At 63.1% G+C, this 57,671-nt stretch carries 50 protein-coding genes, 1 tRNA gene and 1 pseudogene (2 of these 52 cut by a window edge); 33 read left to right on the top strand and 19 right to left on the bottom strand.

The window, feature by feature from the left end; translation table 11 throughout:
- Together QQL87_RS26360 and QQL87_RS26355 are read left to right on the top strand one after the other, a co-directional pair.
- Nucleotides 1-638 carry the 3' portion of a GGDEF domain-containing protein gene (locus QQL87_RS26360; protein WP_284421926.1) on the top strand. The gene continues 598 nt to the left of window position 1, outside the view, so only the last 638 of its 1,236 coding nucleotides appear in the window; its start codon lies off the left edge, out of view; it ends in the stop codon at nt 636-638.
- Nucleotides 639-658: 20 nt separating this feature from the next.
- Nucleotides 659-1,288 (top strand): peptidoglycan recognition protein family protein, encoded by a 630-nt coding sequence (locus QQL87_RS26355; protein ID WP_284421940.1) that lies wholly within the window; start codon nt 659-661, stop codon nt 1,286-1,288.
- 79 nt (nt 1,289-1,367) lie between these two features.
- Here QQL87_RS26355 and rpoH read toward each other — a convergent pair whose 3' ends face one another.
- The gene (gene rpoH, locus QQL87_RS26350; protein ID WP_284421925.1) at nt 1,368-2,267 is read right to left on the bottom strand and encodes an RNA polymerase sigma factor RpoH; all 900 of its coding nucleotides are present in this window, start codon (nt 2,265-2,267) and stop codon (nt 1,368-1,370) included.
- A 219-nt stretch (nt 2,268-2,486) separates the two neighbouring features.
- On the bottom strand, nt 2,487-3,467 hold the full coding sequence (locus QQL87_RS26345; RefSeq protein WP_284421938.1) for an RluA family pseudouridine synthase: 981 nt from the start codon (nt 3,465-3,467) through the stop codon (nt 2,487-2,489).
- A gap of 31 nt (nt 3,468-3,498) precedes the next feature.
- On the opposite strand from QQL87_RS26345, the gene QQL87_RS26340 reads away from it, so the two are divergent.
- Both QQL87_RS26340 and QQL87_RS26335 read left to right on the top strand, forming a co-directional pair.
- Complete coding sequence (locus QQL87_RS26340) at nt 3,499-3,837, top strand: hypothetical protein (protein WP_284421924.1); 339 nt, start codon at nt 3,499-3,501, stop codon at nt 3,835-3,837.
- 282 nt (nt 3,838-4,119) lie between these two features.
- A tRNA-Glu gene (locus QQL87_RS26335) sits at nt 4,120-4,194 on the top strand.
- Nucleotides 4,195-5,005: 811 nt separating this feature from the next.
- Here the strand turns inward: QQL87_RS26335 and QQL87_RS26330 are convergent.
- Nucleotides 5,006-6,427: a caspase family protein gene (locus QQL87_RS26330; protein ID WP_284421922.1), complete on the bottom strand. Its 1,422-nt coding sequence runs from the start codon at nt 6,425-6,427 to the stop codon at nt 5,006-5,008.
- An 845-nt stretch (nt 6,428-7,272) separates the two neighbouring features.
- Between QQL87_RS26330 and QQL87_RS26325 the strand changes: the two genes are divergently transcribed.
- The 7 genes from QQL87_RS26325 to QQL87_RS26295 all read left to right on the top strand — a co-directional run bounded on the left by QQL87_RS26325 (nt 7,273) and on the right by QQL87_RS26295 (nt 12,780).
- Entirely contained in the window at nt 7,273-7,914 is a 642-nt protein-coding gene (locus QQL87_RS26325) for a hypothetical protein (protein WP_284421921.1), read from the top strand.
- 153 nt (nt 7,915-8,067) lie between these two features.
- Complete coding sequence (locus QQL87_RS26320; RefSeq protein WP_284421920.1) at nt 8,068-8,682, top strand: DUF5343 domain-containing protein; 615 nt, start codon at nt 8,068-8,070, stop codon at nt 8,680-8,682.
- Entirely contained in the window at nt 8,675-9,262 is a 588-nt protein-coding gene (locus tag QQL87_RS26315; RefSeq protein ID WP_284421919.1) for a Swt1 family HEPN domain-containing protein, read from the top strand. The genes QQL87_RS26320 and QQL87_RS26315 overlap by 8 nt, the downstream gene beginning before the upstream one ends.
- A gap of 349 nt (nt 9,263-9,611) precedes the next feature.
- Nucleotides 9,612-10,361, top strand: a complete 750-nt coding sequence (locus tag QQL87_RS26310) for an SDR family oxidoreductase (protein WP_284421914.1) — start codon at nt 9,612-9,614, stop codon at nt 10,359-10,361.
- Nucleotides 10,362-10,494: 133 nt separating this feature from the next.
- Nucleotides 10,495-11,751, top strand: coding sequence for a sulfite dehydrogenase (gene soxC, locus QQL87_RS26305; RefSeq protein WP_284421913.1), 1,257 nt, complete (start codon nt 10,495-10,497; stop codon nt 11,749-11,751).
- A complete protein-coding gene (locus QQL87_RS26300) occupies nt 11,738-12,271 on the top strand; it encodes a c-type cytochrome (protein ID WP_284424130.1) in 534 nt (177 codons plus the stop codon). The genes soxC and QQL87_RS26300 overlap by 14 nt, the downstream gene beginning before the upstream one ends.
- Before the next feature lie 104 nt (nt 12,272-12,375).
- Complete coding sequence (locus QQL87_RS26295; RefSeq protein WP_284421910.1) at nt 12,376-12,780, top strand: DUF302 domain-containing protein; 405 nt, start codon at nt 12,376-12,378, stop codon at nt 12,778-12,780.
- Between the two features lie 63 nt (nt 12,781-12,843).
- Here the strand turns inward: QQL87_RS26295 and QQL87_RS26290 are convergent, their stop codons facing one another.
- The 3 genes from QQL87_RS26290 to QQL87_RS26280 are packed head-to-tail and all read right to left on the bottom strand — an operon-like array spanning nt 12,844 to nt 14,562.
- On the bottom strand, nt 12,844-13,215 hold the full coding sequence (locus QQL87_RS26290) for a YidH family protein (RefSeq protein ID WP_284421908.1): 372 nt from the start codon (nt 13,213-13,215) through the stop codon (nt 12,844-12,846).
- On the bottom strand, nt 13,212-13,553 hold the full coding sequence (locus QQL87_RS26285; RefSeq protein WP_284421906.1) for a hypothetical protein: 342 nt from the start codon (nt 13,551-13,553) through the stop codon (nt 13,212-13,214). The genes QQL87_RS26290 and QQL87_RS26285 overlap by 4 nt, the downstream gene beginning before the upstream one ends.
- A gap of 43 nt (nt 13,554-13,596) precedes the next feature.
- The gene (locus tag QQL87_RS26280) at nt 13,597-14,562 is read right to left on the bottom strand and encodes an MBL fold metallo-hydrolase (RefSeq protein WP_284421937.1); all 966 of its coding nucleotides are present in this window, start codon (nt 14,560-14,562) and stop codon (nt 13,597-13,599) included.
- A gap of 299 nt (nt 14,563-14,861) precedes the next feature.
- Between QQL87_RS26280 and QQL87_RS26275 the strand changes: the two genes are divergently transcribed.
- The 7 genes from QQL87_RS26275 (at nt 14,862) to QQL87_RS26245 (ending at nt 23,126) form a co-directional block, all read left to right on the top strand.
- Nucleotides 14,862-17,729: an ATP-binding protein gene (locus QQL87_RS26275; RefSeq protein ID WP_284421904.1), complete on the top strand. Its 2,868-nt coding sequence runs from the start codon at nt 14,862-14,864 to the stop codon at nt 17,727-17,729.
- A gap of 309 nt (nt 17,730-18,038) precedes the next feature.
- Nucleotides 18,039-19,028: a helix-turn-helix domain-containing protein gene (locus tag QQL87_RS26270; protein ID WP_284421901.1), complete on the top strand. Its 990-nt coding sequence runs from the start codon at nt 18,039-18,041 to the stop codon at nt 19,026-19,028.
- Between the two features lie 153 nt (nt 19,029-19,181).
- Nucleotides 19,182-20,003, top strand: a complete 822-nt coding sequence (locus tag QQL87_RS26265; RefSeq protein WP_284421899.1) for an alpha/beta fold hydrolase — start codon at nt 19,182-19,184, stop codon at nt 20,001-20,003.
- 143 nt (nt 20,004-20,146) lie between these two features.
- The gene (locus tag QQL87_RS26260; RefSeq protein WP_284421897.1) at nt 20,147-20,647 is read left to right on the top strand and encodes a cytochrome P460 family protein; all 501 of its coding nucleotides are present in this window, start codon (nt 20,147-20,149) and stop codon (nt 20,645-20,647) included.
- 385 nt (nt 20,648-21,032) lie between these two features.
- Entirely contained in the window at nt 21,033-21,941 is a 909-nt protein-coding gene (locus tag QQL87_RS26255; protein WP_502871222.1) for an alpha/beta fold hydrolase, read from the top strand.
- Between the two features lie 123 nt (nt 21,942-22,064).
- Nucleotides 22,065-22,496 carry a DUF6130 family protein gene (locus tag QQL87_RS26250; protein WP_284421895.1) on the top strand — a complete coding sequence of 144 codons (432 nt, stop codon included), beginning with the start codon at nt 22,065-22,067 and terminating at the stop codon, nt 22,494-22,496.
- A gap of 99 nt (nt 22,497-22,595) precedes the next feature.
- Complete coding sequence (locus tag QQL87_RS26245) at nt 22,596-23,126, top strand: Dps family protein (RefSeq protein WP_284421893.1); 531 nt, start codon at nt 22,596-22,598, stop codon at nt 23,124-23,126.
- A gap of 130 nt (nt 23,127-23,256) precedes the next feature.
- Here the strand turns inward: QQL87_RS26245 and QQL87_RS26240 are convergent, their stop codons facing one another.
- From QQL87_RS26240 to QQL87_RS26215, 6 genes are all read right to left on the bottom strand, one after another.
- Complete coding sequence (locus tag QQL87_RS26240; protein WP_250171828.1) at nt 23,257-23,406, bottom strand: hypothetical protein; 150 nt, start codon at nt 23,404-23,406, stop codon at nt 23,257-23,259.
- A 502-nt stretch (nt 23,407-23,908) separates the two neighbouring features.
- The gene (locus QQL87_RS26235) at nt 23,909-24,505 is read right to left on the bottom strand and encodes a redoxin domain-containing protein (RefSeq protein WP_284421889.1); all 597 of its coding nucleotides are present in this window, start codon (nt 24,503-24,505) and stop codon (nt 23,909-23,911) included.
- Between the two features lie 45 nt (nt 24,506-24,550).
- Nucleotides 24,551-26,311: an MOSC and FAD-binding oxidoreductase domain-containing protein gene (locus QQL87_RS26230; RefSeq protein WP_284421887.1), complete on the bottom strand. Its 1,761-nt coding sequence runs from the start codon at nt 26,309-26,311 to the stop codon at nt 24,551-24,553.
- 156 nt (nt 26,312-26,467) lie between these two features.
- A complete protein-coding gene (locus QQL87_RS26225; RefSeq protein ID WP_284421936.1) occupies nt 26,468-27,520 on the bottom strand; it encodes an alpha/beta fold hydrolase in 1,053 nt (350 codons plus the stop codon).
- Nucleotides 27,521-27,716: 196 nt separating this feature from the next.
- A complete protein-coding gene (locus QQL87_RS26220) occupies nt 27,717-28,421 on the bottom strand; it encodes a hypothetical protein (protein WP_284421885.1) in 705 nt (234 codons plus the stop codon).
- A 118-nt stretch (nt 28,422-28,539) separates the two neighbouring features.
- Nucleotides 28,540-31,383, bottom strand: coding sequence for an ATP-binding protein (locus QQL87_RS26215; RefSeq protein ID WP_284421882.1), 2,844 nt, complete (start codon nt 31,381-31,383; stop codon nt 28,540-28,542).
- Between the two features lie 203 nt (nt 31,384-31,586).
- Here QQL87_RS26215 and QQL87_RS26210 point away from each other — a divergent pair, with 203 nt between their 5' ends.
- Nucleotides 31,587-32,255 carry a sensor histidine kinase gene (locus QQL87_RS26210; RefSeq protein ID WP_284421880.1) on the top strand — a complete coding sequence of 223 codons (669 nt, stop codon included), beginning with the start codon at nt 31,587-31,589 and terminating at the stop codon, nt 32,253-32,255.
- Nucleotides 32,256-32,307: 52 nt separating this feature from the next.
- Here QQL87_RS26210 and QQL87_RS26205 read toward each other — a convergent pair whose 3' ends face one another.
- Nucleotides 32,308-35,172: an ATP-binding protein gene (locus QQL87_RS26205; protein WP_284421878.1), complete on the bottom strand. Its 2,865-nt coding sequence runs from the start codon at nt 35,170-35,172 to the stop codon at nt 32,308-32,310.
- Nucleotides 35,173-35,422: 250 nt separating this feature from the next.
- Between QQL87_RS26205 and QQL87_RS26200 the strand changes: the two genes are divergently transcribed.
- From QQL87_RS26200 to msrA, 6 genes are all read left to right on the top strand, one after another.
- On the top strand, nt 35,423-36,112 hold the full coding sequence (locus QQL87_RS26200) for a VOC family protein (RefSeq protein WP_284421876.1): 690 nt from the start codon (nt 35,423-35,425) through the stop codon (nt 36,110-36,112).
- Nucleotides 36,113-36,399: 287 nt separating this feature from the next.
- A complete protein-coding gene (locus tag QQL87_RS26195; RefSeq protein WP_284421874.1) occupies nt 36,400-37,713 on the top strand; it encodes an epoxide hydrolase family protein in 1,314 nt (437 codons plus the stop codon).
- 83 nt (nt 37,714-37,796) lie between these two features.
- The gene (locus QQL87_RS26190; protein ID WP_284421872.1) at nt 37,797-38,267 is read left to right on the top strand and encodes a (2Fe-2S)-binding protein; all 471 of its coding nucleotides are present in this window, start codon (nt 37,797-37,799) and stop codon (nt 38,265-38,267) included.
- A gap of 2 nt (nt 38,268-38,269) precedes the next feature.
- Nucleotides 38,270-40,441: a xanthine dehydrogenase family protein molybdopterin-binding subunit gene (locus tag QQL87_RS26185; protein ID WP_284421870.1), complete on the top strand. Its 2,172-nt coding sequence runs from the start codon at nt 38,270-38,272 to the stop codon at nt 40,439-40,441.
- 29 nt (nt 40,442-40,470) lie between these two features.
- Nucleotides 40,471-40,893, top strand: coding sequence for an OsmC family protein (locus QQL87_RS26180; RefSeq protein WP_284421868.1), 423 nt, complete (start codon nt 40,471-40,473; stop codon nt 40,891-40,893).
- Nucleotides 40,894-41,019: 126 nt separating this feature from the next.
- Nucleotides 41,020-41,532 (top strand): peptide-methionine (S)-S-oxide reductase MsrA, encoded by a 513-nt coding sequence (gene msrA / locus QQL87_RS26175; RefSeq protein ID WP_284421865.1) that lies wholly within the window; start codon nt 41,020-41,022, stop codon nt 41,530-41,532.
- On the opposite strand, the gene QQL87_RS26170 is transcribed toward msrA, so the two are convergent.
- Nucleotides 41,483-44,362 carry an ATP-binding protein gene (locus QQL87_RS26170; RefSeq protein WP_284421862.1) on the bottom strand — a complete coding sequence of 960 codons (2,880 nt, stop codon included), beginning with the start codon at nt 44,360-44,362 and terminating at the stop codon, nt 41,483-41,485. The two genes, msrA and QQL87_RS26170, sit on opposite strands and share 50 nt — an antisense overlap.
- Nucleotides 44,363-44,653: 291 nt before the next feature.
- Between QQL87_RS26170 and QQL87_RS26165 the strand changes: the two genes are divergently transcribed.
- The 3 genes from QQL87_RS26165 (at nt 44,654) to QQL87_RS26155 (ending at nt 47,965) form a co-directional block, all read left to right on the top strand.
- Entirely contained in the window at nt 44,654-45,640 is a 987-nt protein-coding gene (locus tag QQL87_RS26165) for a Bug family tripartite tricarboxylate transporter substrate binding protein (RefSeq protein WP_284421860.1), read from the top strand.
- Nucleotides 45,641-46,818: 1,178 nt separating this feature from the next.
- The gene (locus QQL87_RS26160; protein ID WP_284421859.1) at nt 46,819-47,295 is read left to right on the top strand and encodes a hypothetical protein; all 477 of its coding nucleotides are present in this window, start codon (nt 46,819-46,821) and stop codon (nt 47,293-47,295) included.
- Entirely contained in the window at nt 47,285-47,965 is a 681-nt protein-coding gene (locus QQL87_RS26155; RefSeq protein ID WP_284421858.1) for a hypothetical protein, read from the top strand. Before QQL87_RS26160 ends, QQL87_RS26155 begins: the two co-directional genes overlap by 11 nt.
- 79 nt (nt 47,966-48,044) lie before the next feature.
- Here QQL87_RS26155 and QQL87_RS26150 read toward each other — a convergent pair whose 3' ends face one another.
- Together QQL87_RS26150 and QQL87_RS26145 are read right to left on the bottom strand one after the other, a co-directional pair.
- Entirely contained in the window at nt 48,045-48,890 is an 846-nt protein-coding gene (locus QQL87_RS26150; protein ID WP_284421856.1) for a hypothetical protein, read from the bottom strand.
- Nucleotides 48,891-49,294: 404 nt separating this feature from the next.
- On the bottom strand, nt 49,295-50,503 hold the full coding sequence (locus QQL87_RS26145; protein WP_284421854.1) for a cytochrome P450: 1,209 nt from the start codon (nt 50,501-50,503) through the stop codon (nt 49,295-49,297).
- Nucleotides 50,504-51,148: 645 nt separating this feature from the next.
- Between QQL87_RS26145 and QQL87_RS26140 the strand changes: the two genes are divergently transcribed.
- On the top strand, nt 51,149-53,176 hold the full coding sequence (locus QQL87_RS26140; RefSeq protein WP_284421935.1) for a methyl-accepting chemotaxis protein: 2,028 nt from the start codon (nt 51,149-51,151) through the stop codon (nt 53,174-53,176).
- Between the two features lie 99 nt (nt 53,177-53,275).
- Here the strand turns inward: QQL87_RS26140 and QQL87_RS26135 are convergent, their stop codons facing one another.
- The 3 genes from QQL87_RS26135 to QQL87_RS26125 form a co-directional block, all read right to left on the bottom strand.
- Nucleotides 53,276-53,470 (bottom strand): hypothetical protein, encoded by a 195-nt coding sequence (locus QQL87_RS26135; RefSeq protein ID WP_284421852.1) that lies wholly within the window; start codon nt 53,468-53,470, stop codon nt 53,276-53,278.
- 122 nt (nt 53,471-53,592) lie between these two features.
- A complete protein-coding gene (locus QQL87_RS26130; protein WP_284421851.1) occupies nt 53,593-54,351 on the bottom strand; it encodes an SDR family NAD(P)-dependent oxidoreductase in 759 nt (252 codons plus the stop codon).
- Between the two features lie 219 nt (nt 54,352-54,570).
- On the bottom strand, nt 54,571-55,101 hold the full coding sequence (locus tag QQL87_RS26125; protein WP_284421850.1) for a ParB N-terminal domain-containing protein: 531 nt from the start codon (nt 55,099-55,101) through the stop codon (nt 54,571-54,573).
- Between the two features lie 287 nt (nt 55,102-55,388).
- Here QQL87_RS26125 and QQL87_RS26120 point away from each other — a divergent pair, with 287 nt between their 5' ends.
- The 4 genes and pseudogenes from QQL87_RS26120 to QQL87_RS26105 form a co-directional block, all read left to right on the top strand.
- Nucleotides 55,389-55,787 carry a VOC family protein gene (locus tag QQL87_RS26120; RefSeq protein ID WP_284421849.1) on the top strand — a complete coding sequence of 133 codons (399 nt, stop codon included), beginning with the start codon at nt 55,389-55,391 and terminating at the stop codon, nt 55,785-55,787.
- A pseudogene (locus QQL87_RS26115) lies at nt 55,757-56,041 on the top strand (alpha/beta hydrolase); the annotation flags it as partial. The gene QQL87_RS26120 and the pseudogene QQL87_RS26115, both read left to right, overlap by 31 nt.
- A gap of 113 nt (nt 56,042-56,154) precedes the next feature.
- Nucleotides 56,155-57,150, top strand: a complete 996-nt coding sequence (locus QQL87_RS26110) for a catalase family peroxidase (RefSeq protein ID WP_284421848.1) — start codon at nt 56,155-56,157, stop codon at nt 57,148-57,150.
- 118 nt (nt 57,151-57,268) lie between these two features.
- Nucleotides 57,269-57,671: the 5' portion of a DUF1444 domain-containing protein gene (locus tag QQL87_RS26105; protein ID WP_284421847.1), read on the top strand. It continues 473 nt past the right edge of the window; the window shows 403 of its 876 coding nt (coding positions 1-403); it begins with the start codon at nt 57,269-57,271; its stop codon lies off the right edge, out of view.

Here is a 57,671-nt window from a genome sequence, read left to right as displayed (position 1 = left end):
TCAACTTTGGCTTTCTCCTGATGGCGGTGGACCGGCTGCGCAATGAGGTCGCTGATCTGGCGCTGCTCGACGATCTGACCGGCGTCGCCAACCGCCGCCACCTGATGCAGCGGCTGACCGAGGAGTGCGCGCGCGCGGAGCGGTCTGGCCGGCCATTCGCGTTGCTCGTGATCGACCTCGACGGCTTCAAGCTCATCAACGACAATCATGGCCATGCCGCGGGTGATGCCTGTCTGCAGCATTTCACCCTGATGGCGCAGACCCGGCTCAGGCCCGGCGACATGCTGGCCCGCACCGGCGGCGACGAGTTCTGCATCGTGCTGCCGTCGTCGGGCATGAGCGAAGGCGCGATGATCGCGCGGCGCATCCTGCAGGTCTGCCGCGACGATGCCGAGGCCTGCGCCGGCAACGATGTCCCGATCGAGGTGTCGATCGGCGTCGCCGAATGGACGCACGATGTCGCCGCCTTCCCGGACCGTCTCATGGCGCGAGCGGATCAGGCGCTCTATGCGGCCAAGAGGGACGGCAAGAACGGCTTTGCCGTCTACCAAGGCGATCTCGACGCACCCGCGCTCGCGCCCGATTCGATCGAGGCGATGCTTGCGCCCCAACCTCGACAGGATGCCGCCGCCGAGTGAGCGGTGCTATCGTTGCCGCCATGAGGCCGTCGTCGATCTCCCGTCGCGCAGCGCTGGCGCTGCTCGTTCTCCTGCTCCCTCAGCCCGTCATGGCCGAGGACCTCGCCGCGCTCGCCCGCTCGTCCGGCACGCCGGATATTCCGGGCTTGAAGATCGTCTGGCTCGCGCCATGGGGCGATCCGCACCTGGCCCATCCCTGGACCAACATCATCGTGCACCAGACCGAAGGCCCGGCGGGGTCGGCGCGATCGGGGGCGCTCGCGCAGGCCAAGAACCCGAAACGGCGCGGCGTCACCTTGTGGGTGGAAACCGACGGCACGGTGTATTGGGCGGTGCCCGAAACCCTGGTCACGCTGCACGGCGACGGCGCCAATCGCAACGACAACCGCTATATCGACAACGCACCGACCTATCGCAAGGTGGTGCGTGACAATTCCATCGGCGTGGAGTTCGCCGGCAACTATCCCGACGTCACGACCCCTGCCACCGAGGCCCAGATCGCCGCGTGGCGCATTCTCTCGAAGCTGCTCCGGCTGCGTTATCAGATCCCGCAGGAGCGGATCTATGCGCACAACTGGATCGACTACAAGGACGCCCGCTATTGCGAGGGCTGTGCGCTCGCCGAGCTCGCGCGCGCCGCACCCGAATAAAGCTCACCTAACAAGAAGCCGGCGTCTCCGCCGGCTCCGATCGCTTCCAAAAACCACCTTCAAGCCGAACGCCGCGCCTCTAGTGCGCGGCCTCCAGGGTCGCCGCCTCCTGCCGGGCGATGGCGCCCTTGACGGCGGACTGCACCTTCTCGAACGCGCGCACCTCGATCTGGCGCACGCGCTCGCGCGACACGCCGAACTCGGCGGCGAGGTCCTCGAGCGTCATCGGCTCGTCTGCCAGGCGCCGCGCCTCGAAGATGCGGCGTTCCCTGGCGTTGAGCACGCCGATCGCGCCGTTCAGCGCCTGCCGGCGGTGGTCGTACTCCTCGTGCTCGGCCATGATGGCTTCCTGGTTGGGCGAGTTGTCGACCAGCCAGTCCTGCCATTCGCCCGCTTCGCCGTCGTCGCGGATCGGTGCGTTCAGCGAGGCGTCGCCGCCGAGGCGGCGGTTCATGTCGACCACGTCCTGAGCGGTCACGCCGAGGCGCTTCGCGATCAGCTGGACCTGATCCGGATGCAGATCGCCTTCATCCAGCGCCGAGATCTTGCTCTTGGCCTTGCGCAGGTTGAAGAACAGCTTCTTCTGGTTCGCGGTCGTGCCCATCTTCACGAGCGACCACGATCGCAGGATGTACTCTTGTATCGACGCCTTGATCCACCACATGGCGTAGGTGGCGAGGCGAAAGCCCTTCTCGGGCTCGAACCTCTTCACAGCCTGCATCAGGCCGACATTGCCTTCCGACACGACTTCGGATATCGGCAAGCCGTAGCCGCGATAGCCCATGGCGATCTTGGCCACGAGCCTGAGATGGCTGGTCACGAGCTTATGCGCTGCGTCGCTGTCGTCATGCTCGCGCCAACGCTTGGCGAGCATGTACTCCTCCTGCGGTTCCAGCATCGGGAACTTGCGGATCTCGGCGAGGTAGCGTGAAAGTCCGGATTCTCCGTTGAGAACCGGCAGCGTAGCTGTACGGGCCATTGAGCGCCCTCCAGTTGGTTCAGGCCCCCGATAGCGGCGGGCCAGGCAAATCGGTCGCTTTGTTAAAGCCAATCGGTTTGCGACGTTCCATGCGTCGACCATTCGACGCAGGCGCAACATACACCAAAATTTGCACCTCGTGGAAGGATTCCGGGGGTCACGACCCCGTGTGGCTGCATTAACGTTTTGACATACTTGCGTTTTTCTGAACGCCCTGCGTCATAGCGCCGCTCGGAGGGCCTCCGCCAAAAGCGAAAGATCCTCCGGAAGCGCTGATTCCCAGCGCATTATTTCTCCCGTCCGGGGGTGCTCGATCACCAGCAGATAGGCGTGCAGCGCCTGCCGCCCGAGCGCGTCGAGCGCCGCGCGTGCCTCCGGCGCGAGCTGATTCGCCTTGGTCTTGAAGTGCGGGCCGTAGACGGAATCGCCCAGCAGCGGGTGGCCGAGATGAGAAAGATGCACCCGGATCTGGTGGGTGCGCCCGGTCTCGAGATGGCAGGCGATCAGCGCGGCGATCGGCTTGCCGTCGCGGCCGGTAAAACTCTCCTGCACCTCGTAATGGGTGATCGCCTCGCGCCCTTTGGGCCGCACCGCCATCTTGTCGCGGGCATGCGGATGGCGGTCGATGGCGGCGTTGATGGTGCCATGCGGCCGGTGCGGCAGCCCCCACGCGAACGCCAGATAGCCGCGCTCCATCGCGCCGGTGCGGCCGTGATCGGCGAACTGCGCGCTCAAGGAGGCGTGCGCCATATCGTTCTTCGCCACCACCATCAGCCCGGTGGTGTCCTTGTCCAGCCGGTGCACGATGCCCGGCCGCCTGACCCCGCCGATCCCCGAAAGACTGGCCCCGCAATGCGCGATCAGCGCGTTCACCAGGGTGCCGGTCTCGTGCCCGGCGGCCGGATGCACCACGAGCCCGGCCGGCTTGTCGAGGACGACGATGTCGTCGTCCTCGTAGACGATCGTGAGCGGGATCGCCTCGGCCGCAGGCTCTGCAGGTGCGGCTTCGGGCACGTCGATTGTGATCGTGTCGCCGGTGGCGACGTGATAAGCGGGGTCGCGCACGGCGCCCGATCCGAGGCTGACCTGACCGGCCAGGATCAGCGCCTTCAGCCGGGACCGCGACAGCTCCGGCAGCCGGACCGCGAGCACGCGATCGAGCCGCGGCGAGCCTTCGTCGCCGGCGACCGTGACCGTCATGATGCCCTGAGGATGTGAAGTCGAGATGTCCATGAATTCTACCGTTGCGCCCGAGCCGACCTCGCCCGAGCAGGCCCAGCTGATGGCGCGGCTGCGGCGCATGATGATGATCGCGGGCGTGACCACCTCGGTCGCGATCGCAGTGCTTCTGGTCGCCATCGGCTATCGTCTTTTCCGCGGCGATGGAAGCACTGCTTCCGGCCCCGACCTCACCGCCACCCTGCCCAAGGGCGCCCGCATCGTCGCCACCGGCACCGCCGGCGACCGCCTGGCGGTCACCCTGGACGTGGGGGGCGCCACCGAGATCCGCACCTTCGACGCCAAAACCCTCAAACCCACCGGCCGCCTCCGCTTCGCCGTGGAGCCGTAAAGGCACGCGACGCGGACGCTCTCCACGTCGAGCGGGACTCGCGGCCCCCACCCCCGGCCCCTCCCCGCAAGAGGGGGAGGGGAGCCCACCGCCGCCGCGGCCGGCTGTTTCCATCCCCATTGATGACCACGTCCCTCCACCACCCGGGCAGTCCACTCCCCTCCCCCTTGCGGGGAGGGGTCGGGGGTGGGGGTCCCCACGGGGAAAGACCCTTGGGGCACACAAATTCTGCATCCCCCGTCTTGCGGCGCGGCGATTTCGAGGCTATGCGGTTCACCTCACGCTCCCTTCGTCTAGCGGTTAGGACGCGGCCCTCTCAAGGCTGAAACAGGGGTTCGATTCCCCTAGGGAGCGCCATTCTTCCCGGCGCTCACCCTGACATCTCTGACCTGTAAGCGTGGCTCATCGGCCTCGCGGCGCGTTTTCGCGTCCGAGCTTTGCTTCTGGGCACGCCCTTCCAGGAGAAGGGCGCAGGGAAGGCCGGGTGCAGGCCGCACCCATGGCCCGCCTGCAGAAAGAAAAGCAGGCGGCAGTCACCACAGGATTGGCCGAACAACCGGCCTTCCCTGCGCGATGGTTTGAACGGCTGCTCCGTGCTCTCCCAGGGGACCGGGCTTGCTTGCCCCCGTCATCGGCATCGCCGCCGACCAAGACACCAGCGTCGGGGTGTCGGGACCACACGTCTTGACCGTCCGCCCCGGGCTCGTTCGTCCGCACGCGAAACGCGCACGCCGACCCCAAAGCGGCCACCGCATCCCACGCTCCACGGTCCGTGACGATCGCGAAACGCCCCTTCAGTGAGCGCGGGACGGGCCGGATGATCGTGGTGATTTGCCCGACGACACAAGCCGGAATTTGCCCGACGGAATGCGGCAAACTGGCACGACGGGCAGTTTGGGCATGGGTGGGATGCGGAAGGTCGATGTCGGGGCGCTCAAATCTGCAAGCTGATGATCAAGCCAAGGCAGCGTCATAGATAACTTCTTGTTAGATTTCGCCGCGGCGAACCCGGCGCTCGTGCTTGTAGTCGAAGCACCACGACACCCGCGGCACGAAGAGCACCTTGTGGAGGCGCCATTTCAGCTAGTCATCCAGCGTGGTTGTGAAAATGTCGCCCGCCATGCCGAGGCCAATGTGTCGCGTGAGCGTAAGGTGCCGCAAGATCGCGTCAAGAGTCGGCGCCCGTTTCGCCGGATAACCGCTTTTCCGCGCTCTCCAACTGGAGACGAACGACTTCTTCTAGTTTCTTTGAGATTTCGTCGACGATGCTGCCGGTGCCTTCAGCCCAATTGCGCTTCCACCAGCGGCGCGCGATTTCAGGCCCGGCGCTTTCATACACGCCGAAATCGCGCAACATGTGCTGGGTGGCGAACTCAAAAATGTAGCAAAAATCAAGGCTGGGCGCGCAAGTGACTACGAGCGTCACGCGTTGCAGATTGGCAAACTTTGGCGTGAACGTGATTTTGAGTTGCGTCCGCTCCATTGTGCAATTCAGCCGGAGATCCCATTCCTCGTCGTGGATTCCGCTTTTCAACAAATCCCACGCGGCCCCCAGGAGGAAATTATTGCGCAGCTTGCGTTCGTAATGAGCCGTGACAAAATTATCAGCTCGCCTCTCTTTGGTGAGGACGCGAATAATAAACTGTTCGGTAGTGGATTCCGCGAAACGGGCATGCTCAACTTTTTCGAGCTCGAAAAATTCGGCAAATTCATCGGTAGAAATTCTTGCTTGCAATTGATCGAAGAACGTTCCGATAAATTGCGACATCAATTTGGGTGTCACGACTTTCTTCTCCGCCGCATGAAGTCGATCAAGCAGGGATAAGGGAGCGCGTTCGACAACCGCGGGAACCGCAGGCGGAGGCGCCGCAGCTTCGCGTGCTGCGTCCAGGGTCTGACGTAGCGCATCGAGCTTTTTGGCATCGTCGACAAATTGCTGCCGCCCTGTGCCTTGCACAATAAAATGAGGCGTTTGATCCTCATCTCCAATGAAAGCATCGCGCAAGACATTGATAATGTCGGTATAGAGAACCGCGCCCTCCGTCTTCCTGAGGGCTGCTTCGCGGAATTTCGCCGTGAAAACGCTGAGCGGATCGCCGGTAGACGAATTTTGTGTTTCGAGAGACGAGGCGATTTGCAAAATGTCCTGAAAATCGCTCTTCGGCATGGCAAAATAGCTCGCCGTGTCCTTGATGAGCCGCGTGCCCGATTGGCAAGCATCGATAACCTTTACGACGAGCGCGGCATTGGCAGAGCGTAAAATCGTATGGAGCTCGCTTGTGGATAGACCGGTTTGATTAGGTTGCGTCGCGATGAAGTCGGTCGCACAATAGTAAAGCTCACCCTCAAGTCCGTGTCCATGTCCTGTGAAATAGAAGAACAGCTCGGTCGGAGATAGGACGCGGTCAACCGCATCGCGTAGCTGCTTTTTCAATGAATCCGCGTCCGCGTTTTCGATTACGCAGATCACGTCATATTTCTGCGTTGCCTCAAGGAGTTGCTTCATCGCGGCAAGGTCGTCGCGGCAGCATGCAAGCGTGGTCTGATAGCTATACTCGCTATTGCCGATGAGAATTGCCGTGCTCGCCATAAAGAACTCCGATACCTACGGGCATAGGTGGGATGAGGCAGCGCCACCGAATGGGTCGACGTTCGACGCGTAGACGGCGTATGAAATGTATGAGAATCAGCGGTCAGAGTACTACGTCAGAGCGGTTCAATGCTTCCGCGTCAATGCCAGCAAGGAACTACAGGATGAAGCCCAAAATCACAACCATTCGTCGTCCTGGCGCGGTCCTAAGACTGCGGGGCGTAAAAGGTAGACGATAGATCTTGTGTGCGCTGCATGATGGCATCGATGACCGCCATCAGGGCGGCATCCCGCTCCCGGTCGGCGGGATACATTTTGTTTCCGTGGAAAAGATTGTTCCTCACTTGCCAAGCAGCGTCCAACAGCTGGCGTGTCGTGGTGAGCGCGGGTGTCTAGTCTCCGAACTGAGGTTGTGCGCCGCGGCGCGAATCGTGAATCGCGAATAGGCAATGCAATTGATCCTGTCGCGGCACGATCAATTTCAGCTGACGTTCGCCACCAAGAATATCCGGATCGTAGCTCTCGACTAAGGACGCTAACCGTTGTGTAGCAGTGAGACTGCAATTGCCGTCGACGAACCTCAAAAGTGAAATCCTCGGAATCCTCTCAGGTGACCGGATCTGATCGACCTATCCGTCGGCATTCGCCGCGCAGCCCTTGCCGAAGTAAAGCCGCTCGCCTAAGTTGAGAAAATCCAGAAAATTCGGGGAAAAGTAGAGGTTTGTAATGCTTCCGCATATGCATATCCGCCTATACTCGAATGAACTCCATTTAGGGCTGCTGGCCTTGGCCCGTGATCTCAGGGGGGCGCGTGTAGCAATTTGCGCTCTGGGGAGCAGATAAAGATGTCGGCCTTGAGCCAGCTTGATTGGCGCGACGTACGCAATCAATATGACAGCAGGGTTCGGATTCATCGCCAGCTGTTGAGATTTTACGGCAATGGCGACTTTGATCAGTTCGTCTACCTGTTACTTGGCATCAGCGATCCCACAGGCAACTACAGTGCTGACGAACATAAGCTTGGACCTAAGATTCTTACGAATAACAGAAATTCAATTGATCAAGTTGTTGGAATCGCGAAAAAATTCATCGAATTGAAAAACGCTAGAAAAGTTCCTGAACTAATCAGGGAGGCTGCCATTCAGTATCTTAAGATCGGGGTAGGCTCCGAGGCGTCTTGCATGCTCAACCCGGATGTGTGCTGGGTAGCGAATACCAGAACGATTTGGACTCATTTGGTTATTAAGCATGCAGATGATCTAGCTAAAGCAGATGAGGAGTTGCGCCTCTATCGCAGTCAAGACGAAAGGTCTGAGATGGCGTATAAGATTTGGGCTGAGATCCACCGAGAGCTTGCCGCGAGCATGACTCGGATTGCCGAAGAAGGAGAAAGGCTGGCGAAGGCTGCTTCCATTAAGCCTGGCCCAGTCAGATATCTGTGGGCGGATGCCATCGCTAATGCGCTATACTCTAGCTACTATGACTAGCCCGAAGGCCAGCGAACAAGCTGCGGCGGATATGCAGTCCGACTTGGGGGGAGGACGTGGGTGTATTCGGAGGAGCTGCATCGGAACCGCCATTGACTCGACTCGAAGTTGCGTGAAGTCTGCGTCTTCCCTTCAAATAGCTAGAGTGTGTCAATGTCATTGCCTGACATATACGTTCAAATACCCGGGCAGCTCTCCGAAATTTTCAAGCGAATTTCCGAAGGTCAAGCTCCGGAAAAGTTCTCACGGCAGTATCTCAAGGATTTGGGATTTCAATCCCCAAGTTATCACGCTGTGATCCCGCTTTTGAAGACTTTGGGGTTTCTAGCCGATGATGGCTCACCTACCGCGCGATACCATTCCTATCGCGATGGATCTCAGTCGCGCAGAGTTCTTGGCCAGTCCGTCCGCGAAGCCTATGCGGACCTGTTCACGATCAAGGCAGAGCCGAACGATTCTGACCGGTCATTAATAGAAGGAAAGTTCAAGAGCGCGCATAATACTACCGACAGGGTCGCAAAATTGATGGCAAGCACCTTTTTCTCGCTGTTGCCCTTGGGAGAGTGGAAGACCGTGCAATCACCGTCTCCGCTCGACGTCAAGGCGACAATAAAAGAAGAAGTTCAGCCCGAACAACGGAGTGGCGACAGGCACGGGTCCTCCCGGGCTTCGTTGCATTACAACATACAAATACATCTTCCATCGACAAAAGACGTAGAAGTTTTTAACGCCATCTTCAAATCGCTTCGGGAGCACCTGCTTGACTGAGATCAGAAGGGCGCTTCGCGACTTTATGTTTCGAGGCTTGATGTTCGAATCCGAAGCCTCAGGATTTCAGTCGGCAGGAATCCAGGTTGGAGCCGATCTCGGACAGGCTGAAGAGCGATTGTTATCGGAAGCTTTAACGCCCTTCAGCGTAGCTCGTCGGAATGCGGCTTTAGCCATGGGCCGTCTATACGTTGTTCTGCACTGTTTCGAAAACGAAGTTCGCGCGCTGATACGCGAGACGCTTGAGGAAAAGGAGGGGGCAGACTGGGCAGAAAAGCTTCCGCCTAAGATTAGGGCTTTTGCGGAAGGACGTCAGAAGTCGGCGCAGGACGAAACATGGCTCGAAGGCGAAAAGTCAGATTTGCTGGGCTTTACAGACTTTGGCCACTTGTCGGCGATAATAATCGATAAATGGATCCATTTTGAGGATATTATGCCGACGCAACACTGGTTGAAGCAGCGGCTGGACGAGCTTGAAAAGACTCGCCACTTTATCGCGCACAACCGTGTTCTTCTCCCTTCAGAGTTCCAACGAGTTTACATGTACATTGCCGATTGGAATCGCGTGGTCGGACTCTGAAAAAAGAGAAGAGGTTGTATTGTGAGATTGCAAGAGTTGCCCTTTCTCCACGTTGTTGGTCTACATTGATTGTAGTGGCCATGGCATCCCACGAACACGAAATACGGTGACGCTGCACTAAACGTGCCGGCTCGAGGGACACAGCTGCTATCTGGAGTGGACACGCCCCCAAGTCGGAGAGCCATGCTCAGATTTGCTCCTTCGACCTCGTCCTCGTCGGATGACATGGACATCGGATAATCGAGATAAAATTCCCAGAAAGATCCAATCCGTTTCGGACATGGTCCCCTAGCGTCATCCCCTGCGTCGCAGGGGTCGCCTGCGGCAGCTCACCGCTCGAGGGGACCATATGGACCGATTGTCAGGGAAGATCGCGCTCGTTACTGGCGGAACCAGCGGTATCGGATTGGCGACCGCAAAGCTGTTTGCGGAGGAGGGCGCGTTCGTCTTTGTTTCGGGGAGACGGCCGGCCGAACTCGAGACGGCCGTCGCCGCGATCGGGCCGAACGCCAAGGGAATCCAAGGCGACATTGCGAACCCCGAGGATCTTGATCGTCTGTTCGACGAGATCAAGCGCACCAAGGGGCGGCTGGATGTGCTGTTCGCGAATGCCGGTCTCGGCGAATTCGCGCCGCTCGGGTCGATCACGGAGGCCCACTTCGACAAGATTTTTGGCGTCAACGTCCGCGGGAGCCTGTTCACGGTGCAGAAGGCGCTGCCGCTGATGGGCGAGGGGGCCTCGATCGTGCTGAACGCGTCGATCGCCGCCATCAAGGGCATTCCTGCATTCAGCGTCTATGCTGCGAGCAAGGCCGCGATCAGGTCGTTCGCCCGCGGCTGGAGCGTCGATCTGAGGGATCGAAAGATCCGCGTCAACGTCGTGAGCCCCGGCACGGTGCCGACGCCGGCCTACGACAAATTCGGCATGACGGACGACCAGATGGCCGAGTTCCTGAAGGGGCACAGCGATGTGGCGCCGGTCGGACGGGTCGGGCGGCCGAGCGAGATCGCGGAGGCGGTGCTGTTTCTCGCGTCCGACAACAGCTCCTTCGTCAATGGTGCCGAACTGTTCGTGGACGGCGGCGCGGCCCAGGTCTGATCGCGCCGCACGCGGTTCGAGGTCGCCGCAGCGGACTCTTTCCCTCAGGCGATTTCCGTTCAAGGCCAACGCGGAACGCACCGGGACAGGATGCAGCGGATCCCGGCTCGCTCCAGAGTGAAGAGGACAAGGCATGTCGGAACGACACGGAAGCGACGTCGGGTGGAATCGCAGAAAATTCCTCGCGGCCGCGACGACGGGCCTCGTTGCAAGCGCGGCCGCGGGGAGCGCGTCGGCAGAAACGCTCGCGGACGTGCCGGCGCGTGAGCCGGGAGCCGATCTGGGCGCGCTCAGCGCACGGTCGACATATGTGCAGATCGGGCGGATCCCCGAGGCGGGGCCGGGACGCCGCAACGTCGATCCCGCCGACGCCATCAACTCGAAAGCCCCGCTGCAGAAGCTCGTCGGCGCGATCACGCCGTCCGACCTGCACTACGAGCGAAGTCACGCCGGCGCCCCCGATCTCGACCCGTCCAGGCACCGGCTGCTCGTGCACGGCATGGTCCGCAACCAACTGGTGTTCTCCGTCGACGACTTGAAGGCGATGCCGGCCATCTCCCGCATGGCCTTTCTCGAATGCACCGGCAATGGCTGGGAGAATTGGAAGAAGGCCGACGGCAACCTGACCGTTCAGAACACGCATGGGCTGGTCAGCACCAGCGAATGGACCGGCGTGCCGCTGAGGTTCATTCTGGGCCTCGTGGAGAAGGAGACGGCTGCCACCTGGATGCTCGCCGAGGGCGGAGACGCCGCCGGCGTGGCCCGCAGCATTCCGCTCACCGAGGAGATCGTCGATGAGGCGATCATCGCCTACGGGCAGAACGGCGAACCGATCAGGCCGGCACACGGTTTTCCGATCCGGCTGATCCTGCCCGGCATGGAGGGCAATCTGAACATCAAATGGTTGCGCCGCCTGAAATTCGGCGACCAGCCATGGATGACCCGCTGGGAGACGGCACGCTACACGCAGCTGCTCGCCAACGGCAAGGCCAGGCAATTCCAGCTGCGAATGGAGACCAACTCGGTCATCACGCAGCCCTCCGGCACCATGCAGATCCGGCCGGGATACAATCGCATTTCGGGGCTGGCCTGGAGCGGTCACGGCAGGATCGCCAGGGTGGAGATCAGCACCGACGGCGCGAACAGCTGGCAGGAAGCGCAACTGAACCTTCCAGCACTGCCGAAAGCCCAGACACGCTTCCAGATGGATTGGACCTGGGACGGTAGGCCGACGAAGATCGTCAGCCGCGCGACCGACGACAAGGGCCATGTGCAGCCCGACCGGGACGCCTTCATCGCCACGATGGGGACCAACGCGCTGTTTCATTACAACGCCCAGCAGACCTGGAGCATCGACCAGGCGGGAAGGGTGCAAAATGTCCTGTCGTAGAATGGCGCTGCTGTCGGGCGCGATGGTATCAGCGCTGGTCTCCTCCGCAGTGGCGGCGGACTTCGGCCGCCCCGCGACCCCCGATGAGATCGCGCTGTGGGACATCGACGTCCGGCCTGATGGAAAGGGTCTGCCGCCAGGTAGCGGCACGGTGGCCAGAGGCAAGGACGTCTTCGCGGAGAACTGCGCGGCCTGCCACGGCGACAATGGCGTCGGCGGCATCAAGGATCGGCTCGTCGGCGGGCAGGGGACACTGGCCTCGGCCATGCCCGTGAAAACGGTGGGAAGCTTCTGGCCGTACGCCACGACCCTGTTCGACTACATCCACAGGGCGATGCCCTATCAGGCGCCCGGATCGCTTGGCGTCGACGACACCTACGCGGTGGCCGCCTACATCCTCAGCCTCAACGGGATCCTGCCTCCGGAGGGCCAGCTCGACAACCACTCCCTGCCAGATATCCGGATGCCCAACCGGGACGGCTTCATCCCGGACCCGGAATTCAGCGGCAGCAGGAAATAGGCCCGATGACGAGCGCGACGAACGCGCAATTCCGCCGCGCGCGACGGCTTCTGCTCGCAGCAACGATCGTCTTGTTTTCAGCCCGCCTCTCAGGAGCAGACGCCATGGCCGCCGAAGGATTGATCAGTCAGAAGAGCCATTACGCGCCGAAGGAGACCATGGCGCGGCTCGAGGCCGCCGTGTCCCGGCGCGGCCTGACCATCTTCGCGCGGGTCGATCACGCGGTCGGCGCCGCGGCGGTCGATCTGTCGCTGCGCCCGACCGATCTGCTGATCTTCGGGAATGCGAAGGGCGGAACCCCGATGATGCAGGCGGCCCAGACCGCGGGCATCGATCTGCCGCTGAAGGCGCTGGTCTGGCAGGATGCAAACGGCATCACATGGCTGTCGTATAATGATCCGGCCTGGATCGCCGCCAGGCACGCCGCGGGCCCGGACGCCAAGGCCGCAGTCGAGGCGATGTCGAAGCTGCTCCAGGGCATTGCAGCCGAGGTCGCGTCGGAACAATAGCAGCCACACAGCGTCGGCGCAGTGAACACCGCCTCGGTGTCGATCGCGGCTGACCTGGCTGCGTCAGACGTGGGACAAGTACACCAGCAGCGCAATTCCCATCACACTGAGCAGCCCGCCCAGCACGATGTCCATGCGTGAGCCCGGGATCCGGCGCTCCTCGTCGCTGTCGATCATGGTCGCGTTGCGCAGGAAGCGAACGGTCGCGAGGACGAACAGGAGCGTCCCCACGGCGATCGCCGATGTTCCCGCGATGTTGGCGAATTCGCGCTCCGCCACACGCGGTGTGGCTGCGCCCGCGGCCAGGCCGGCAGCGTCCAGCATCAGATCGAATCGTTCGATGACAAATCCGAATGCCATGACGGCGATGGCCGTCCGTATCCAGGCCAGGAAGGTGCGCTCGTTTGCGGAGTGATCCCGGAAGTTACGGATCATTTGTTGTCGCCGCCCGTCTCGGCGGAAGATTCGGAATCTTGCTGCGTCGTGATGAACACCGCAGGCTCGTCGTAGCCGCGGCGGCTGCTGTAGAACACCAGGCCCATGAGCCCGACCCCGACGGCCAGTGAAGCGACCACGCCCAGCGCCATCGAGACGTAGCCGGAGGTCGGCACGTCAGCGCCGCTTCCAAGTGTCCAGCCGAGATAGGCGACGAAGCCTGATGCGCCCAGCAGCGCGACCAGGATCACGATGATGGTCCAGGATCCCACGCCAAGACGGGCATTCGCCGTCGTGGTGCCAACGGCAACAACGGTTTCCTGCTGTGGGTCGCTCATGTCAGTGCTCCCTGTGACGGGTCGCCGGCTTCGGCCTGTCGAGCTAGACGCCCTCATAGACCAGCTTGGTGAACAGGGCCGGCGTGATCACGAACTGGCCCCATTTGCCGTCGAAGGCCGCCGTCGGCCTGGCAGCGACCACCGCGTCGAGCGTCTTCTCCTGCTTCTTGAGCCTCGCAACGTTGTCGCGGATGGCGACCAGCATGTCGCGATAGTCCTGCAGCTCGGCGCGATTGCTGATCGGGACGCCGTGTCCCGCGATCACGATGGTCTTGTCACCGGCCTTCGCCAGATTCGCGTCCGCCGCGCGGATCATGCCGTCGATGCTTCCGCCGGTCGAGTAGTCGATGAACGGGTAGATCCCGTTCCAGAAGGTGTCCGCGACATGCAGAATATCCGCCTCCACGAAGTGGACCGAGATGTCGCTGTCGGTGTGAGCAGGCCCGTAATACTGAAGTTCGATCGTGGATCGGTTCACCGTCAGCCGCTTCCGTTCGGAAAACACGTCCGTGGGAATGGCGCTCGGCGCCAGGGCCGGGAAATCGAAGTTCCAGTCCTCGACGCGCTGCATCGTCTTCAAGTGCTTTTGCGTGTTCTCGTGAGCCGTAATCGCGGCGCCCTGGGCGTGAACCCACTCGTTGCCATCGGCGTGGTCGAAATGCCAATGCGTGTTGATGAGATGCCGCACGGGCTCGCTGCCAAGACTGGCCAGCGCTTCCAGCATTCTAGGCCTCGACGCTGTGATTCCGGCGTCGATCATGACTTTGCCGTCCGGCCCACTGAGCACGCCGACACTGCCGCCGGACCCCTCGAGGACGCTGACGCCGCCGCGCAATTTGTGGACCTTGATGGATGCCGTGGCCGCGTCCGCGCGGATCATGTCCACGATGTTCCTCGCTTCGGCATACGCGGCCCGAGGCGTCAGCCACCCTCCACCGGCTGCGAAAGTAGCCGATGCCACGCAACACAAACAAAAGCGCCGTCTTGTCAATTGTGACACTTGGCTCATCTTGGCCTCCGATGATCCGCAGGGTTCGTCCGGACATCTGGGGCGAATTCGATGGCGGGTACTTGAATGAACCTCCTCGGCTTTGTACGTTTCGCTCACTCGCAGACGCAAACGATGCAAAAATGCCCGCGCGACGCGCGGCAAGGAAGGCTTGTCCCTTTCGGGGCAACAAGCGCGCGATCGGTTGCAAAGTGTCGCAGGTCGATCGCGTAAGACGGACCTGTGATCGTTTGTGTCTTTGATTTTGACAAGCAGACATCTCAAGAATTGGCCGTTGGCGCCTTAGCGGGACATGCCGAATGATTCCTCAGGATCCGTTGTCGCAGGGGGATGAAGTGTCGTTCGGCTCGTTCGTAGTCCGGGTGAGTGAGCGGTCTCTGAGAAAGGGTGCGACGCCGGTCCATCTGCCTCCGCGCGCGCTGGATATTCTTCTTGTGCTCCTGCAGCAGGCGGGCAGCGTCGTCGACAAACATGATCTGATGGCGCGTGTCTGGCCGGACGTAACCGTCGATGCCGGCAGCCTGCGATTCCACATCGGCGTGTTGCGCAAGGTCCTGGGCGACGGAGAAGCCGGCGCCAGATTTGTCGCCACGGTGCCGGGCAAAGGGTACAGTTTCGTCTGTCCTGTATCATATCGGATGAGCGCAGAGGCAGACGATCGCAGTCGGGCTGTCGAGACGAACTATGGCCTGCCACCGCGTCTCAGCCGGATGATCGGCCGCGACGACGTGGTCGAAAAAGTCTGCGGGATGCTCCTCAAGGATCGCTTCGTCACCATTGTTGGACCAGGCGGGATCGGCAAGACGACGGTGGCCATAGCTGCTGCGCATCAGACGAATCCGCAGGTCGCCAGCGCCGTGGCCTTCTTCGACCTGGGGCCCCTGAACGATCCCATGCTCGTGCCGACGGCCGTGGCGTCGACGCTGGGTCTCATGGTTCAATCCGATGATCCAACGCCGGCAATCATCAGCTTTATCCACGACAAAAGCATGTTGCTGATCCTCGATAGTTGCGAGCACGTCATCACCTCGGCGGCGGCACTCGCCGAGCATATTTTTCAGCACGCACCGAAGGTGCGAATTCTCGCGACGAGCCGCGAGGCGCTGCGGGTGGAGGGAGAATATGTCTTCCAACTGCCGTCATTGGAGAATCCGCCCCTCGATGTGCAGACAGTCTCGGACGTGCTTGCGTTTCCGGCGGCGCGATTATTCATGGACCGCGTTCTCGCGAGTGGGTCATCATTTGAACTGAACGATGCTGATGCGCCGATCGTCGGGGAAATCTGCCGACGGTTGGATGGAATAGCGCTGGCGATTGAAATCGCTGCAAGCCGGGTGATCGCCTTCGGGGTCAAAGGAACGGCTGCTCTCCTCGATGACCGGTTCAGGCTGCTGGGCCAGGGGCGGCGCACGGCTTTGCAGCGTCACCAGACGCTGACAGCTGCGCTGGATTGGAGTTACGGTCTGCTCTCCGACAACGAATCGCTTGTGCTTCGGCGGTCAGCTGTCTTTGTCGGTTTTTTCTCGATGCGAGCCGTCATTGCCGTGGTCGGGCCGGATGATCTCAGCGAGGAGCTCGCGTTCGAGGCCGTCGCAAGCCTCGTCGACAAGTCGCTGATAGCGGTCGCTTCAGGGACATCGGAGGCGCGCTATCGTCTGCTCGACACCACGCGCGCATACGCCTTGTCGAAGCTCATCGATCGTGACGACGACAACGGCGTCTTCCAGCGACATGCCATGTTTTATCTGAGGTGGGCCGAACAGCACGAGAGTGTTCGGCTGACCGAGGCAGGTCGTGACGGGGCCTCCGCTTACGACCCTCACCTCGGCAACATACGTGCGGCATTGGAGTGGAGCTTTCTTCAGACCGAAAAGTCGATCGGTATTTCACTGACCGCTGCGACTGCTCCACTGCTGCTTGAGTCGTCGTTGGTCACGGAATGTCGCCGCTGGACAGAGCTGGCGATGGTCAATCTGGATGAGTCGAGCCGGGGGACGTCTCGAGAGGTGACCTTGCAGGCGGCGCTTGGCCTCTCGCTCATGTTTTCTCAAGGCAATAGTGAGGAGGCGAGGGCATCACTCGAAAGGGGACTTGAAGTGGCCGAGGACTTGGAAGATTTGCCAAGTCAACTGCAATTGATCGGTCGCCTTCATCTGTTTCACTATAGAACCGGAAATTTTCGCGAGGCTCTCAAATATGCCGAACGCAGTGAGGCAGTTGCATTGAAGATGAATGACCAGGGGGCGCTGGCGGCTGCAAGCTCCCTTCTCGGTGTCTCGCATCATCTCATGGAGGATCTCGAGAAGGCGCGTGGGTATCTGGAATCGGCCGTCAGGCACATACCCGCCTCAAAGCATGTCGATTCACTCCGTCTTGGTCTCGACTATCGAAACCGCGCTGGAATCTGCCTGGCGCGCACGCTCTGGCTTCTTGGATACGCCGACCGGGCGACCGAATTGGCTCGGCAGGTCTCGATCGAGGCCGGCAAGTTGAATCATCCGCTTACGCTCTGCATCGCGCTGATCTGGGCTGTTTCAGTCTATCTCTGGAACGGAGATTGGGAAAACGCGGAGCAGAGCATCGAGCGACTGATCGATCACGCGCGCAATCGCGCAATAGTCGCCTATGAGGCGGCCGGAATTGGCGTGCGAGGCTATCTCGCCGTCATGCGAGGTGACCACCAGGCGGGGCTGCCGATGCTGAGATACGCCCTCATCGAGACGCGCGCGCATCGCTATGAGCTGATGACGACAGCCTTCAAGAGTGCGTTGGCGGAAGGATTGCTGATGGCGGGGCAAGCGAGAGAAGCGCTTGACGCGGCGGACGACGCACTTGCTACGGTGGCGCGAAATGGAGACATGTTCAATGCCGCCGAGCTTCTTCGCATCAAAGGTCACGTGTTCTTGGCCGAAACGATGAAAGACATGCCCAGGGCGGAGGGGCTTTTCATTCAATCCCTCGAAGCCGCGAAGACATGCGGAGCCCGTGCGTGGGAGCTGCGAACGGCGACGAGCTTGGCCAGCCTGTGGCGCTCGCAGGGTAGGTTCGTGTCGTCCGTGGAACTATTGGAGAACGTCCTGGAAAGCCGCACCGAAGGCTTCGGGTGCCCTGATTTCATCAACGCCAGGAAATTGCTCAGCGATTGCGCCAGGCGCGTTGCGCCTTGACGGGGAACCCGGGCGGTCTACCGTCCCGAAGGAGACCCCTCACACAATCTAACACCCGTCTTTGAGCATTCTAACACGCCTCTCGGATGTTCTAACCCCCGGACTTGCTCAGGAATTGTACCTTGCAAGTGCCGAGCGACCAACACGAGAGTGTCCACATATGCAAAGGTTGAAGGATCCCCAGACGGGGTGCGCCCGCCAGTGTTCAAGCTGGCGGCTGCCGTCGCAGCGACCGTGCTGGCATCGCTGCATCATGCCGGCCCGCGCGCGCATCGAGATCGCCGTCCCCACCGATTCGGGGAGCCTGATATGAGCGTCCTCGATCAGACCGCCGCCGCAAGCCCAGGTTGGCCGGCGCACGCGTTTGGATCGGTTAAGACGCGCCGCACGCCTCCGAATCGTGGAGGCGCTGTGATAGCCCAGACGTCCTTGGACCGCGTTGATCTCTTCAGACAACTGGTCGTTCCGGCCGGCGAAGACGAGGTGGTGATCTCACACTTTTCAAGACGCCTGGCCGGACATGGCTCCACGGAATCGCAAGCCAGGAAAGCCGGCTATGCGGTCTGCGTGCACCTGGATGAACTCGCCTCATACGACGTGTGGAGCGACGAGAGGCATTGCGCCAGTGCTCCGCTCGCGGCAGGCACAATTCACATCAGCGACATGCGACACACTTGGCAGGCAGATATTCAGAGCTCATTCCAGGTTGCCAATTTCTACCTACCTCAATCGGCTCTCGACGAGGTCGCCGAGGGGCAGGGCTCACCGGGTGCGGGGACACTCCATTGTCCCATCGTGGAGACAAGATCGGACTCCGTCGTGACGAACGTTGCGATGGCGCTTCTGCCCGCTCTGATGCGTCCCGAACAGGCGAGCAAGATCTTTCTTGACCACGCCTGGAGAGCGCTGACGGCGCATTTGCTCAAAACATATGGATCGTCTGACGCGCGCCCGCAAATCGCCCGAGGCGGCCTTTCTCCATGGCAGGAGCGTCGGGCAAAGGAGATGCTGTTGGCAGACTTGAATGGCAATGTGACGTTGCCGGATCTCGCGCAGGCGTGCCGCCTGTCATGCAGTCACTTCAGTCAGGCATTTCGACGGACGGTGGGCTGTCCGCCACATCAATGGCTGCTATCTCAACGGGTCGAGCGATCGAAGGAATTGATGCTCAACAGCGATCAACCGCTCAGCGAAATCGCGCTCAATGCCGGCTTCGCCGATCAAAGCCATTTCACGCGCGTATTTTCACGCATGGTCAAGACGAGCCCCGCCGCCTGGAAGCGCGCGCAGGAAAGGTAAGTGCGTCGGGGCAAAGAAATGCTTTCGTCACAAGGAGCAGAGAATACGGAAAGAAGCTGTCGTTCGTTCGCTCAATGATGCGTCAGTTGTAAGGCAACTCGGGTCCCGGCGGCTTTTCGTCGAGGATCCCGACAAAACTCCACAGGAGCGGACATGAGCACCATCACGACGAAGGACGGTACGACGATCTACTATAACGATTGGGGTTCGGGTCGGCCGATCGTGTTCAGTCACGGCTGGCCGCTGAGCGCGGACGCCTTCGAGGACCAGATGTTCTTCCTCGCCTCGCGTGGCTATCGTTGCATTGCTCTCGATCGGCGCGGGCATGGCCGTTCGAGCCAGCCTTGGCAGGGCAACGATCTCAGCACCTATGCCGACGATCTGGCGACGCTCGTCGAGAAACTGGATCTGAAGCATGCGATCCATGTCGGGCATTCCACCGGCGGCGGCGAGGTGACCCGATATATCGGTCGGCACGGGACGGGCCGGGTGGCGAAGGCCATTCTGATCGGCGCCATTCCGCCGCTGATGCTCAAGACCGAAGCGAATCCCGGCGGCCTGCCGATCGCCGCGTTCGACGAGCTTCGCGCGAACGTGGCCGCCGACCGATCGAAGTTCTTCAAGGACTTGAGCCTGCCGTTCTATGGCTACAACCGATCCGGAGCGAAGATCTCGGAGGGAGTCCGTGAGTCCTTCTGGCTGCAGGGCATGATGGCCGGCTTTCCGGCGTCCTATTTCTGCATCAAGGCGTTCTCGGAAACAGACCTGACGGAGGACCTCAAGCGGTTCGACGTCCCCACTCTGGTCCTGCACGGGGACGACGACCAGATCGTTCCGATCGGCGCCTCGGCGCTGTTGTCGTCCAAGATCATCAAGGACGCGAAGCTCGTCGTCTACGAGGGCGCACCGCATGGCATGTGCACGACCCTCAAGGACCGCGTCAACGCCGAGCTGCTGTCGTTCATTCAAGGCTAGCGGCTCATGCGCCGGCGCCCGACGGCACGTTGTCGAAGAAGCTCCGCACGGGCTCAGCACGATGCACAAGGATCGCGTCGATGCGGAGCCCCTCGCATTCATAAGGCCATTTGCAGTTCGGCGGCACGACGATGGGACATGCGATGAACCGGGCGGCAAGGCTCGTCATTTCGATTGCGGCGACCGCGGGCGCCGTCTTCCTGCGATCCAGCGCGGCGCCCGGGGAGTTCGCGCTGTCACCGATCTTCGGCGTTGGAATTCCGCCGGACTACCGCCATTGGGAGTTGGTCGGGGTGGCGCACGAAACCGGGTTGGACGAGCTCCGGGGCATTGTCGGTAACGCGACGGCGATCGAGGCCTATCGGGCCGGAACGCTGCCGTTTCCGGACGGGTCGATCCTGGTCAAGCTGGCGTGGAAGCACGTCCAGTCGACGGAGTTCGAACCTGCGTTCGTACCCGGGCCCGCCACGACGGTCCAGGTCATGGTCAAGGACTCGAAACGATACCGCTCGACCGGTGGCTGGGGCTTCGGTCGCTTCATCGATGGCCGGCCGGTCGACGAGGCTCAACATCAAACCTGCTTTGGTTGCCACGCCGCGGGGGTCAAACAACACGACTTCGTCTTCACCCGACTTGCGCCTTGAGACTCGGTTGCCCCTAGGGCGCCGACAGCGTTTTCGGAATGATCCTGAGCTGTCCAGATCGTCTCATTCAATTCGTCAGCGTGGTGAGATCCATTTCGGACGCGTCGTGCTCACCTCAAGCGATGCCGGCATCATCTGAACTCCTCGCCTTTGCGCGGACGGTAAGAACAGACAATCGGAAAGAGTCGCAGGCAAGAGCAGATCGATCCTCGCGGGTAGTCTCTCCGGCATCGGCTGGCAAATGCAGATGGCGCGACGATCGTGCTGCCTGTCGGCGGTCGCACAAGCGCAACATCCCGGAGAAGCAGACATGATCAGACTGACACGATATATCAAGATCGCGGCTCTTGCCGCGTCCGTAGCTGCGCTCTCGCCGATCCCGGCGATGGTGTCCGGACCGGCGCAGGCCATGGACGCGAGCCCCATTCCGGTTACTCACTATCGGACAGTAAAGATCGACGACATCGATATCTTCTATCGCGAAGCCGGGCCTGCGGATGCTCCGGTCATCTTGCTCCTTCACGGATTCCCGACGTCGTCACACATGTTCCGCAACCTGATCCCTCAGCTGGCGTCCCGCTATCATGTGATTGCGCCGGACTATCCGGGCTTCGGCCAGAGCGCAGCTCCCGATCACAAGACGTTCGCCTATACGTTCGCCCACTTCGCCGACCTGATGGACGGTCTGCTGGGCAAGCTCGAGGTGAAGCGCTACGCGATGTACGTGATGGACTATGGCGCCCCGGTCGGCTACCGGCTCGCGCTGAAGCATCCGGAACGGGTGAGCGCGCTGATCATCCAGAACGGCAATGCCTACGAGGAGGGGCTCAAGACGTTCTGGGATCCGATCAAGGCCTACTGGGCCGACGGATCGCCGGCGCACCGCAAAGCGCTGGAAGTCCTGATGAAGCTGGAAACGACGAAATTCCAGTACACCGACGGAATGAGCGACGTCAGCCGGATCGATCCGGACAATATACTGCACGACCAGACCTTGCTGGACAGGCCGGGCAACATGGATATTCAACTCGACCTGTTCCACGACTACGGGTCGAACGTTCCGCTCTATCCGCAATTTCAGGCGTTCTTCCGGGAGCGCAAGCCGCCGACCCTGATCGTCTGGGGAAAGAACGACTTCATCTTCCCGGCAGATGGCGCGGGTCCATATCTGCGCGACCTGCCAGATGCCGAATTGCATCTGATCGACAGCGGCCACTTCGCACTCGAGGACAAGGCCGATGAGATGGTTCCGTTGATCCGCAGCTTTCTCGAACGGAAACTGCCGGCCTCGTGACGAGCGGCATACGCAGTAGTTCATCGGAGGCGCAGCACCAAGTCGGCACTGCGCCTGCAGATGCAGGACGTAAGCGGCCTTTCGGCGCGCTGGATCACTTTAGCTAACGCAAGGAAATCCAACATGGACGCCTCTTTCGACACGGACGCCAGGCCCGCCGGCAACGTGCCGTCGGTGACGCTCGACGCCGCGACGGCTCGCGATGTTCGCGGTCCGTCGGCTTTGCTTGCCCTCGATGATGAACCGCCTCCCAGGCTGATTGTGGATCCGCCGCTCGCCGGTCCTCTCGCAGCGGGAAAGGTCTTCATCCAATACAGGACGGAGAACCTGCGTGTGCTGCCGGTCTTCGGCACCGGAGCCCTGGACGTGTCGCCGAGGGTCGGACACGTGCACATCACGGTGGACGACGCGACCTGGCACTTTATCGACGCATCCGGCGAAACGGTTGTCGTCGTGGGCCTTGCTCCGGGCCCGCACCGCGTGCTGTTCGAATTGGCGGACCCGATCCACCGCGTGATCGACCGTCAAACGGTGCGGTTTACAATACCGGAATGATATCGGCCAAGGTATCGGACGTTCATCCAATACCCTTGTCGTCAGGCGTGAGACGATCGACAGCGCGGAGTAGTGGACAGAAACTGGAAGGGATCGAAGATGGATGCTGTGGAAACGAAGAAGCGCCGAGCCGCACCGCTGCAGACGCCAAGCGGCCTCGGGGCAAATGCTGTGCGCGACGTCTCAGGCGCGTTGACCGTACTGCTGGCGGACATGCTGGCGCTTTACCTGAAGACCAAGAACTTCCACTGGCATGCGTCGGGGCCGCATTTCCGCGAGGATCATCTGATGCTGGATGATCAAAGTGCTCAAATTCTCGCTACGACGGACGCCATCGCGGAGCGCGTGCGCAAGGTCGGCGGAACGACCATCAAATCCATTGGGCATGTCTCGCGCCTGCAGCGGGTCCTCGACAACGATGCGGAGTACGTAACGCCGCTCGATATGCTCGCGGAGTTGCGCGACGACAACATGCAGTTGATCGCACGGATGCGTGAGACCCACCAGCTCTGCGAGGAACACCGCGACGTCGCGAGCGCCAGCCTGCTCGAACCGCGGATCGATGAAGCCGAAGGTCGGGTCTGGTTCTTGTTCGAGAGCAGCCGCCGATCACAATCGTCCGCCGGCTAGAGCCAGACCGCAGCCAATTCAGCGAGGGGCACATGGTCATTCCGGCCTCGATGCTGGCGATCGGAGCCCCGGCCGAGGATCTGGAGAAGGTGCTGCGGCGCACGGATGCGCCCGCACCGATGGCTTCTAGCTAGTTGTAAAGCCGGCGCAGCGCCTTGATGGCCTCTCTTTGCTCGTCGATTTTCTGCTGAATCGCCTCGCGCAGTTCTTTGGATCGCAGACTGTTGCTATCGCGCTCGACCTCATTGAGTGCCGACTCGGCGGCGGCCAGGATCTTCATCGTCATCTCGATACCAGGCCATTCGCCTCGGGGTCATCGACATCCGAACGACAGCTGTTCGGCTAACGCCGCACTTTCCGGGAACTGAGAGATTGCGCCTTGAGGTAGCTCAAGTGTTCCGAGCCCGTTTTGAGACATTGATGCGGACGTTCGCGGGCGGCGACCCTTGTGGCATCACCCGGCCAGACGTGGACCCAGCATCACGAGCAGCCGGACCGCATCGTTGCTCTCTCGCCCCGACGCTATTCCTCGCCCGGAATGGCCGTCGGGTTGACCCGAATGTGCCGAAGTTGCTGCAGCGTGCCGCGCAGTGTCCGTCGAAGCGATTGCCTCAAGGCGGGTCTGGCGCGACTGACATCACCGATCCGCAAATAGACCGTTCGCTGAGTGAGCGCTCTTGCGCGTGCAGATGACGCCAATGCCGACGGTCGTTATAAAACGCCGTAGAGGGCCTCGGACCAACTCTTGAAATCCGGAGAGGCGTGCCGCTCTGGCGGCCCACTCAATCTTGTTCGTCCCGGGGCAGGGTGGAGGCTCCGCCGTACGGGTAGAACAGGTCCTTTCGACCCTGCTGCCATGCGGCTCTCAGTTCCGGCGTGGTGATGTCCCAGTCCGGTCTGCATTTCCTGCTGACGGCTCGCAGGTCCTGCCGAAGGTCTTCGACGGTGGGACGTCCGAAGAACCAGTAGCCTTTGTAGATCTTGTGAATGACACGGCCCGGCTCCAGCACCACGACGTGCGGAATCATCGGGTTATGGACGGGATCAGTATACTCGGCGATGTCGAGGTCCTTCTGCACGATCCGCCGGGTGTCGGACAGGAAGGGCCAGTGCGCTCCGACGCCGCTGCGATATTCGTACGTCTGGGTAATGTTATCAGTCGTGATCGTGACCAGCCTGCAATAGCCGACCTCCATCTCACGGTGGAGCTCGAGCAATCCTTCGGCCTGTCGCCGGTCTTTCGGACAGAAGCCGCCGCGACCGAGCACGACCACCATCGGATCCTGCCCCTGCAACTCGGACAGCTTCCGATGCTTTCCTGTGTGGTCGCTGAGCTCGTAGTCCGGAAACGTCGCTCCCGGCGTCATGTCGGATCGCATCTCAACCACTCCTCCACAATTTCGTGAAGCCGCAGCCCGCGGCCATTACAGATCGATCACGATGTCGCCCTCAGGATGGGCGCAGCAGATCAGCACGTTCCCCTCCGTCGGTGCATCGACGGGAGCCGGCTGATAGCCGACCGCCCCTGCCACCAGTCCGGTCTCGCAGGTGTGGCACACGCCGGCTCGACATGACCACCGCACCGGCACGTCGCAGGCCTCCGCGAGCTCCAGCAATGTCTTGGAGCGGGGGTCCCAGTGAACATTGAGACCGCTCCGGGCGAACGACACCATAGGTCCTGTGCCGGCCGGTCCCGCCGGCAGGTGCGGCGCCTTGCGCGGCGACGCGGCAATGCCCGGAGAAATCGACGGGCCGGCCCCGAACAGCTCAGTGTGAATGCGCTCCGGCGATACGCCGAGCGCCGCGAGGCCGGCGGTCAAGTCGCTCATGAAGCTCGACGGACCGCAGATGTAGAAGTCGCCATCGCGGGGAATGCCGATCTCGGCGAGGGCCTGCGTGGTCAACCGTCCTTCGGCGTCGAAATCCAACGTCGGTCGATCCCCAGGTCCTGGCGCGCTGTAGCAGATATAGCTGTGATGATGCGCAAGCGTCGCGAGCAGCTCGCGGCTCTCGGCGGCAAACGCATGCTCGCGGCCGTTGCGGGCTCCGTGCAACCACCAGACGTCTCGCGTCGAAGCTTCGGCCGACAGCGCGTGGAGCATCGCCAGCACCGGCGTCACGCCAATTCCCGCGCTGATGAGAACAACGGGCGCGTCGCCCGGGCGCAGCGTGAAGCTCCCGCGCGCCGCGCTTGCCTGCACGAGGTCGCCGGCACGGAGGTGCGTGTCGATGTAGGTGCCGGCCGCACCATGCGGCTCTCGTTTGACGCTGACGCGATAGACCGCGGCGCTCGGTCGCCCCGACAGCGAATAGCTGCGCATCAGCGCGGTCTCGGACGACGTTCCGAGGCGCAATACCACGAACTGTCCGGGAAGGGCGGTGGCGACAGGCTGACCATCGGCGGGCGCGAGCAGCAGCGAGGTCACATCGTCGCTTTCGTGTACCATGCGGTCCACGCGGAAAGAGCGAAACCCGGACCATGCCGGGGATGGGCCGGACGCCGGACCAAGTCCGGCGTTTCCCGATGCCGCACCACCCTCGTCCTTTTGGGTGAGCAGTGCCTCGAAGGAACGGCGCCAACCCATGCTCAGCGCTGGAATGCGCAGTGCGCGCTGCAGCTGTTCGCGGGGGTGACCGGGCAGATAAAGCAGCGCATCGATCTCGGACACACTCATGCGCTCGGGTCCGGAAGCGACCAGCGCGATCTCGTCACCGGCTTCGACGTCCCCTTCCTTGAGAACACGAAGGTAGAAGCCGGGCCGGCCGTGCTTCACCAGCAGTGCGGCCATGTCCGGCTCGTTCATGCGGATGCCGACCCGGTAACACGTCACCCGAGGCTGCGTCACCTCGAACAGAGCGCTTCCGATCCGGTAGCGGTCTCCGATGCACACCTCAGCATCGGGCAAGCCATCGACAGTGAGGTTCTCGCCGAACTGTCCGTAAGTGAAGTCGGAGCGACCGAGCTGTTGCTGCCAGTATTGGTAGGACTCATGCTGATACACCAACACGGCCCGGTGCTCGCCGCCATGGCCCGCGAGATCCCCCTGTCCGTCGCCTTCGATGTTGAGGCGGCGGACCTTGCACGGTCCGCTCACCGGCGCCTTCCAAATGCCGGTGTGGACGGTCTTGCCTTGCCAGGGGATGTCGCGTGGCAAGCCGACATTCACCGAAAGCACGCGTCCCATGAGGCTTCTCTCCGGAGTCAATGTCGTCATCCGAACAACAGCGGCGGACCGAACTGGATCAGCGCCAGGAGGATAGCGACGGCCAGTATCGCAATCACGATCGTTCTGCGCATGATATCGTCTATCCCTTTGCTCGTGCACCAACCCCGGCGCCGGCTAGACGCCGGCGGCGACGTCGATGATCGCATCGGCAAAGGCCTTGGGAGCCTCCTGCGGCAGGTTGTGTCCGATACCGCCCTTGACGGTGCGGTGCGCGTATTTCCCCGAGAACATCTTCGCATAGGCCGACGGCTCGGGATGCGGCGCGCCGTTGGCGTCGCCTTCCATGGTGATCGTGGGCACGCCGATGACGGGGGCTTGCGCCAGCCGCCGCTCGTCGTCGTCGTATTTCGCTTCGCCATCGGCGAGCCCGAGGCGCCAACGATAATTGTGGACCACGATCGCGACGTGATCCGGATTGTCGAAAGCCGCTGCGCTGCGCTCGAAGGTCGCGTCATCAAAGTGCCACTGCGGTGAAGCGAGCTGCCAGATCAGCTTCGAGAACTCGCGCCGGTACCTGTCATAGCCGTCGCGCCCGCGTTCGGTCGCGAAGTAGAACTGATACCACCACTGAAGTTCCGCCTTCGGCGGCAATGGCATCTTCCCGGCTTGCTGGCTGCCGATGAGATAACCGCTGACCGAGACCATGGCCTTACAGCGCCCGGGCCACAGCGCCGCCATGATGTTGGCGGTTCGCGCGCCCCAGTCGAAGCCGGCGACCGTCGCCTTCTCGATCTTGAGGGCATCCATCAAGACGATGATGTCGGTCGCGATGGCCGATGGCTGTCCGTTCCGGAGGGTCGCCCCGGACAGGAAACGCGTCGTGCCATAGCCCCGCAAATAAGGCACGATCACGCGATAACCGGCCGAAGCAAGGATGGGCGCGACATCGACGAAGCTGTAGATGTCATAGGGCCAACCGTGCAGGAGAATCACGGGCGGTCCGCCGGCAGGCCCGGCCTCGGCATAACCGATGTCGAGCAGACCGGCGTTGATCTGCTTCAGCGATGCAAAGGATGTATTGTTTCCCGGCCTGGCAGTTGTACCGGCTCTCGCCGACTGACCGGTCTCCGCGGTGGCAGTAGCGCTGAGCGAAAGCTGTGCCGCCGCCAGCGTCATGACTGCGCTGCCAAAGAAGCGGCGTCGACCATGATTGAGTTTGTCGGACATGGCATTCTCCTGTCTTCGTTGTTTCGCACAAGTCCCGCGCACGGAGGCGTCACTCCTTGTGTCCATCCAGCCGCCCAAAAAGTACGGAGCATTGCAGGGCGGCTCGCGACCAAATCTGCACCGAAGTCGGGCCGTTGGCTCGTTATGTCCTGTTAGACGTTGAGAGCAGGCACCCTGAACGCGTGTCTCGCGGCCGCTATTCGAAGGACGCGTCGAAGATCTCGACGTCGATCAGGACAGGCTTGGTGTTCACGGTTCCATCGGGTCGACGCGGCTGCGAGCGACGAAGGGTCGGCACCACGACGCCGTCGAAGCTCTCATGGGCCCAGGAGTAGTGCGCGACCTTCATGCCAAACAGATCGTGATCGGTCCGGCGCTGCAGGGCATTCTCGTCGAAGTAAAAGATCTGCTCGCCTGCAAAGGTGACGAGATTGGGCGGTAGTTGTGCACGCAGGCGCCGCCAGGTCTCGATGCCTTCCTTCCATGACGGCAGTTCCTCGACCAGGACATCGGGACGGGCGAGGAGAAAGGGCGTGGTCAGATAGTTCCAGATCGAGACGCCGCAGAAGAGGATGAGATGCAGTTCGTCTGCGAGAACCTGCGGGCCGGTGTCAAATGCGAGTTCGGGGTTGCTCCAGGCCTGCAAGACCTCGCCATCGACGGTTTCGATCGTGATCAAGTCCGGCTGAAACGAGCCGGACTGCTCGCCGCCGGTGATCCCGGTGAAGCGGACCGATTGTGTTCGTGTCGATCCCTCCGCGATGACGTCCTTGAATTCGCGGGCATGTCCTGCGTTCGAGAACAGCGTCCCACCAGCGGAAAGATGCAGCGTGAACCGGCTCAGGTTGTTCCAGCGTGCGATGCCGCCATTCGCGTCGATTACATCGTCAAGAAGAGCCATGTCTTGTCGTATCCACCTGGGAGCGGACCCACCATGGCGGGGCTCGGACGGCTTGGCGCGTTAGAAATTGTTAGGAGTTGCAAGGGACTCGACGCGGGCGATGCGCATGATGATGCGTTCAATCGACGGCGCCGAGGACATCCTTTGCTCGGGCCAGATCGCGGCTGGCGAGCCCCTCCTGATATTGTGCCACGAGCGGCGCCAGCATGCGGCTTGCCTCGCTGGCGCGTCCGGTCCGCTGCCAGATGCGGCCAAGGCTCAGCGCTCCGCGCAGTTCCCAGGCGAGGGCGCATTGCCGGCGCGACAGGGCGAGCGAGCTCGCGAGGCAGGTCTCGGCCTCCGCGTCGCGCCCCAATTGGGCGAGGATGTCCCCCCTGACCCGCAGCATCTCCGGCATGTCGAAGGATTCGTCGTGGTCGCCGATCTGGGCAATCGCCTCGTCGATCGTGCCCAGAGCTTCCTCGGGCCTGTTTTGCGACGCGAGACCTTCCGCGAGCGCCGTCGCGAAGACGGTGGTCATGATCCGGTGCCGCGTCGCATACAAGGTGGCCTGGCTGCGGCGCAGGTGCTCGATGCCGCCGTCGACGTCGCCGCGCTGCAGGAGAAGCAGGCCCTTCTGACCAATGCCGACCGCGTGGTAGGGGCCGAGGAAATGCCGCGCGGCATGGTCGATCAGCCGCTCGATCATGCTCTCGGCGCAGGCGTCGTCGCCGACCCACAAAAACACGTAGATCGTCCAGATCAGCGCAATGCCGAGCGTCAGCGGCTGTTCCAGCGCTTCGGCCTCGCGAACCGTGTATCGGGCCGCCTCGACGGCGCGATCGGGCCGGCCGGTGAGCCAGAGGCCGCGCGCCAACGCGACCAGCGCGACGATGCGGTCGTCATAGCCGAGATGCCCGATGTTCAGCCGCTGCGAGTTCGGGTTGTGAACCATCGCGCTTTCACAGAACTGAACGGCCTTGTCCTGATTGCCGATCAGGTGATGCGCCACGCCGAGCATCCATTCGACGTTCAGCGTGCTCGTCGGGTCGTTCAGTCTGCTGGCGACGCTCTCGCCCTGCTCGCCGATTGCAAGCGCTCCGTGAAAATCCCCGACGCGGGTCAGGTAGATGTGCAGTCCGCGCAACAGCCATAGCTGCCAGTGCAGGTCGTCGAGCTCCCGGGCGAGCTGCAGGCTTCGTATGAAGGCCGACTGGACCGCTTCGGTGTTGCCTTGCGCGAACATCACGGAGACGCCGAGCGCGGCCTGCAGGGTCATCTCCTGCCGCGCGTCGGCAGCGGCCGTGGCGAGCGACGCGAGCGCCTGCTGGGTCCAGCGGTAGCACTCCGTCAGCAGCGTCAGCTCGAGAAAGAACTGGGCCGCCGAAGCGGCCAGATCGATGCCGATGACCCGGTCGCCTTCCTCGGAGAAGCCCCAGGCCAGCGCGGCCCGCACGTTGGGCAGGTGATCTGCATAGGGCAGGAATCCACCTGCGCTCTGCAAGCCGTTGGACTTGAGCGAGATGTCGAGCAGGAAGTCGCGGAAATATTCGGCGTGAGCGCGCGCGACCCGCGGCGCTTCTCCATTCTCGACGAGCTTGTCCGCAACGAAGGCGCGGGTGGTGTCGAGCAGTCGATAGCGGAGCTTCCGCTGTGCAGGAGAGGTCGCGATCAGGGACTTGGAGAGCAGGTTCGAGATCGCTTCCATCGCCTCCGGCTCGCCGATGCTCTGGCATGATGCGACGGCAAGCGCGGCCTCGAGCGTGAACGGGCCGACGAACACCGACAGGCCGCGCAGCATGGCGCTTTCAGTCGCCGGCAACAAATCGTAGCTCCAGCCGAGCGCCGCGCTCAGCGTCTGGTGCCGGGGGATCGCGGTGCGTCGCCCGCGCCACAGCAGCGAGAAGCTGCTGTCGAGAAGCTCGGCCGTCCCGGCAATTCCGTAGGCGTTGACCCGGCCCGCGGCGAGTTCGATCGCCAGGGCGATGCCGTCGAGACGCCGGCATATGTCGGCAACGAGCGGCGCCTCGTCCTGGCTCAGCTCGAACTCGCTGAGGCTCTCGGCAATTCGCTCGACGAAGAGCTGGCTCGCGGGATAGGCCAAAATTTCGGCGACGCTGAGTCCGTCCTGTTGTGGCGGACAATCCAGCGGGAACAGCCGATAGACGCGCTCGCCCTCCGATCGGAGGGATTCCCGACTCGTTGCCATGACATGCAGGTTCGGCGCCTCGCGAACCAGGCGTTCGGTCAATGGCGCGAGCTCGTCGAGGAGGTGCTCGCAGCTGTCGAACACCAGCAGCATTGGCTGGCTGCGCAGGAACGTCAGCAGTCCCGGTATCGGATCCTCGGAATTGACGGTCAGGCCGAGTGCGCTGGCGATGCTACCGGGCACCAGCCTTGCATCGCTCACCGCGCCGAAATCGACGAAGCTGACCTGGCCTTCGAACGCCTCAAGCTGGCGATGCGCGACGGCCAGAGCGACCGAGGTCTTGCCGATGCCGCCCGGACCGACAATCGTGACGAACCGATGCAGGGAGAGCTCGGACGTGATCTTTTCAACCGCATCGTCCCGCCCGATCATCCTGGCGAGGGGCGCCGGAAGGAGGCGCACCGCCGAGGCGATCTCGGTCGGCTGACCCTCCGAGGGCGCAGGCCGCGACAGCGGCACCGCGAAACAATAGCCGCGTCCGGGCACGTTGACGACGTAGCGGGAGCCTTCATTGCCCTCGCCAATCGCCTTGCGCAGCGCGGCGATATGGAACCGCAGGCTGCCCTCGTCGACATTCACGTCGGCCCACACCCGCTTGACGAGCTCGCGCTTGTCGACGACTTCACCGGCCCGTTCGGCAAGACAGATCAGGATATCGAGCGCGCGGCCGCCGAGGTGAAGCGGAGCGCCGTCCTTCTCCAGCAGCCGCGATTTCGGAAATAGCCGAAATGGCCCGAAAGCGACGGCCGAATCCTGGTTGTCATTCTCTGCCACGCAATTCTCGTCCGTCGAACGTTTCGCACATTTGCGGAGGATTCTTCGAACCAGAAACCACAGTCCAGCGGCCTGCAAACCGACGGCATCGCCGTCGCGCCGCGACGATCATAACAAAATCTTGCAACGTCTAACGAGCAAAAATCGCAGGCCTCGTCCATTGTGATGGCAGGCCAAGGCTGATGATCAGCGGGGAGGCTGCGATGCCCGGTATCGGAACTCGTCCGAAAGACGATATTGTTCAATCTCATCTGGCCGCCAATCTCGGCGACCGGGCCGATTGGGACCTGGTGCTGCGGGAATCGCATCACCGAATGAAGAACACGCTGACGCTGCTCGGTGCGTCAGTCCGCCGCGATCTGACGCGGGCGAGGCCTGGCGAAGTGTCGGCTGCCGTGGACCGGTTCGAGCGGCGCCTCGTCGCCTTCGGCAAGCTCTATCAGTTTTTATCGAATGACGAGGGGCGTCCGGCGGTCTCCGTTGCGACCTTCTTCGAGGCACTTTGCGGGGCGGTGTCCGAGGCAATTCTGGAGCCTGCGGGGATCCGTTGTGAAGCCGCCATTGAGGACGGCATGCTGCCCGCATCGCAATGTCATCGGCTCGCTCTGATGCTGACCGAGCTGATCACCAATGCGGCCAAGCACGCCTTTCCGACCAGGAACGATGCACTGATCCGCATCGACGTGCTCCAGCGCGACGGCTGCTGGCTCTGCACGGTGACCGACAACGGGATCGGGGCGACCGGCCCGCTTCAGGGCACCGGGAGTCGTATTCTGGAAGGCCTGGCGCGAAGCATCCAGGCCCGGATGCACGGTGAGACCGGACAAGATGGCACGCGCGTGACCATTGCCATGTCAGCCCTTGCCGATTGACGTCGGTCTGCTGGATTGTTGCGGACGACGGGGCCAGTTGCCTCGGATGCGATCACGACAGATCCGCCAGCAGCCGCTTTGCGGCAAGCAGATCGGCAGTATCGAATCCCTCGTCGAACCTGTCAAACACCGGCCGGAGCGTCTGGTGCGCGGCCCTCCGTTGGCCTTTGCCGGCCAACACCACCGCAAGATCATGCGCTGCGCGCAATTCCCAGCCTCGCGCACCCTGACTGCGACTCAGCGCCAGGGACTCCTCGAGACAAGCCTGGCCGGCCTCAATGCGTGGCGGGACCATCGACAAAAGCAATCCTGCCTTCACCCGCAGCAATTCCGGCATGTAGCAGGTGTCGCCATGACGACCAACATGCTGGATCGTCTCATCGAGGTGCGCGATTGCCGCGTCGAGCCGGCCCGTCGCTGCGAGGCCTTGTGCCAGCGAGATGTCGAACTCGGTGGTGATGAGCTCGTAACGCACGGCGTGGATGGCTGTGAGGGACGCGCGCAGGCTCGCAACGCCCTCCACGGCGTCGCCTTGTCGAATGGCGAGCTGCGCCTTGCGCGCTCGCCCGACCGCCGCGAGAGGGCCGAGCGAGTTTGACTCGGCCATCGTGATGGACGCATCGATATGTCTCTCGGCGCTGCGCAGGTCTCCGGTCCATAGGAAGATCGATGCTGACCACGCGAGCAGGACGGTCACCGAGGCCGGATGATCCATCTGCCGCGCGCCATCGACGAACTCATGGACGCGTTGCACGGCCTGGGTCGGATAGCCCTGTAGCCACAGCGTGCGTGCCAAGGCGATGCCGGCCCGGTAATGCCTGTCATGGATGAGATAGATCGTGCTGCTCTGTTGCGCGGGCGACCAGGTCTTGAACAGCTCTTCGAGCTCTGTGCGCGCGCCACTCAGATCGCCCTTCATCAGCAGCGATCGGCCCAGGATGGAATGTGCGAGCGCAAGGGCTGCCGGGTCATCAACATCGTCGGCGACGGTGCGGCACCGCCGCGCGAAGGACAGCGCAACGTTGAAGTTGCCGCCCCTGAAGTGGAACATGTGGAGCATGCCGAGTAGACCGGCTTCATTGGGAGCGTCATGCTCGTCATGCGCGATCGCTAGGCTGCTGTTCAGGGCAGCGTGTGCGTACTCATTTTCTCCGTAAAGATGCATGGACGAAATGCCGAGGCCAGCCTGCAGATGCATCTGTTCCGGTCGGGTGGCGGTCTGGCCGGCGGCCAAGGCCCGTTCCGTCCAGTGATGGCATTCAGGCAGCAGCGACATGGCCAGCAGGACCGGCACGGCGGCGGCTGCGAGTTCGACTCCGGTTCGCAGGTCGCCGTGCGGGCCGAAGCACCATTCGAGCGCAGCGCGAACATTGCTGACGGCGGCAAAATAGGGAGCCCGTTCTGTCCCGGACATGAGGCTGGACCACTCGGAGCCGGCTCGCTTGAGCCATTCCCTGCAATAGCGGGCATGGCGAACCGCCAGCGCCGCGGCCTCGCGGTCATCGGCCGCCCTGTCGAGCGCATAGGTGCGCGTGGTGTCGAGCAGGCGATATCGCATGACGGTGCCGAGCGAACGGGTCGCGACCATCGATTTGGCGACCAGGCTGTCGATCGCCGCAAACACGTCGGCTTGATCGAGCCCGTCGCCCGCCACGACGGCGAGTGCTGCGTCCAGCGTGAAGTTTCCCACGAAGATCGCAAGCCTGCGAAGCACCATGCGCTCGGTGTCGGAGAGCAGGCCGTAGCTCCAGTCGAGTGTCGCCTGGAGCGTCCGCTGCCGTGGCGGCGCCGTACGGGGGCCCGCCCACACCTGCGACAGCCGCTGGTCGAGAAGGGCCTCCGTCTCGTTCAAGCCGTAGACATCGACGCGGCGTGCGGCCAGCTCGATCGCAAGCGCGACGCCATCGAGCTTGCGGCAGATGCGTGCGATGATGGCAGCATCGGAGTCGTCGAAAGCCAGATTGGCGCCGCTGGCGGTGGCGCGTTCGACGAACAGCTGCGCCGCCGGAAACGTCCGGACGGCGTCGGCCGAGAGGTGTTCCCGGTCGTCGACAGGAAAGGCAAGCGGATCCAGCCGGTAGACATGCTCGCCCTCGACCTGGAGCGTTTCGCGGCTGGTGGCGAGAATATGGACCTGCGGTGCGTTGTTGAAGATGGCCGCTGCGAGCACTGCGACGGCCGCGATCAGGTGCTCGCAGGTATCGAGAACGAGCAGAAGAGACTTGTCCTTGAGATGGGCAATCAGGCTGGGCATGACGTTCTGGCCCTGTATGGCCAGGCCGAGCGTGGAAGCGACGCCGGTGGCGACGAGACTGGGATCGCTCAGCATGCTCAGATCGACAAAGAGGACTGCGCCGTTGAAGACGGTGCGTAGTTGATGGGCAGCTGCCAACGCGACGGTGGTCTTGCCAATGCCGCCGGAGCCTACGATGGTGACAAACCGCTTGGCGGAGAGCTGGTTCGACAGTCTTTCGAGGTCGTCATCGCGATCGATCATCGCGCTCAGCCGGCTGGGCAGATTGTAGTGCACAAACGCCGGCGAACCGTCGGAGAGGGCATGAGGCTGGTTGCGAACTGGGCGGGGCGTCCGCGCGACCGCCGCGACAAAGCTGTAGCCTCGTCCGGGTGTCGTCGAGATATAGCGCGCGCCGTTCTTTCCGTCGCCGAGCACCTTGCGCAAGGCCGCGACATGGAAGCGCAGGCTTCCCTCTTCGACGGCGATGCCGGGCCAGACCTTTGCAATCAGCTCGGATTTGTCGATGATCTCGTTGGGGCGCGACAGCAGCGTCACCAGGATTTCAAAGGCCCGCGCCCCGAGTTCCATCCGGACACCATGTCTCGTCAGCTGCCTCTCGCTGACGATCAGCTCAAACGGACCGAATGAGATCGTGTCACGCCTCTGCGCTGGCGGCGGCATCGTTGCGTGGCCTTTCTGAGCGCTTTGGAATTGGTTTGGATTTTAGGTCGGAACCCGCGTTGGCGCCAGATCAATGAGCGCAGGTTCCGAGAGGGATTCCGCCGGCGGCAACGGGCGTCCCAAGCTGCTCGCAACAGCTAACGGCCTCTAACAACCCATAACGCGCAATATTCCTGGGATCGCGCGATGGTCTCGTGCCGATCGGGGCTTCGGAAGCACAATGCCCGATCCTCGAACCAGGGAGAGCGCCATGACCACGACCGAGATGGAACGGCAAGCCAGCGTTAAGCCCACGACATTGCGCGGAGTTGATCTAAAGCTCGAGGTCATTGTCATTCCCGTTTCCGACGTCGATCGCGCGAAGTCCTTCTACACGGCTCTGGGCTGGAGGCTGGACGCCGATTTTGCGTCCGGCCCGGACTACCGCGTGGTGCAGGTCACGCCGCCCGGCTCGGCCTGCGCGGTGATCTTCGGCACGAACGTCACGGCAGCGGCGCCCGGCTCGGCGCGAGGCTTGTACCTCATCGTTTCGGATCTCGAAGCCGCTCGCAAGGAGCTGCTCGGTCGCGGTGTCAAGGTCAGTGAGCCATTCCACGACGCCGGCGGCAATTTCACCGGCCCGGATGAGCCATACCTCTTCGGCCGTCGTCGCATCGATGGCGTCGACTCCGAGCATCGTAGCTATCGTTCGTTCGCCTCGTTCAGTGATCCCGACGGCAATGGCTGGCTCTTGCAGGAGGTGACCGCACGGCTTCCTGGACGCGTCGAGCCTGCCGCCACGGCTTTCACGTCGTCAATAGAGCTCGCCGCAGCGCTGCGGCGCGCGGCGTCCGCGCATGGCGAGCACGAGAAGCGCGGGGGAGGGCACGATGATAATTGGGCGGACTGGTACGCCGACTACATCGTGCGCGAGCAGTCCGGCGAGCCGTTGCCATCCTGATGCGCGACGACAGGATCGGGAAAATCGCGACGGCGCTTGGTCGTCTCGATGTTGGCGCGGGTCGTAGCGCCGCGATGTGCTGCTCGGTATTTCCGCGAGCATCGCCTCAAGTTTGCGCACGGGATGTATGGCTGGATGAGCGCATCGCCCGTCTCGCAACGGCTAACGCGGTCTAACAATCCATAACGGGCAAAATACCGGAGCTTGCGCCAATCTGTTTGTAGCACGAACCGATCGATCCACTTCGAATTCGGTCAACGTCGCCAGCGAAGCCAGGGAGATTGACAATGTCGACACAGATACGCACCGATGTCCTGAATCCCGATCGCCGCCAGTTGCTGGGCCAAGCCGCGATGGGCGCGGTCGCTGCCAGCGTGGCGAGCCTGCTGCCTCTGGATCGAGCGCGGGCGACGGCGAGCGATACGATCCGGCCTTTCCGCGTCGACGTTCCCGAGGAAGATCTGCTCGACCTGCGCCGCCGCCTTGCGGCCACGCGGTGGCCAGATCGCGAGATCGTCACCGACCAGTCGCAGGGCGTGCAGTTGACGACGGTCAAGCAGCTCGTGCGCTACTGGCAGACCGACTACGACTGGCGCAGGATGGAAGCGCGGCTGAATGCCCTGCCGCAGTTCGTCACCGAGATCGACGGCGTCGACATCCATTTCATTCACGTGCGCGCCAAGCACGAGAACGCGCTGCCCATGATCGTAACGCATGGCTGGCCCGGCTCGATCATCGAGCAGATGAAGATCGTCGGCCCGCTCACCGATCCTACGGCGAACGGCGCGAGGGCATCCGACGCGTTCGATCTCGTCATCCCGTCGCTTCCTGGCCACGGCTTTTCCGGTAAGCCGGCGACGCTCGGCTGGGACCCGCAGCGCATCGCACGCGCGTGGGTCGTGCTGATGAAGCGGCTCGGATACACCCGTTATGTGGCCCAGGGCGGCGACTGGGGCAATGCTGTGACCGAGCAGATGGCGCTCCTGGCGCCGCCCGAGTTGCTCGGCATCCACACCAACATGCCCGCAACGGTTCCCGATGACATCGCCAAGGCGCTGCAGCCGGGCGGGTCGCGTCCATCCGGCCTCTCCGCCGACGAGAACCGTGCCTACGACCAGCTCGACGATTTCTACAAGCACGGCCTCGGCTATGCGATCGAGATGTCGAACCGGCCGCAGACGCTCTGTGGCCTCGTGGACTCGCCGGCGGGTCTTGCGTCCTGGATGCTCGATCATGACGCGCGCAGCGCCGCCATGATTGCGCGGGTGTTCGATGGAAAGACCGAAGGCCTGTCGCGGGACGACGTCATCGACAACATCACCCTCTATTGGCTGACCAATACGGCTGTGTCGTCGGCGCGCCTGTACTGGGAGAACAAGCTGGTCTTCTTCGAGCCCAAGAACGTCCAGATCCCGGTCGCCGTCAGCGTCTTCCCGGACGAGATCTATGCGGCGCCGCGCAGCTGGACTGAGAAGGCCTATCCCAAGCTCATCCACTACAACCGCCTCGACAAGGGCGGGCACTTCGCGGCCTGGGAGCAGCCCGCGCTGTTCTGCGCGGAAATGCGCACCGCATTCCGTCCGCTGCGCCAGTCGATCTGAGACGAAGCAGGACGCGGCGACGCTCGACCGCCGGGCGCGACCGTAAGTCGTGCCGGGCCGGTCCAGAACAAGGGAACCTGATCATGGGCTTTACGATCAACATCAATGGAACGCCGCGCAGCGTCGATGTCGACGGCGACACGCCGCTGCTCTGGGTGCTGCGCGACGTGCTCGGCATGACCGGCACCAAGTTCGGCTGCGGCCAGGCGCTGTGCGGGGCGTGCACCGTCCACCTCGATGGCTCCGCCATCCGCTCGTGCATCACATCCATCGACAGCATCGGAGACTCCAGGGTGACGACGATCGAGGCGATCGGCGCGACGTCGGCGGGCGAGCGGATACAGAAGGCCTGGCTCGACCGCGAGGTCGCCCAGTGCGGCTACTGCCAGTCCGGCCAGATCATGTCGGCGACGGCGTTGCTCACGGACAACCCGCATCCGACCGATGCCAATATCGACGATGCCATGAGCGGCAACATCTGCCGTTGCGGCACCTATGTCCGCATCCGCGAGGCGATCAAGCTCGCCGCGCAAGCGCGCGTGAAGGAGGGCTGACCATGATCTTCGATCGCACGACGTCCCGCTCGTCCGACACCAGCCTTTCCCGCCGGGGCTTTCTGGTCTCGGCCGCGATGACGGGCGGAAGCCTCGTGATCGGCCTGACCTTGCCGCTCGACCAGGTCAGCGCCGTGGGGGCGGAAGATTTCGCGCCCAACGCCTTCATTCGTATCGGCCAAGACGGCGAGGTCGTGCTGACCATGCCCTATGTCGAAATGGGGCAGGGCACCTATACGTCGATTCCGATGCTGATCGCCGAGGAGCTCGAAGTCGATCTGAAGCGGGTCAGGCTCGCGCATGCGCCGCCCAACGAGAAGCTCTACGTCAATCCGCTGCTGGGCGTTCAGGCGACTGGCAATTCGAATGCCATTCGAGGTGCCTGGAAGCCGCTCCGCGAAGCCGGCGCCGCTGCGCGCCTGATGCTGATCGAGGCGGCCGCGAGGCAGTGGGGCGTCGAGGCCAGGTCCTGTCATGCCGAAGCGGGCGAGGTCATCCATGGCCCGAGCGGGCGGCGCCTGTCGTATGGCGAGCTCGTCGCGGATGCGGCGCGTCTGCCTCTTCCGACGAATGTGGTGCTGAAAAGCCCCGCGGAATTCAAGCTGATCGGAACGCCAGCCAAGCGGCTCGACGCATCGGGCAAAGTCAATGGCTCGGTGGTCTACGGCATCGATGCCCGGCCGGCGGGGGTGAAGATCGCGACGCTGGCGCAATCGCCCGTGTTCGGCGGCCGCGTGAAGAGCGTGGACGACGGCGCCGCCAAGCTGGTCAAGGGCGTGCGCCAGATCGTTCGGCTCGACGACGCAGTCGCCGTCGTCGCCGATCACATGGGCGCCGCGAAGAAAGGGCTGGAAGCTCTCAAGATCGAATGGGACGAGGGGGCCAATGCTGCCTTGGCAAGCGAGGACGTCGCGCGCGAGCTCGAGCAGGCCACCCTCAGAGCTGGCCCGGTGGCGCAGAACATCGGCGACGCCGGACAGGCGATGGCGAATGCGGTGACGCGGATTGCCGCGAACTATCACGTGCCGTTCCTCGCACATGCCACGATGGAGCCGATGAACTGCACGGTGCATTTTCGCGACGATGAATGCGAGATCTGGCTTGGCACCCAGGCAATCGCGCGAGTCCGGGCGATGGCGGCGACAGCCGCCGGCCTGCCGATCGAGAAAGTGATCGTCCACAATCATCTCATCGGCGGTGGCTTCGGGCGCCGCCTGGAAGCGGACGGCGCGGTGCGCGCGGTCCAGATCGCAAGGCAGGTCGATGGTCCCGTGAAGGTGGTGTGGACACGCGAGGAGGACATCCAGCACGACATGTACCGGCCCTATTGGGTGGATCGCATCGAGGCGGGCCTGGATAGGGATGGAAGGCCTGTCGCCTGGACCAATCGCTTCGCCGGCTCGTCGGTGATCGCGCGCTATCTTCCGCCCGCCTTCAACAACGGTCTCGATCCGGATACGACGGAAGGCGCGATCGACCTGGTCTATGCGCTTCCGAATTTCCACGTCGAGTATGTGCGCGTCGAACCGCCGGGCATCCAGACGGCGTTCTGGCGCAGCGTCGGCCCCTCGCATAACGTCTTCGTCACCGAGAGCTTCATCGACGAACTGGCGGATGCTGCCAAGCAGGATCCGGTGGCCTATCGCCGCGCGCTGCTGCATCACAACCCGCGGGCGAAGGTTGTGCTCGACCTCGCTGCGGAAAAGGCCGGGTGGGGAGCTCCGTTGCCGAAAGGGTGGGGGCGGGGCATTGCCCTGCAGAACGCCTTCGGGAGCCTCCTGGCGCAGGTTGCCGAGGTCGAGATCGCGAAGGACGGCTCGGTCCGGGTTCATCGTGTCGTCTGTGCGATGGATTGCGGCATCGTGGTCAATCCGGATACGGTTCAGGCGCAACTGCAGAGCGGCGTGATGTTTGGCGTGACCGCCGCGCTCTATGGCGAGATCACGCTCAAGAATGGCCGTGTGCAGCAGGCCAACTTCGATAGCTATCAAGTGCTGCGCATCAACGAGGCGCCGGCCGTCGAAGTCCATCTCGTCAAAAGCGTAGAGCCACCGGGCGGAATGGGCGAGGCCGGCACGTCCGGCATCGTTCCCGCCATCGCCAACGCCGTGTTTGCCGCCACCGGCAAGCGGCTGCGCAAGATGCCGATCGACCCCAACGCGCTCAAGGCGTGAACAGAACCACAACCAGCAAGGAGAACATCATGATCCGCAAGGCAACGGCATTCTGGCAGGGCACCGGCAGGGACGGCAGTGGGCACCTCTCCAGCGAATCCGGCGTACTCGCCGAGACGCCCTATTCGTTCAAGACCCGCTTCGAGAACGAGAAGGGCACCAATCCGGAAGAGCTGATCGCCGCCGCGCACGCGGGCTGCTTCACGATGGCGCTGGCCTTCGGGCTTCAGCTCGCAGGCTTTACGCCGACCGAGCTTTCCACCGAGGCGGCCGTCACGCTCGAGCCGGAAGGCAAGGGTTTCAAGATCAGCAAATCGGCGCTCACCTTGCGCGCCAAGGTGCCGAACCTCGATGAGGCCGGCTTTGCCCGTATCGCCGGCGAGGCCGAGAAGAATTGCCCGGTGTCGAAAGTGCTCAACGCCGCGATCACGCTTGACGCCAAGCTGATCTAGGCGAACAGGACAGGGTGCGCGCCATGACCCATCAGCATGCGTTTCCGGCGGGCGCGCGGCTGGCAGTCTCTGTCTCCAACCACTATGTTCGCTGAAACGCCATCTCGAACCATTGGAGCACGTCACATGACGACAGAGCGCGCAGTGCTTGCCGGAGGCTGCTTCTGGGGCATGCAGGATCTCATCCGCAAGCAGCCGGGCGTGGTCTCGACCCGGGTCGGCTACACCGGCGGGCAGGTGAGGAACGCGACCTACCGCAATCACGAAGGGCATGCCGAGGCGATCGAGATCATCTTCGATGCCGCGAAGACGAGCTACCGGACGATGCTGGAATTCTTCTTCCAGATTCACGATCCGACGACGCGCGATCGCCAGGGCAATGATCGGGGCACGAGCTACCGTTCGGCCATCTTCTACACGACGGACGAGCAGAAGCGGGTTGCCGAGGACACGATTGCCGATGTCGAGGCCTCGCATCTCTGGCCCGGCAAGGTGGTCACCGAAGTCGCGCCCGCCGGCGAATTCTGGGAGGCCGAGCCCGAGCATCAGGACTATCTCGAACGTTATCCGGACGGCTACACCTGTCACTTCATCCGCCCGGGCTGGAAGCTGCCGCGGCGCGGGCCCGAAGCTGCGTGATCAGGCCGCGCGCCATGCGGATGTCGGCGGTGTCAGCTCCCTCGGTCAGCCGCCCGCAAACTGTCTCGAGAACCTCCGCCGCCTCCGCGTTCCGGCCCTGAATCATGCCGAGGCGCGCGAGGCTGATTGCGCATCTCAGCTCCCAGAAGCGGGCGCCCTGCTCAGCTGCGATCGCCATGGCCTCGCGAAAGCAGGCCTCGGCGCCGGTCGATTGCTCCGCGTCCTTGAGCATCAGCTCGCCCTTGATGCGGATCAGCTCCGGCAGGTACCACCGCTCCTGCCGCTCGTCGCAGCGCTTCAGCACGTCTTCGATGGCGGCGAGGCCGCGATCGACCTGGCCGGCCTCGCCAAAGCAGGCCGCAAGTTCGCCCAGCAGGGGAAGAAAGCGCGGCAGCACGCGCGCGTCGCCGGCGCGATCGAGCTCCTCGCGCAGCAGCGGCAGGCCTGCCGCGCTGTCCCCGCGCCTCGCCACGATCATCGCGTTGAAGGCGCGGGCCCAGAGACCCCAAAGTCGGATTGCGTGGCGGTCGGCGTGTCCGAGCAGCTCGGCGCCATGGCGTTGCGCGGCATCATAGTCGCCGGCGAAGAAGGCGAGCAGGCAGGCGCTTTGTCCGAGCACGCTGCAGAAGGTCAGCGCGTGGCCGTTCGCCCGGCCTTCCTCGATGTTGCGGGCAGCGAGCTCCAGCGCCTGGTCGGCCTGGCCCTGCAGCCACAGGATACGGGCCCGGAAATATTGCGTCGAGACCCCGAGATCGAGCGGAAAGATCTTTGGCTTCTCGGTCAGCATATGCAGCGAGGCGTTGACCCGGTCGATGCGGATCCGGGCCTCGGCCTGGTCGCCGAGATAATGCAGCGCGACCGCCATCAGCCGGTCGGCCAGCATCAGGTCGGTGTTGTCGGGAGAGCTTGCCGCGATGGTGGTGAAACGATCGGCAAGCGCGCGCGCCTTGCCGAACTCGCCATTGTTGAACTGGTCGATGCACAATCCCCACAGCGCCCGCAGCCGGAAATCCTTGTCGTCGAGCCGGTCCGCGAGCTCCAGCGTCGCCTCGAGGATCGGGCGGGCTTCGCGCGCGCGGCCTTCGCCGTACATCAGCGACCAGCCGAGGGCGCCCAGCAGCTGCATGCGAAGCCGATCGACTCCGTCGGCATTGTCGCCCAGCACCGCAAGTGCGGTCCTCGTCCGTTCGCGGCATTCGGCGAACAGCGACAGGCGCACCCACAGCGTAACGGCGGCTGCCGTCAGCGCAATGCCGAGCGCAGCGTCGCCGTCGGCGGAGAAGGCCCAGTCCAGCGCCGCGCGCACATTGTCCAGCTTGCCGCCATAGGTGCTCAACCAGGCGTGCAGCGGCGCCGATGTCTCGGTTTCGGCGCGATCGAGCACATCGCGGAAGTACTCCGCGTGGCGCTGCGCAAGACGCCGTTGTTCTCCCGACAGGCCAAGCTTTCCGAGCGCATAGGTTCGTGTCGTATCCAGCAGGCGATAACGCAGCGTCCGCGCGCCGGATGGGACGATGAGCGATTTCGTGACGAGGTTGTCGATCGCTTCGCTCGTCTCGGCCGCGCTGAGCCCGTCGCCGGATGCGACGGCTGCGGCAGCCTCCGGCGAGAACGGTCCGACGAACACGGACAATCGTCGCAGCACGGTGCTCTCAGGGGCCGGCAGCAGATCGTAGCTCCAGTCGAGCGCGGCGCTCAGCGTCTGGTGTCGCGGAATGGCCGTGCGCCGGCCGCGCCATTGCAACGAGAAGCGGCTGTCGAGCAGCGACGCAGTGCCGGCGATGCCGTAGGCGTTGACCCGGCCGGCCGCCAGCTCGATCGCAAGCGCGATGCCGTCGAGGCGTCGGCAGATGTCGGCGACGAACGGCGCGTCTTCCGCGCTGAGCTCGAATGGCCCGGAGCCCTGGGCGATGCGTTCGACGAACAATTGTGCCGCGGGGTAGGCGAGGATCTCCGCGACGCCGAGATCGTCGCGCTGGGGCGGACAATCCAGCGGGAACAATCGAAAGATCCGTTCGCCCTCGCTGCGGAACGACTCCCGGCTGGTGGCAAGGACGTGCAGCATCGGCAGGTCGCGGACGAGGCGTTCGGCGAGCGGCGCCAGCGTCTCCAGCACATGCTCGCAGCTGTCGAAGATCAGCAGCGTCCGCTTGTCCTGCAGATGTGCCAGCAGCGCCGGCAGCGGATCGTCCGCGTTGACGGCGAGCCCCACCGCGGAGGCGATGGCGGTTGCGGCGAGCCTGGGATCCCGCAGCGGTCCGAGGTCGATGAAGACAACCTGCCCGGCGAAATCAGCGGAGCGGCGATGCGCGACAGTCACCGCGACGGCGGTCTTGCCGATGCCGCCCGGGCCGACCACGGTGATGAAGCGGTGCTGCGAGAGCCCGCTTGAAATCTTCTCGACGACGTCCTCCCGCCCGATCATCTTCGCGAGCGACGGCGGCAGCGGTGCGCGAGGCGCGGCGGCTTCGACGGGGGCAGGCGCGACCGAAGGCACCGCCTGGGCGAGCGGAGCGGCAAAGCAGTAGCCGCGTCCGGGGACGTTCACGACATAGCGGGCCGACTTGCCGGCATCGCCGAGCACCTTGCGCAAGGCGGCGATATGGAAACGAAGGCTGCCTTCGTCGACATGCACGTCGGCCCAGATGCGCTGGACCAGCTCGCGCTTGTCCACGACCTCGCCGGGCCGCTGGGCAAGGACGATGAGGATGTCGAGGGCGCGACCGCCGATATGAAGCGGCGCGCCATCCTTCTCCAAGAGCCTGGACTTGGGTAAGAGGCGAAATGGCCCAAATGAAATGGCCGAGTCCTGAGTGTCGTTATCCGGCACGCGCGATCGTCCCCTCGGCAGGGAAACTGCATGGTTTGTCTGTACCAGATCGAGGCGTGGAGTAAACTGGCGGAAGCGGCAGGACCAGCCTGGTGCGCAACCTGGTTCCCGTACCTCGTGCTGAGGACATGCTCGTTCGAACGAAGGGCTCAGTGAACGCCGAGCCCGATCGGCAGTTCGCGGGTTGGCAAGGAACGCGCGCGAGAGTGACCTGATCGAGCTGATGCGATCCCGCCGCGGCCGATGCTGCCGGCTGCTTCCTCGTGGGCTCGGCGACTGACGGAATTGAACATGCCCTGGCTCTCGCGCCGACAACTCATCAGTTCTGCCGCATGTGCAGGCGCGCTCGCCGCGGGCGCGCGCAACGGAACGGCGGCCGATTATCCGGCGCGCCCCATTCGGCTGGTCATTCCCTATGCGGCGGGGGGATCGGGTGACCAGATCGGGCGCCCCTGGGTCGATCGGATGGCGGCGCAGCTTGGTCCGGTGTTCGCCGAGAACATCGGAGGGGCGGGCGGGGCGATCGGCGCCGCCGCCGTCGCGCGCGAAAAGCCTGACGGCTATTCGCTTCTGCTGGGCAACGGCAGCACGCAGGTCATCATCCCCTTGGCCGAACGGCCTGCCTATTCCGTCAGCGACTTCCGAGCCATCTACCGGCTGGTCTCGAGCGCGCTCGTCTTCGCGGTTCATCCGTCGGTGCCGGCGCAGGATCTGCAGACCCTGATCGCCCATGCCAAGGCCAGTCCCGGCAGGCTGTCCTACGGCACACCCGGCGTCGGCACCGGAAATCACCTCGTCGGCGAAATGTTCAAGCAGCAGGCAGGCGGGCTCGATATCGTCCACATTCCCTATCGTGGCGCCGCGCCGGCAACGAACGATCTCGTCAGCGGCCAGATCCCCTTGTTGATCGCCGTCATGTCGATTCAATTGCAGCAATTGAGCCGGGCCGGCAAGATTCGACTGCTCGCGGTCACCACCGAGACGCGGCTCAGCGCGGCCCAGGAGATCCCGACCGCGGTCGAATCCGGCATGCCCGACCTCCGCTATGAGGGATGGTTCGGCCTGTTCGCACCCAGCCTGACCCCGGATCCGATCGTCGAGCGGATCGCGCTGTCGACGCGCACCATCATGGCGGACCCGGCGCTGCAGGCCGCTTACCGGTCTCAAGGTCTGGAGCCGGACAGCCAGTCGAGCCCGGACAGGTTCCAACGAATTGTCGAAGCCACCCGGGCCAGCCTGGCTCCCGTGATCAAGTCGATCGGGCTCAGGCCCGGCTAGTTGGATCGGACCTTCGGCTCGTCCAGTGAATTCGGGATCGGGAAATTGATGTCCATGCGCGATCCGGCCAGAGACCCGCCGCCCAGCTGTGGTGAACGAGCCGAACGCTGTTGCAAACCGATGCGCCATGTCGTCCCCAAAGCTGCAATGACGGTCTGGTTTGGCTGAATCGACCGCCTTCCCCGAGGGAGCGCTCGTCCCGCGGCTCAACCCGAATTCTGCGACCTTCAAGCGCGGCTTCGCAGCCTCGCGGCGCGTTTGCGCGTCCGAGCTTTGCTGGTCGGGGCACCCTTCGAGAGAGAAGGGCGCAGGGAAGGCCGGGTGCAGGCCGCACCCATGGCCCGCCTGCAACAAAGAAAGCAGGCGGCAGTCACCACAGGATTGGCCGAACAACCGGCCTTCCCTGCGCGATGGGTTGAACGGCTGCTCCGTGCTCTCCCAGGGGACCGGGCTTGCTTGCCCCCGTCATCGACATCGTCGCCGACCAAGACACCAGCGTCGGGGTGTCGGGACCACACGTCTTGACCGTCCGCCTCGGGCTCGTTCGTCCGCACGCGAAACGCGCACTGCGACCCCAGGCGGCCACCGCATCCCCCGCTCCACGGTCCGTGACGATCGCGAAACGCCCCTTCAGCAAGCGCGGGACGGGCCGGATGATCGTGGTGATTTGCCCGACGACACAAGCCCGGAGTTGCCCGACGGAATGCGACAAACTGGCACGACGGGCAGTTTGGGCATGGGTGGGATGCGGGCGGACTGGATTCCCCGAAAGTCTCGGAGCGATACCGTGACAGTTTCTGCTACGGCTGATTGACCCGACCGCCAGCGCAATCTCTATGCCGTTACGGTCTGCATACAAATTCGTAAGTAGTGCACAGCAGCATTTGGCGTGAGTTGATTGCACGACGACAATTTACACGATTGGATACGAAGGTATCGACATCGATAGGTTCGTCACGACGCTCAAAACGGTAGGAGAGCTGCCCGAGGCCGTATTTATGAGACCATGGCTCCTCATATAATATTTGTCACAGAAAGCTCTTGTCTCCAAATTGGGGCGGCCAATCGCCTTTAACGGCGATGTGCCGTGAGCTGCGCCTGAGTTGCAACAACTTCAAATACTATCTGTTCGCTTCGAAAAGCAGTTATGATTAGCTCGTTCTGTCTAAGAGATTCCTATGACCAATGAAGAAGCCGACGCCGTATTCGACGAATTGATGATGATTCTTCGCAAAAAGAAATTGGAGTGGATTGCAGACCAGGTGGCTCGCGAGATAGCGGAGGGTCGGCCGGTTGTAGAAACCCTGACTCCAGTGTATGCACCGAAGTCCGGTCCTTTCGCTTCCACCCGCGTGGGTAAATCGCGGTCGCGCGCGGTCGAGTTTACCGGGGTTCAGCCTTACGACTCCAAGTCAAAACTAATCAAGTTGATTACAGCGATCGAAACCACGGTTGCGTCCTCTGCCGCTATGATCGAGCATCTTGCAGGATTCTTGGCGGGGGGGCAGCCGTTCGACATAATCTTCCGGGGTGAGGGGGGCGAAGATTCGGGTTATCGAGTTTCTGATGTCGACTTGACCGTTACTGTTCCCGCCGGCCAGGTGCTGCAGCGTCTTCTTTTAGAATTGGAAAGGGAGGTGGTTCGTGTCGATTAAGGAAAGTCTTCTGGCTGATATAGAAGGCGTGCTCGGCGGGGCAATCGCACCAAACCTCACAGCAGCTTCCCAGGGAGCAGACCTATACGAAGCTTACATCTGGTCTCTCGTGCTGCAAGCCGCGCAATCGGAAGGAGCCACGATTTCGTTTTGGAATGTCTTCGACAGTCCGGTAAACACCGACTTCGTATTCCGTACCTCCCCGGGAAACATTTTCTCGACGGCGCATCCATATTCGCACGCGGTCATAAGCTTTCAGAATTGTCCCGCCTTAGAAGCTCACGTAGGAGTCTTTGTTGCGGGAAAGTCGGGCGTTGCGCACGAATGTGACGTCGCGGTGCTCTACAGCGATGAGGCATATACTTGTCGGCAGAGGAGCGTTCATCCAAGGAGCACTCAGGTTTTATTGGCTGTAGAGTGCAAATTTTATGTCCAATCTTCTATGGGAATAGGTCTCGCTCGGTCATTTTTGGGGCTGACAACTGAAATCATGCAGCAAGCGCGATTTTTCGTTGGTGTCAGCGAATCCGAGAGAGTTGAGACGCTCTTTGCTCATCACAAGAAGAAATGGGAGACAGGGGTGTCTCCCATTGACAGGAAGCAAAGGTATTTGCGCTTGAAGCACGACTTCGAGCACGTCTTCCGGGATTTTGTTCGAAAGCAGACCTGAGGGATGAGCTGTGGCGCACTCGACTGCACATCTTATCGGCATGATTCGATCTACCGAAGACGCCGCAGCGCTCCTGCACCTATTGTGCTGAGCCGCCTTGGGAAGGCGTCGGTACCTTCTGAGCCTGTTGCTCGTACTCCGCCGTCCAGTCCTCTTCATCTTCGTCGAAGAAGTATGGGAGCGCGAATTTCGAAAGCTTCGGTCCGTCCTCGAATTTTTCCGTTTTCACCACCGGATCTGGTATGTATGCGCTCACGATGTCGGATATCAACCAGGAAAACAGAATGGTGATATTCTTCGATACGTCGAGAACCGCTTTGCTCAACTCCGAGAAAGCCTTGATATCGTCAGCAAGGCTGGCTCTTTCGGTCTCGTCGATATTTCCGACTAAGCTAAGTACGCTGCCGGTCGCCACCATCTCAGACATATAATATAAAGTATTACCGTGTGTTTTTGAGAGATAAATTTCCCATGGCTCCGTGTTGGGTAGTCGTTGGAAGTTTTTCTCGATCAAGTCGTCCTTATCTTTGTAGTGGAAGGACACCTTATTCCGGATCTCAGTGACCGCGTTCTTCTTGCCAAAGTAGGTGTTAAGTTCCTTCAATGCGACGACACCTTCATCGCCCAGCTTTTGCACGTATTTTTCTGAGATCTCCTTGTTTGATTGAGCGCGGGCTTTGAACAGCTCCCATGCCTCATGAAGTTTGCCGATCAGGATGCGCATAATTATGAAGGTTTGACCGCCCTCGGCGAAGTCTTCGATCTGTGTCGGCGGGTCGTCCTTGCGCATCATCAAAAGGAACTTCGACAGCACGTTCAGCTCATTGGTGGCGTGGCCCATGAGCATGAGCAGCGACCGCTCATCTCTTGGCATAACCTCAAGCTGCTTCTTTTCGAAGATAACTCGATGGATTTCGATTGCCATCTGCGGCCTCCGGACGTTAGCCCTCGTTCTTTCGGGATTGCTTTCAGGAGGTATAAAAAGCAGGAATAGGTGAGAGTGCACTCAATTCCTGCGAATTGAAAGCGGTGACGGGGTGGATAGTCCTGACGGAGTTCGCTTCCTGGCTGAGCGGACCCCCTTGACCGGCTTCCCCTCACACCCGCCAGCCATCGACGACATTATTCTGATTGGTGCATGCTCCGCTGCCATCGATGAAAAGAACAACACCACGCGCGCGATGTCGTGGGGTATGATCTTGCGCTTGGGGCATTGGCGGCGTAGCAACTCGGCCCGCCTTCGGGGAGGCAGCCACAGTTTGAGCTGTTGCTTGGGCATAATACAGCCGCGAAAAATCGAATTGACGCGGACAAGGTCGCGCGCCGCGCCTACCGCAGCCTCACCGGCAAATTCAGCGGCCCCCGAAATCCAAACCCATGCCACCGCACGCCCGCCGCATCCACCAGCGTCATCTTCGGAAACCGCTCGAACAGCATCGGCAGCAGGATCGCGCCGACGGTGCGGCGGGAGAGGTGGGCGCCGGCGCAGTGGTGGGGGCCGTTGCCGAAGGCCTGGTGGGGGCCGTTGCCGAAGGCCTGGTGGGGGTTGGGGTCGCGCAGCGCGTTGTAGCTCTCGCCGTCGGTGAACAGGTCCTCGTCGCGGTTGGCGGAGGCCTGGATGGTCATCACGGTGTCGCCCTTAGGGATCAGGCAGCCGCGGATCTCGGTGTCCTCCATCACGAGGCGTGAGCTGGCCTGGATCGGGGCGACCCAGCGCACGCCTTCCTCGAAGGCGGAGCGCCATTTGTCCTGCGTGCGCACGGCCTCTAGCTGCTCGGGGTTGGTCAGCAGGCCGTAGAGGATCGTCAGCAGGGCGTCGCGCGGCTCGTTGATGCCGCCGCCGATCGCGATCTTGATGTTGGCGATGATCTGGCTCTCCGCAATCGGGGTCTTCGCGTTGACCATGAAGGAGAGCGCGGACGAATCCGGCGCGGCGCGGACGCGCGCCATGTTGGCACTGATACAGCGGTCCATCTCCGCGTTGGCGATGTCGGTCGCGTCGAATGGGCCCGGCGTCCAGCCGAAATTGCCGGCGCCGTCGATCAGGGCTTGCGACCAGCGCTGCATGTCGGCATCATCGGCGTCCGGAATGCCCATCACATGCGCGAGGATGCGCGCGGCGAGCGGGCCGGCCAGCGCGGGGAAGAGATCGACCACCTCGCCGCGCGGCAGGCGGTCGAGATAATCAGCGGCGAGCTTTGCATAGAGCGGCACCCACTCCTGCTCGATCGTCTTCGGCATCAAGGCCGGCATCATCGCCATGCGCTCGGCGCGGTGCTCGTCATGGTCCTTGCGCATCAAGGTATGGGCGAGGAAGGCGCGCTTCATCGGCGTGTTCGGATCATCGGACGAGAACAGCGCCGCATTGTCCTTCACGTATTTGGTGTCGGCCGCCTTGGTCAGGAACGTCCGTCCCACCGACTTGACCCGCAGCACCGGCGCCTCGCGCCGCAGGCGCTGGTAGATTGGATAGGGATCGCGCGTCAGCTCTGCGATTCCGATGGTCTCGTCCAGGGGAGCCAGGGTCGCCGTCGCCATGCAGGGCTCCTTCTTGGATGCGGGCCAACGCGTGTTTTGCCTGAGGATAGCGGCGGCGATGGACCGGCGCAATGCTGGTCCCGCCCCCGTCAGGGGAGGGCTATCGCATATGACCATCGAAGTGTTGCGCTCGTCTGCCTCCACGTTGTCATGGCCGGGCTTGTCCCGGCCATCCACGTCGTCGGGCATGCTGAGAACGACGTGGATGCCCGGGACGGAGCCCGGGCATGATGGAGTCACAAATCGGCAGGATCGTTCGCCCGTACGGCTGCGCATCTCCATCTGCGATAGCCCTGCGGGCAAGGGCGAGCGTCTGTTCGGAGCGAATGCTGACCGCGCCGGTTGCGCGGTGTCTGCGCCTCCGCGGCGCCGTGTGACCGTGCTGCCGGCGTCAATTCGGAACGGTGGACGCCATGATCGCGGAATGCCGGGCGAGATCAAACCGGAATGTCGGGGCCAATTCGCCGGACTCAGCATGCGCGTGTCCGCAATTCCAGGCGCAGTTCGGCTTTCGCCCGATCTCGGAACGATTACTTAACTACTAATTAGGACGGGTCTTCTATGCAGGCAGTACAATCCGGCTCGTCAGGCTGGATCGGTTGCGCGAAGAACATCCAATTTCAACGTGAAGTGGTGGGCACATTGATCAAGCTCAATCGCATTGGAAACAAGCTCGGCGCCGTCGGCCTCTTTGGTGTTCTGCTGTCTGCAGGCATGGTCGCCAATCAAATGGCTTCGGAGACGGCCATCACCGCGGCGACCAACCGCGCCTCGTTGCAGCAGGCGGTCGCCGATCGCACCCTTCGCGCCAATGTCGCCCTGCGCGGAATGGAGCTGGTGCTGCGCGACGTCTGGCAGTCGAAGAGCTCGGCCGAACTGGAGACGCAGGTCGACCGGCTGAACGGCGCCTTTGCGAACCTGACGAGAGAGCTCGATGCGGCGATCGCGAACGTCGCGCGGCCGGCGGACAAGGACCGTCTGCAGGCGATCAGATCCCTTGGCGCGGACTACCACCAGTCGGCATCGGACATCGGCAAGGCCCAGCTCAAGATCCTCGACATCACGAAGAAGCGGGCTGAACGTTCGGCGGAATGGACCAGGACGTTCGAAGGCTTCCAATTGTCGCCGTCACTGATCCGCGCCTCGAATCGAAGCGACATCGAGAAGGTGCTGAACGAAGCCGATTCGAATTTCAATTCGGTCCAGGCGGCGACGTGGCGCCTGATCGCCACCGGCGACGAGAGCGAAAAGCAGGTGATCGTCAATCGTACCGGCGGGCTGGAAGATACGCTGGACGCCGCCAGGAGCATCATCAGCGATACCGGGCTGCTCGGCACCATCGATGGCCTCGCGAAGACCGTGAAGGGATTTTCCGCCGTCACCGGCGAGGCGATCCAGGTCGAGGCAGCCAAGAAGGCGCTCTTCAACACCAAGGCGTTGCCTGCCGCAAATCAGATCGTCGAGCTGATGCGAACCGCGCTCGACACCGCGACCCGTGACGCCGAGGAGGCCAAGGCGCTGGCGGCGAGCGAGCTGAGTCAGGCCAATCGCCTGAACCTCATCGTGGCGGTGATCGTGATGCTGTCGTTCGTCGGCTCGGTGCTGTTCTCGTTCGTCGGCATCGCAAGGCCGTTGACGCGGCTGAACACAGCGCTCAGGAGGATGGCCGCCGGCGAGTTGAACATCAAGATTCCGGGCGCCAGCCGTGGCGACGAGGTGGGCGAGGTCGCCAAGACGGTCGTCATCATCAGCGAGAATGCCGAGCAGCGGGCGCGCGACGAAGCCGAAGCCAGGACCACCCAGGATCAGCATTCCGTCGAGCGCCGCAAGGCGGAGATGATCGAGCTCGCCGATACGTTCGAGGCTGCGGTGGGAGAAATCGTCGAAACGGTGCTGTCGGCTGCCACGGAGCTGGAAGCTTCCGCCTCCTCGCTCACCGCAACCGCGGAGCGCTCGCAGGAGCTGACGACGATGGTTGCCGGCGCATCCGACGAAGCGTCCGCGAACGTGCAATCGGTGGCGTCCGCGACCGAGCAGCTGTCGTCCTCGATCGGCGAGATCAGCCGCCGGGTTCAGGAGTCGGCGCGCGTGGCGGGTGACGCCGTCGGCCAGGCGCGCGCCACCACCGGTCGCGTCGGCGAGCTCTCCAAGGCAGCGGCTCGCATCGGAGACGTCGTCGAGCTGATCAACACGATCGCAGGACAGACCAATCTGCTGGCGCTCAATGCCACGATCGAAGCCGCGCGTGCCGGCGAGGCCGGTCGCGGCTTTGCGGTCGTGGCGTCGGAGGTCAAGGCGCTGGCCGAGCAGACGGCCAAGGCGACCGGCGAGATCGGCCAGCAGATCAACGGAATCCAAATGGCGACCAAGGAATCCGTCGGGGCGATCACAGAGATCAGCAGCACCATCGAGAAGCTGTCGGAGATCTCGTCGACCGTCGCCGCTGCGGTGGAAGAGCAGGGGACCGCGACGCAGGAGATCGCACGCAACGTCCAGAAGGCCGCGCACGGCACGATGCAGGTGTCGTCGAACATCACCGACGTGCAGGGCGGTGCGCGCTCGACCGGCGCCGCCTCCTCCCAGGTCCTCGCCGCCGCGCGGTCGCTGTCGCACAATTCGAGCCGTCTCAAATCCGAGGTCGGCAAGTTCCTGAGCTCGGTGCGAGCGGCCTGACGGCAGCCCCGCCGTCGCGCTTGGCGGCGGTGACCGCGCGCCGGTTCTGACCCAATTAAACGCGGCGAGGCCCGGGGTGACCCGGGCCTTTCCGTTGCGTTACTTCTGCTGCTGGCTCTTCGCGTGCGCCTGGTCGCTGTGCTGGCTGGCCGTCTGCGAGTGCTGCTTCGCACTGCTGGCGTGCTCCTTGCCCTTCGCGTGATCGCCCTTGCCGTGCAGTTCGGCGGCGGAACGATGAGCCTTGGCGGCGTTGTCGTGGTGCTCGGCCGCCTTGTTATGCTCGTCTCTTGCCATGGTGGACTCCTTGGTTGTCGTCTCCCCAGCCGGGATGAACTCGCCGGGGGCCAAGGATGTTCCCACGTCATGACGAAGAGCCTGCGGGCGCGGGTCGGGTTCCGCGCGCGCCGGCAGGCCCCTCACACCCACCCGCCATCCACGATGTAGTTCTGGTTCGTGCACGCCCCGCTGTCGTCCGAGGCGAAGAACAGCACGACGCGGGCGATGTCGTCGGGCATGATCTTGCGCTTGAGGCATTGGCGCTGCATCAGCTCGGCTTCGCCTTCGGGCGTGAGCCAGAGCTTGAGCTGGCGCTCGGTCATGGTCCAGCCGGGGAGGATCGAGTTGACGCGGATGTTGGCCGGGCCGAGGTCGCGGGCCAGCGCGCGGGTCAGGCCCTGGATGGCGGATTTCGCGGTCGTGTAGCAGGGCATGCCGCCCTGGCCGAGCACCCAGCTCACCGAGCCCAGATTGATGATCGCGCCGCCGCCGGCCTGGGTCATGTCCTGCGCCACCGCCTGGGCGGCGAAGAACTGGTGCTTGAGGTTGACGGCCATGCGCTCGTCCCAATAGTCCGGCGTGACCTCGTCGATGGTGTGGCGGTCGTCGCGCGCGGCGTTGTTGACGAGGACGGTGATCGGGCCGAGCGCCTCGCGCGCGCCATCGATCGCGGCGCGCAATGCGGCGACGTCTCTGAGGTCGGCATGCGCGAAGTGGATGCGGGCTTCGGCCGGCAGGCTGGCGAGCAGCTTGTCCGACGCCTCGCGATCGATGTCGATGAAGGCGACGCGCGCGCCCTGGCCGAGAAAATTGCGGACGATCGCCTCACCGATCCCGGAGCCGCCGCCGGTCACCAGCACCGTGCGGTTCTTCAGGCTTGGATAGATGGCGGTTGGCATGGGCGTCCTCTCGATGGCCTGACAGGCGATGGGTGAACTGCAATGCAGCGGCGCAGGCAAGCAGCTCGCGGCCCGCAGACGATCGCATAGGCTGGTCCAACTTGGTAGTCGGACTTCGATCCACGCCGTGATGCCAGGCCCCGTCCCGGCCATGGCCGAGAGCGAGACGAACGCAGAGCTCAGATCGTCGGACGTGATCGCCCTGGCGACGCGGGACGATCAGTAGCGGCCGCCGCTGCGCTCCTGCTGCTTGATCCAGTCGGACAGCGTCTTGGGCGCTGCCGCAGCGGCGCCGGACCGTGCCGGCTTGGCGGCACCGGCGCGGCCGCTGCGGTTTGCCGTGTCAGCAGGCCCGCGCGCACGTGTCGCAGTGTGGGCCGCCGAGCCGCCGCGCGACGACGCCGCGAGCTTCTCGGCTTCCTCCCGCTCCAGCCGCAGCTTGCGCAGCCGCTCCATCTTCTCGCGCTCCGGATCGATCGGCGGCGGCGGCAGCTCGCGCTGGCGGGCTTCCTCGGCTGAGATCAAGCGGCCCTTGATGGCGGGCTCGCCGAGGGCCTTGCAGGCCTCGAGGCGGTGCAGGCCTTCGACCAGGACGTAGTGGTCCTTCTCGCGGCGGACGAGGATGGGCTCGCGCTGGCCGGACTCCAGGATGCTTTCGGCGAGCGCGTCGACCACCTCCGGCTTGAGCGTCTTGCGCTTCTTGTCGGGCACATGGACCCTGTCGATGGGGAAGCTTTCCGGTGCGGGCACTGTTGAAACTCCGTCATGGGCGCGTCCGGTCCGACCTCACGGTCGAACATCGTCACGATGCCGGATCCGGACCGAGGCATCGCGGAGGCGATGGAGACGCGGGCACGCTTGGATACAATAGGGACATTCCGGCTGTGGCCGCAAGGCGCGGATGATGCTGCGCGCTGCCTTGTCCGGATGTCTTGCCGGGATGTCTTGCCGGATCGGCATGGCCGCTGACGCGTTGATGTCGGTGCGGTCGCAGCGAGACTGAGGCATTCGCGCGGCAATCCACCAGGGAGGACCAGATGACGCGGCTGTGGACGATCATCGGCGTCGCCGACGTGCGCCGCAGCACGGCGTGGTATCAAAGGCTGCTGGGCCTGCCCGAGACGCCGCCGGTGCACAGCTATTTCGGGCAAGTCGTCGAGTCTGACGGAACGGTGCTGCTCTGCTGTCATGCCTGGGGCGCGCATGAGCATCCGTCGCTCACGTTGCCGCACATGGCCACGTTCGGCAACGGCCTGCTGCTGTTCTTCCGGGTGGAGGACTTCGATGCGGCGCTGACGCGGGCGCGGGAGCTGGCAGCGGCGCTCGACGAGGAGCCGCATGTGAACCCCAACACGGGAACCGCGGAGTTCTCGCTGCGCGATCCCGATGGCTATCATGTCACGATCAGCGCGGCGGTGCCTATGACGAGGGCCTGAAGGCGTTCTGGAACCCGATCAAAGCCTATTGGGCCGACCACTCCGAGGAGCATCGCAAGCCGCTCACCAAGCGGGTGACGTTGGAGATCACTGCGTTGCGCCGGACAATTGGGTTCACGATCGAGCCCTGCTCGACCGGCCCGGCAATGCCGGCATTCCGATCGACATGCTCTACGACCATCGCACCAACCTGCCGCTCTATCCCAAGGTCCAGGTCTATTTTCCGCAAGCATCAGCCGCCGACGCTGATCGTAAAGCTCGGCGCGTGAAAGGGATCCACACGGCGGCCGAGACGTCGACACGATGGTCGCTCGTGTCGCGATTTTGTGGTCTGATGATGCGATACTCGCCACAACAGGAGCTGCTGATGACGAACCGCAAACATCTTGCTGCGCTGATCGGACTAGGCCTCTCCTTTGCCGCCATGACATCAGCGCAGCAAGCCTTGGCGCAGGACGCGCCGGTCGAGGAGCAGGTCGTCAATGCGATGAACAAGGTGTTCGGCGTCCATGCCGGGTTCCGCGCCAATCACGCCAAGGGCGTGGTGGTCGAGGGCAAGTTCAAGCCGTCGGCGGAAGCCGCGGGCTTGAGCAAGGCGTCGCTGTTCAGCGGGGCTGAAATCCCGGTGACGGTGCGCTTCTCGGATTCCACCGGCGTGCCGAACCTGCCCGACGGGTCCGACGATGCCAATCCGCATGGCATGGCCGTGAAGTTCCATCTCGCCGACGGCAGCGACATGGACATCGTGATCAACTCGCTCAAATTCTTCCCGGTCTCGACGGCGGCGGAGCTGCGCGACCTGTTCCTGGCGATTGCGGACAGCGGGCCCGGCGCGGCCAAGCCGACCAAGATCGAGCAGTTCATCGGCAGTCACCCGTCGGTGCCGGCCGCGCTCGGCACCATCGCGACGCCGGACAGCTTTGCCAGCGAGGCCTATTTCGGCGTCAACGCCTTCGTGCTCGTCAACAAGGCTGGCCAGAAGCAGGCCATCCGCTGGCAGATGCTGCCGGAGAAAATCGTGCATCTCGACAAGGCCGAGGCCGCCAAGCGCGGGCCGGACTTCCTGATGACCGAGCTGCCGGCGCGGCTGAAGCAGGGGCCGGTCGCGTTCCGCTTCATGGCGCAGCTTGCGGCCGCCGGCGACGATACCAAGGATCCAGCCAAACCGTGGCCGGACGATCGCAAGCTGGTCGAGCTCGGCGTGCTCACGATCGACAAGGCGGTCGCCGACAGCGACGCCGCGCAGAAGAAGCTGTTGTTCCTGCCCGGCCAGCTCACCGACGGCGTCGAGGCGTCGGACGATCCGATGATCGACATCCGCAACGGCGCCTATGCGATCTCGTTCTCGCGGCGCAATCCGTGAGCGGGCTGGGGCGGCGGGGGATGCGTGACCGCCGCGCGATCGGCGATTGATTTGCGGCCGCCGCTCGGTGAGGATGGGTTCCCATTCCCACCGCATCCGAGTTCGGCGCCTGGTCCCGATGTCCCGTTCGATCGTTATGCAGCGGCGTGCCGTCCGACGCGCCGCGGCCGCCTTTGCCGCGCTGCTGCTGCTCGCCGGCACCGCCGTCGCCCAGCAGGTCCCTACCAGCGAGGCCGCCTTCACCGATTTCGTGGCCCAGCGCGTGCGCGCGGCCGTGCGCCCCATGCCGGTCGAGATCAAGGGGCCGCTGACGCTCACAATCGGGCCGCTGCAGGCCAATCTCGACCGCATCCAGGCGTTCTGCAGGACCGCCGACCGGGCCGGCTGTCTCAAGGAGATCGACACTTATGTAAATGGGGTGGTGCAGGCGACGCGGACGGCGACCGCGAAGCCGGCCAAGGACAGCCTGCGCGTCGTGGTGCGGCAGGCCGCCGACATGCAGCGTGCCGTGGAGCAGCTCG

Source organism: Bradyrhizobium sp. SSBR45G (assembly GCF_030159255.1).
Taxonomy (GTDB): Bacteria; Pseudomonadota; Alphaproteobacteria; order Rhizobiales; family Xanthobacteraceae; genus Bradyrhizobium.
Note: the sequence above shows the minus strand (reverse complement) of the source record. Positions and strands in the feature narration are given on the sequence as shown.

Coding starts and splice junctions, on each gene's coding strand:
- QQL87_RS26355 (WP_284421940.1), top strand. CDS start 659: ATGAGGCCGTCGTCGATCTCCCGTCGCGCAGCGCTGGCGCTGCTCGTT.
- rpoH (WP_284421925.1), bottom strand. CDS start 2,267: ATGGCCCGTACAGCTACGCTGCCGGTTCTCAACGGAGAATCCGGACTT.
- QQL87_RS26345 (WP_284421938.1), bottom strand. CDS start 3,467: ATGACGGTCACGGTCGCCGGCGACGAAGGCTCGCCGCGGCTCGATCGC.
- QQL87_RS26340 (WP_284421924.1), top strand. CDS start 3,499: ATGAATTCTACCGTTGCGCCCGAGCCGACCTCGCCCGAGCAGGCCCAG.
- QQL87_RS26330 (WP_284421922.1), bottom strand. CDS start 6,427: ATGGCGAGCACGGCAATTCTCATCGGCAATAGCGAGTATAGCTATCAG.
- QQL87_RS26325 (WP_284421921.1), top strand. CDS start 7,273: ATGTCGGCCTTGAGCCAGCTTGATTGGCGCGACGTACGCAATCAATAT.
- QQL87_RS26320 (WP_284421920.1), top strand. CDS start 8,068: ATGTCATTGCCTGACATATACGTTCAAATACCCGGGCAGCTCTCCGAA.
- QQL87_RS26310 (WP_284421914.1), top strand. CDS start 9,612: ATGGACCGATTGTCAGGGAAGATCGCGCTCGTTACTGGCGGAACCAGC.
- soxC (WP_284421913.1), top strand. CDS start 10,495: ATGTCGGAACGACACGGAAGCGACGTCGGGTGGAATCGCAGAAAATTC.
- QQL87_RS26300 (WP_284424130.1), top strand. CDS start 11,738: ATGTCCTGTCGTAGAATGGCGCTGCTGTCGGGCGCGATGGTATCAGCG.
- QQL87_RS26295 (WP_284421910.1), top strand. CDS start 12,376: ATGGCCGCCGAAGGATTGATCAGTCAGAAGAGCCATTACGCGCCGAAG.
- QQL87_RS26290 (WP_284421908.1), bottom strand. CDS start 13,215: ATGATCCGTAACTTCCGGGATCACTCCGCAAACGAGCGCACCTTCCTG.
- QQL87_RS26285 (WP_284421906.1), bottom strand. CDS start 13,553: ATGAGCGACCCACAGCAGGAAACCGTTGTTGCCGTTGGCACCACGACG.
- QQL87_RS26280 (WP_284421937.1), bottom strand. CDS start 14,562: ATGAGCCAAGTGTCACAATTGACAAGACGGCGCTTTTGTTTGTGTTGC.
- QQL87_RS26275 (WP_284421904.1), top strand. CDS start 14,862: ATGATTCCTCAGGATCCGTTGTCGCAGGGGGATGAAGTGTCGTTCGGC.
- QQL87_RS26270 (WP_284421901.1), top strand. CDS start 18,039: ATGAGCGTCCTCGATCAGACCGCCGCCGCAAGCCCAGGTTGGCCGGCG.
- QQL87_RS26265 (WP_284421899.1), top strand. CDS start 19,182: ATGAGCACCATCACGACGAAGGACGGTACGACGATCTACTATAACGAT.
- QQL87_RS26260 (WP_284421897.1), top strand. CDS start 20,147: ATGAACCGGGCGGCAAGGCTCGTCATTTCGATTGCGGCGACCGCGGGC.
- QQL87_RS26255 (WP_502871222.1), top strand. CDS start 21,033: ATGGTGTCCGGACCGGCGCAGGCCATGGACGCGAGCCCCATTCCGGTT.
- QQL87_RS26250 (WP_284421895.1), top strand. CDS start 22,065: ATGGACGCCTCTTTCGACACGGACGCCAGGCCCGCCGGCAACGTGCCG.
- QQL87_RS26245 (WP_284421893.1), top strand. CDS start 22,596: ATGGATGCTGTGGAAACGAAGAAGCGCCGAGCCGCACCGCTGCAGACG.
- QQL87_RS26240 (WP_250171828.1), bottom strand. CDS start 23,406: ATGAAGATCCTGGCCGCCGCCGAGTCGGCACTCAATGAGGTCGAGCGC.
- QQL87_RS26235 (WP_284421889.1), bottom strand. CDS start 24,505: ATGCGATCCGACATGACGCCGGGAGCGACGTTTCCGGACTACGAGCTC.
- QQL87_RS26230 (WP_284421887.1), bottom strand. CDS start 26,311: ATGGGACGCGTGCTTTCGGTGAATGTCGGCTTGCCACGCGACATCCCC.
- QQL87_RS26225 (WP_284421936.1), bottom strand. CDS start 27,520: ATGTCCGACAAACTCAATCATGGTCGACGCCGCTTCTTTGGCAGCGCA.
- QQL87_RS26220 (WP_284421885.1), bottom strand. CDS start 28,421: ATGGCTCTTCTTGACGATGTAATCGACGCGAATGGCGGCATCGCACGC.
- QQL87_RS26210 (WP_284421880.1), top strand. CDS start 31,587: ATGCCCGGTATCGGAACTCGTCCGAAAGACGATATTGTTCAATCTCAT.
- QQL87_RS26205 (WP_284421878.1), bottom strand. CDS start 35,172: ATGCCGCCGCCAGCGCAGAGGCGTGACACGATCTCATTCGGTCCGTTT.
- QQL87_RS26200 (WP_284421876.1), top strand. CDS start 35,423: ATGACCACGACCGAGATGGAACGGCAAGCCAGCGTTAAGCCCACGACA.
- QQL87_RS26195 (WP_284421874.1), top strand. CDS start 36,400: ATGTCGACACAGATACGCACCGATGTCCTGAATCCCGATCGCCGCCAG.
- QQL87_RS26190 (WP_284421872.1), top strand. CDS start 37,797: ATGGGCTTTACGATCAACATCAATGGAACGCCGCGCAGCGTCGATGTC.
- QQL87_RS26185 (WP_284421870.1), top strand. CDS start 38,270: ATGATCTTCGATCGCACGACGTCCCGCTCGTCCGACACCAGCCTTTCC.
- QQL87_RS26180 (WP_284421868.1), top strand. CDS start 40,471: ATGATCCGCAAGGCAACGGCATTCTGGCAGGGCACCGGCAGGGACGGC.
- msrA (WP_284421865.1), top strand. CDS start 41,020: ATGACGACAGAGCGCGCAGTGCTTGCCGGAGGCTGCTTCTGGGGCATG.
- QQL87_RS26165 (WP_284421860.1), top strand. CDS start 44,654: ATGCCCTGGCTCTCGCGCCGACAACTCATCAGTTCTGCCGCATGTGCA.
- QQL87_RS26160 (WP_284421859.1), top strand. CDS start 46,819: ATGACCAATGAAGAAGCCGACGCCGTATTCGACGAATTGATGATGATT.
- QQL87_RS26150 (WP_284421856.1), bottom strand. CDS start 48,890: ATGGCAATCGAAATCCATCGAGTTATCTTCGAAAAGAAGCAGCTTGAG.
- QQL87_RS26145 (WP_284421854.1), bottom strand. CDS start 50,503: ATGGCGACGGCGACCCTGGCTCCCCTGGACGAGACCATCGGAATCGCA.
- QQL87_RS26135 (WP_284421852.1), bottom strand. CDS start 53,470: ATGGCAAGAGACGAGCATAACAAGGCGGCCGAGCACCACGACAACGCC.
- QQL87_RS26130 (WP_284421851.1), bottom strand. CDS start 54,351: ATGCCAACCGCCATCTATCCAAGCCTGAAGAACCGCACGGTGCTGGTG.
- QQL87_RS26120 (WP_284421849.1), top strand. CDS start 55,389: ATGACGCGGCTGTGGACGATCATCGGCGTCGCCGACGTGCGCCGCAGC.
- QQL87_RS26110 (WP_284421848.1), top strand. CDS start 56,155: ATGACGAACCGCAAACATCTTGCTGCGCTGATCGGACTAGGCCTCTCC.